This is a genomic window from Streptomyces sp. NPDC050546, from assembly GCF_044457425.1.
GTDB lineage: Bacteria > Actinomycetota > Actinomycetes > Streptomycetales > Streptomycetaceae > Streptomyces.
Map to the genome: position 1 here is coordinate 430,778 of NZ_JBITGX010000005.1, position 56,589 is coordinate 487,366.

At 66.9% G+C, this 56,589-nt stretch carries 54 protein-coding genes and 1 CRISPR repeat array (1 of these 55 running past the window's edge); of the genes, 30 read left to right on the top strand and 24 right to left on the bottom strand.

The features are described 5' to 3' along the window. The first annotated feature begins 6 nt into the window (after nt 1–6). Nucleotides 7–2,099: a CRISPR direct-repeat array (repeat unit 29 nt; unit sequence CGGAGGATCCCCGCAGGCGCGGGGCCGAC). A gap of 987 nt (nt 2,100–3,086) precedes the next feature. From cas6e to ACIBK5_RS15745, 7 genes are all read right to left on the bottom strand, one after another. Then, entirely contained in the window at nt 3,087–3,839 is a 753-nt protein-coding gene (gene cas6e, locus ACIBK5_RS15715) for a type I-E CRISPR-associated protein Cas6/Cse3/CasE (RefSeq protein ID WP_356922100.1), read from the bottom strand. 5 nt (nt 3,840–3,844) lie between these two features. Further along, nucleotides 3,845–4,642, bottom strand: coding sequence for a type I-E CRISPR-associated protein Cas5/CasD (cas5e, locus tag ACIBK5_RS15720; protein ID WP_399019875.1), 798 nt, complete (start codon nt 4,640–4,642; stop codon nt 3,845–3,847). Continuing rightward, a complete protein-coding gene (gene cas7e, locus ACIBK5_RS15725) occupies nt 4,639–5,793 on the bottom strand; it encodes a type I-E CRISPR-associated protein Cas7/Cse4/CasC (protein ID WP_399019877.1) in 1,155 nt (384 codons plus the stop codon). The genes cas5e and cas7e overlap by 4 nt, the downstream gene beginning before the upstream one ends. Before the next feature lie 124 nt (nt 5,794–5,917). Continuing rightward, nucleotides 5,918–6,523, bottom strand: a complete 606-nt coding sequence (gene casB / locus ACIBK5_RS15730; protein WP_399019879.1) for a type I-E CRISPR-associated protein Cse2/CasB — start codon at nt 6,521–6,523, stop codon at nt 5,918–5,920. Nucleotides 6,524–6,653: 130 nt separating this feature from the next. After that, nucleotides 6,654–8,360, bottom strand: a complete 1,707-nt coding sequence (casA, locus tag ACIBK5_RS15735) for a type I-E CRISPR-associated protein Cse1/CasA (RefSeq protein ID WP_399019881.1) — start codon at nt 8,358–8,360, stop codon at nt 6,654–6,656. A 279-nt stretch (nt 8,361–8,639) separates the two neighbouring features. Then, nucleotides 8,640–11,528, bottom strand: a complete 2,889-nt coding sequence (cas3, locus tag ACIBK5_RS15740; RefSeq protein WP_399019883.1) for a CRISPR-associated helicase Cas3' — start codon at nt 11,526–11,528, stop codon at nt 8,640–8,642. 394 nt (nt 11,529–11,922) lie between these two features. After that, nucleotides 11,923–12,336 carry a pyridoxamine 5'-phosphate oxidase family protein gene (locus tag ACIBK5_RS15745; RefSeq protein ID WP_399019885.1) on the bottom strand — a complete coding sequence of 138 codons (414 nt, stop codon included), beginning with the start codon at nt 12,334–12,336 and terminating at the stop codon, nt 11,923–11,925. 675 nt (nt 12,337–13,011) lie between these two features. On the opposite strand from ACIBK5_RS15745, the gene ACIBK5_RS15750 reads away from it, so the two are divergent. The 4 genes from ACIBK5_RS15750 (at nt 13,012) to ACIBK5_RS15765 (ending at nt 17,046) form a co-directional block, all read left to right on the top strand. Further along, nucleotides 13,012–13,587 carry a hypothetical protein gene (locus tag ACIBK5_RS15750; protein ID WP_399019887.1) on the top strand — a complete coding sequence of 192 codons (576 nt, stop codon included), beginning with the start codon at nt 13,012–13,014 and terminating at the stop codon, nt 13,585–13,587. 3 nt (nt 13,588–13,590) lie between these two features. After that, the gene (locus tag ACIBK5_RS15755; RefSeq protein WP_399019889.1) at nt 13,591–14,703 is read left to right on the top strand and encodes an MAB_1171c family putative transporter; all 1,113 of its coding nucleotides are present in this window, start codon (nt 13,591–13,593) and stop codon (nt 14,701–14,703) included. A 22-nt stretch (nt 14,704–14,725) separates the two neighbouring features. Beyond that, nucleotides 14,726–15,913, top strand: a complete 1,188-nt coding sequence (locus ACIBK5_RS15760; protein ID WP_399019892.1) for an amidohydrolase family protein — start codon at nt 14,726–14,728, stop codon at nt 15,911–15,913. Between the two features lie 209 nt (nt 15,914–16,122). Beyond that, complete coding sequence (locus ACIBK5_RS15765) at nt 16,123–17,046, top strand: hypothetical protein (protein ID WP_399019894.1); 924 nt, start codon at nt 16,123–16,125, stop codon at nt 17,044–17,046. 93 nt (nt 17,047–17,139) lie between these two features. Here the strand turns inward: ACIBK5_RS15765 and ACIBK5_RS15770 are convergent, their stop codons facing one another. Continuing rightward, the gene (locus tag ACIBK5_RS15770) at nt 17,140–17,997 is read right to left on the bottom strand and encodes a helix-turn-helix transcriptional regulator (protein WP_399019896.1); all 858 of its coding nucleotides are present in this window, start codon (nt 17,995–17,997) and stop codon (nt 17,140–17,142) included. A 375-nt stretch (nt 17,998–18,372) separates the two neighbouring features. Between ACIBK5_RS15770 and ACIBK5_RS15775 the strand changes: the two genes are divergently transcribed. From ACIBK5_RS15775 to ACIBK5_RS15815, 9 genes are all read left to right on the top strand, one after another. After that, a complete protein-coding gene (locus tag ACIBK5_RS15775; RefSeq protein WP_399019898.1) occupies nt 18,373–18,690 on the top strand; it encodes a transcriptional regulator in 318 nt (105 codons plus the stop codon). Next, entirely contained in the window at nt 18,690–19,079 is a 390-nt protein-coding gene (locus ACIBK5_RS15780; protein WP_399019899.1) for a hypothetical protein, read from the top strand. Before ACIBK5_RS15775 ends, ACIBK5_RS15780 begins: the two co-directional genes overlap by 1 nt. Nucleotides 19,080–19,138: 59 nt before the next feature. Further along, the gene (locus ACIBK5_RS15785; protein ID WP_399019901.1) at nt 19,139–19,729 is read left to right on the top strand and encodes a WhiB family transcriptional regulator; all 591 of its coding nucleotides are present in this window, start codon (nt 19,139–19,141) and stop codon (nt 19,727–19,729) included. A 61-nt stretch (nt 19,730–19,790) separates the two neighbouring features. Then, a complete protein-coding gene (locus ACIBK5_RS15790) occupies nt 19,791–20,150 on the top strand; it encodes a hypothetical protein (RefSeq protein ID WP_399019903.1) in 360 nt (119 codons plus the stop codon). An 838-nt stretch (nt 20,151–20,988) separates the two neighbouring features. Further along, nucleotides 20,989–21,714: an ATP-binding protein gene (locus ACIBK5_RS15795; protein ID WP_399019904.1), complete on the top strand. Its 726-nt coding sequence runs from the start codon at nt 20,989–20,991 to the stop codon at nt 21,712–21,714. Next, the gene (locus ACIBK5_RS15800; protein ID WP_399019906.1) at nt 21,714–22,064 is read left to right on the top strand and encodes a DUF4326 domain-containing protein; all 351 of its coding nucleotides are present in this window, start codon (nt 21,714–21,716) and stop codon (nt 22,062–22,064) included. Before ACIBK5_RS15795 ends, ACIBK5_RS15800 begins: the two co-directional genes overlap by 1 nt. Then, nucleotides 22,061–22,480: a DUF6195 family protein gene (locus ACIBK5_RS15805; RefSeq protein ID WP_399019908.1), complete on the top strand. Its 420-nt coding sequence runs from the start codon at nt 22,061–22,063 to the stop codon at nt 22,478–22,480. Before ACIBK5_RS15800 ends, ACIBK5_RS15805 begins: the two co-directional genes overlap by 4 nt. Before the next feature lie 62 nt (nt 22,481–22,542). Continuing rightward, nucleotides 22,543–23,595, top strand: coding sequence for a DUF2637 domain-containing protein (locus ACIBK5_RS15810; protein WP_399019910.1), 1,053 nt, complete (start codon nt 22,543–22,545; stop codon nt 23,593–23,595). An 86-nt stretch (nt 23,596–23,681) separates the two neighbouring features. Further along, nucleotides 23,682–24,227: a hypothetical protein gene (locus ACIBK5_RS15815; protein ID WP_399019912.1), complete on the top strand. Its 546-nt coding sequence runs from the start codon at nt 23,682–23,684 to the stop codon at nt 24,225–24,227. Nucleotides 24,228–24,464: 237 nt separating this feature from the next. On the opposite strand, the gene ACIBK5_RS15820 is transcribed toward ACIBK5_RS15815, so the two are convergent. After that, entirely contained in the window at nt 24,465–24,809 is a 345-nt protein-coding gene (locus tag ACIBK5_RS15820; RefSeq protein WP_399019914.1) for a hypothetical protein, read from the bottom strand. A gap of 61 nt (nt 24,810–24,870) precedes the next feature. On the opposite strand from ACIBK5_RS15820, the gene ACIBK5_RS15825 reads away from it, so the two are divergent. Together ACIBK5_RS15825 and ACIBK5_RS15830 are read left to right on the top strand one after the other, a co-directional pair. Beyond that, complete coding sequence (locus ACIBK5_RS15825) at nt 24,871–25,206, top strand: DUF6233 domain-containing protein (protein ID WP_399019916.1); 336 nt, start codon at nt 24,871–24,873, stop codon at nt 25,204–25,206. 623 nt (nt 25,207–25,829) lie between these two features. Next, on the top strand, nt 25,830–26,153 hold the full coding sequence (locus tag ACIBK5_RS15830) for a hypothetical protein (protein ID WP_399019918.1): 324 nt from the start codon (nt 25,830–25,832) through the stop codon (nt 26,151–26,153). 37 nt (nt 26,154–26,190) lie between these two features. Here ACIBK5_RS15830 and ACIBK5_RS15835 read toward each other — a convergent pair whose 3' ends face one another. Then, complete coding sequence (locus ACIBK5_RS15835) at nt 26,191–27,270, bottom strand: hypothetical protein (protein ID WP_399019920.1); 1,080 nt, start codon at nt 27,268–27,270, stop codon at nt 26,191–26,193. A gap of 325 nt (nt 27,271–27,595) precedes the next feature. Then, complete coding sequence (locus ACIBK5_RS15840; protein ID WP_399019922.1) at nt 27,596–28,009, bottom strand: hypothetical protein; 414 nt, start codon at nt 28,007–28,009, stop codon at nt 27,596–27,598. Between the two features lie 728 nt (nt 28,010–28,737). Here ACIBK5_RS15840 and ACIBK5_RS15845 point away from each other — a divergent pair. The 13 genes from ACIBK5_RS15845 to ACIBK5_RS15905 all read left to right on the top strand — a co-directional run bounded on the left by ACIBK5_RS15845 (nt 28,738) and on the right by ACIBK5_RS15905 (nt 40,114). Further along, nucleotides 28,738–29,121 carry a hypothetical protein gene (locus tag ACIBK5_RS15845; RefSeq protein ID WP_399019924.1) on the top strand — a complete coding sequence of 128 codons (384 nt, stop codon included), beginning with the start codon at nt 28,738–28,740 and terminating at the stop codon, nt 29,119–29,121. A 246-nt stretch (nt 29,122–29,367) separates the two neighbouring features. Beyond that, nucleotides 29,368–29,769, top strand: a complete 402-nt coding sequence (locus tag ACIBK5_RS15850; RefSeq protein WP_399019926.1) for a hypothetical protein — start codon at nt 29,368–29,370, stop codon at nt 29,767–29,769. A 10-nt stretch (nt 29,770–29,779) separates the two neighbouring features. Next, nucleotides 29,780–30,757 carry an NlpC/P60 family protein gene (locus ACIBK5_RS15855; RefSeq protein WP_399019927.1) on the top strand — a complete coding sequence of 326 codons (978 nt, stop codon included), beginning with the start codon at nt 29,780–29,782 and terminating at the stop codon, nt 30,755–30,757. Between the two features lie 46 nt (nt 30,758–30,803). Continuing rightward, a complete protein-coding gene (locus ACIBK5_RS15860) occupies nt 30,804–31,142 on the top strand; it encodes a hypothetical protein (protein WP_399019929.1) in 339 nt (112 codons plus the stop codon). Between the two features lie 239 nt (nt 31,143–31,381). Then, nucleotides 31,382–32,458, top strand: coding sequence for a hypothetical protein (locus tag ACIBK5_RS15865; protein WP_399019931.1), 1,077 nt, complete (start codon nt 31,382–31,384; stop codon nt 32,456–32,458). Then, nucleotides 32,439–34,079, top strand: coding sequence for a hypothetical protein (locus ACIBK5_RS15870; RefSeq protein ID WP_399019932.1), 1,641 nt, complete (start codon nt 32,439–32,441; stop codon nt 34,077–34,079). The genes ACIBK5_RS15865 and ACIBK5_RS15870 overlap by 20 nt, the downstream gene beginning before the upstream one ends. Nucleotides 34,080–34,085: 6 nt before the next feature. Further along, nucleotides 34,086–35,612 carry an SCO6880 family protein gene (locus tag ACIBK5_RS15875; protein WP_399019934.1) on the top strand — a complete coding sequence of 509 codons (1,527 nt, stop codon included), beginning with the start codon at nt 34,086–34,088 and terminating at the stop codon, nt 35,610–35,612. Then, a complete protein-coding gene (locus ACIBK5_RS15880) occupies nt 35,609–37,045 on the top strand; it encodes an ATP/GTP-binding protein (RefSeq protein WP_399019936.1) in 1,437 nt (478 codons plus the stop codon). The genes ACIBK5_RS15875 and ACIBK5_RS15880 overlap by 4 nt, the downstream gene beginning before the upstream one ends. Before the next feature lie 62 nt (nt 37,046–37,107). Beyond that, complete coding sequence (locus ACIBK5_RS15885; protein WP_399019938.1) at nt 37,108–37,428, top strand: DUF6238 family protein; 321 nt, start codon at nt 37,108–37,110, stop codon at nt 37,426–37,428. Further along, nucleotides 37,428–37,691, top strand: a complete 264-nt coding sequence (locus ACIBK5_RS15890; RefSeq protein WP_399019940.1) for a hypothetical protein — start codon at nt 37,428–37,430, stop codon at nt 37,689–37,691. The genes ACIBK5_RS15885 and ACIBK5_RS15890 overlap by 1 nt, the downstream gene beginning before the upstream one ends. A gap of 37 nt (nt 37,692–37,728) precedes the next feature. Then, nucleotides 37,729–39,177, top strand: a complete 1,449-nt coding sequence (locus ACIBK5_RS15895; RefSeq protein WP_399019941.1) for a type IV secretory system conjugative DNA transfer family protein — start codon at nt 37,729–37,731, stop codon at nt 39,175–39,177. Then, nucleotides 39,174–39,677, top strand: coding sequence for a hypothetical protein (locus ACIBK5_RS15900; RefSeq protein ID WP_399019942.1), 504 nt, complete (start codon nt 39,174–39,176; stop codon nt 39,675–39,677). Before ACIBK5_RS15895 ends, ACIBK5_RS15900 begins: the two co-directional genes overlap by 4 nt. Further along, nucleotides 39,677–40,114, top strand: a complete 438-nt coding sequence (locus tag ACIBK5_RS15905; protein WP_399019943.1) for a hypothetical protein — start codon at nt 39,677–39,679, stop codon at nt 40,112–40,114. The genes ACIBK5_RS15900 and ACIBK5_RS15905 overlap by 1 nt, the downstream gene beginning before the upstream one ends. Before the next feature lie 296 nt (nt 40,115–40,410). Here the strand turns inward: ACIBK5_RS15905 and ACIBK5_RS15910 are convergent, their stop codons facing one another. The 5 genes from ACIBK5_RS15910 to ACIBK5_RS15930 form a co-directional block, all read right to left on the bottom strand. Next, complete coding sequence (locus ACIBK5_RS15910; protein WP_399019945.1) at nt 40,411–41,073, bottom strand: hypothetical protein; 663 nt, start codon at nt 41,071–41,073, stop codon at nt 40,411–40,413. A 312-nt stretch (nt 41,074–41,385) separates the two neighbouring features. Beyond that, nucleotides 41,386–41,748, bottom strand: a complete 363-nt coding sequence (locus ACIBK5_RS15915; RefSeq protein WP_399019947.1) for a hypothetical protein — start codon at nt 41,746–41,748, stop codon at nt 41,386–41,388. Between the two features lie 64 nt (nt 41,749–41,812). Beyond that, the gene (locus ACIBK5_RS15920) at nt 41,813–42,340 is read right to left on the bottom strand and encodes a transposase (RefSeq protein ID WP_399020028.1); all 528 of its coding nucleotides are present in this window, start codon (nt 42,338–42,340) and stop codon (nt 41,813–41,815) included. Continuing rightward, nucleotides 42,337–42,876, bottom strand: coding sequence for a winged helix-turn-helix domain-containing protein (locus ACIBK5_RS15925; RefSeq protein ID WP_399019950.1), 540 nt, complete (start codon nt 42,874–42,876; stop codon nt 42,337–42,339). Before ACIBK5_RS15925 ends, ACIBK5_RS15920 begins: the two co-directional genes overlap by 4 nt. 1,054 nt (nt 42,877–43,930) lie before the next feature. Further along, the gene (locus tag ACIBK5_RS15930) at nt 43,931–45,637 is read right to left on the bottom strand and encodes a DnaB-like helicase C-terminal domain-containing protein (RefSeq protein ID WP_399019951.1); all 1,707 of its coding nucleotides are present in this window, start codon (nt 45,635–45,637) and stop codon (nt 43,931–43,933) included. Nucleotides 45,638–45,832: 195 nt separating this feature from the next. Between ACIBK5_RS15930 and ACIBK5_RS15935 the strand changes: the two genes are divergently transcribed. Continuing rightward, nucleotides 45,833–45,982 carry a hypothetical protein gene (locus tag ACIBK5_RS15935; RefSeq protein ID WP_399019953.1) on the top strand — a complete coding sequence of 50 codons (150 nt, stop codon included), beginning with the start codon at nt 45,833–45,835 and terminating at the stop codon, nt 45,980–45,982. Nucleotides 45,983–47,619: 1,637 nt separating this feature from the next. Here the strand turns inward: ACIBK5_RS15935 and mobF are convergent. Then, complete coding sequence (gene mobF, locus ACIBK5_RS15940; protein ID WP_399019955.1) at nt 47,620–52,053, bottom strand: MobF family relaxase; 4,434 nt, start codon at nt 52,051–52,053, stop codon at nt 47,620–47,622. A gap of 1,032 nt (nt 52,054–53,085) precedes the next feature. Between mobF and ACIBK5_RS15945 the strand changes: the two genes are divergently transcribed. Beyond that, entirely contained in the window at nt 53,086–53,280 is a 195-nt protein-coding gene (locus tag ACIBK5_RS15945) for a hypothetical protein (RefSeq protein WP_399019956.1), read from the top strand. A gap of 92 nt (nt 53,281–53,372) precedes the next feature. Here the strand turns inward: ACIBK5_RS15945 and ACIBK5_RS15950 are convergent, their stop codons facing one another. The 7 genes from ACIBK5_RS15950 to ACIBK5_RS15980 all read right to left on the bottom strand — a co-directional run. Next, nucleotides 53,373–53,549 carry a hypothetical protein gene (locus ACIBK5_RS15950; protein ID WP_399019958.1) on the bottom strand — a complete coding sequence of 59 codons (177 nt, stop codon included), beginning with the start codon at nt 53,547–53,549 and terminating at the stop codon, nt 53,373–53,375. Nucleotides 53,550–53,551: 2 nt separating this feature from the next. Beyond that, nucleotides 53,552–54,205, bottom strand: a complete 654-nt coding sequence (locus tag ACIBK5_RS15955) for a hypothetical protein (protein ID WP_399019960.1) — start codon at nt 54,203–54,205, stop codon at nt 53,552–53,554. 44 nt (nt 54,206–54,249) lie between these two features. Continuing rightward, complete coding sequence (locus ACIBK5_RS15960; RefSeq protein WP_399019961.1) at nt 54,250–54,528, bottom strand: DUF6211 family protein; 279 nt, start codon at nt 54,526–54,528, stop codon at nt 54,250–54,252. 220 nt (nt 54,529–54,748) lie between these two features. Then, complete coding sequence (locus ACIBK5_RS15965) at nt 54,749–55,336, bottom strand: DUF6349 family protein (RefSeq protein ID WP_399019963.1); 588 nt, start codon at nt 55,334–55,336, stop codon at nt 54,749–54,751. Next, entirely contained in the window at nt 55,333–55,731 is a 399-nt protein-coding gene (locus tag ACIBK5_RS15970; protein ID WP_399019965.1) for a DUF6181 family protein, read from the bottom strand. Before ACIBK5_RS15970 ends, ACIBK5_RS15965 begins: the two co-directional genes overlap by 4 nt. 43 nt (nt 55,732–55,774) lie before the next feature. After that, entirely contained in the window at nt 55,775–56,200 is a 426-nt protein-coding gene (locus ACIBK5_RS15975; RefSeq protein ID WP_399019967.1) for a DUF6197 family protein, read from the bottom strand. Between the two features lie 61 nt (nt 56,201–56,261). Continuing rightward, nucleotides 56,262–56,589, bottom strand: the 3' portion of a protein-coding gene (locus ACIBK5_RS15980; protein WP_399019969.1) for a hypothetical protein. Its footprint extends 323 nt past the window's final position; only the last 328 of its 651 coding nucleotides appear in the window; its start codon lies beyond the right edge, outside the window; its stop codon occupies nt 56,262–56,264.

Sequence of the window (56,589 nt, forward strand, 5' to 3'; positions counted from 1 at the left end):
CAGCACCGGAGGATCCCCGCAGGCGCGGGGCCGACGGCGCAACAGCACTGGACCAGACCGAACAGACCGGAGGATCCCCGCAGGCGCGGGGCCGACTGGCGGGTGCGCGCCCGGATCGCCGACCGCTCCGGAGGATCCCCGCAGGCGCGGTGCCGACGTGCCGAGGACGGCACACCTCAGGCATTACGAAGGAGGATCCCCGCAGGCGCGGGGCCGACCTCACAGAACCTGCGTGAGGCAACTGCCGTACCGGAGGATCCCCGCAGGCGCGGGGCCGACGGGTGGTCGCGCAGGGCGTGGTCGAGGTACGACGGAGGATCCCCGCAGGCGCGGGGCCGACCCCGCCAAGGCCTACGCCACCATGGCCGAAGCCGGAGGATCCCCGCAGGTGCGGGGCCGACTCCATCGCCCCGCCGATGCTGCCGTCCCCGAGCGGAGGATCCCCGCAGGCGCGGGGCCGACCACCGTCCGCAGTCCTGGCAGGTGTCACAGGGCGGAGGATCCCCGCAGGCGCGGGGCCGACCGGGGGTGTGCGCTCCAGGGACATGACGACTCCGGAGGATCCCCGCAGGCGCGGGGCCGAAGAACGGGTCTCGATGTCGTCGGCGACCTACTCGGAGGATCCCCGCAGGCGCGGGGCGACGGGGGCGTCGGCGCCAACTACTCATCGCGGTACGGAGGATCCCCGCAGGCGCGGGGGCGACGGCCGCGTTTGTAGCGCCAGTCCATGCTGATCACGGAAGATCCCCGCAGAGGCGGGGTCGACGAGCCCCAAGGGCAGCCCATGGTTCACCTCCGCGGAAGACCCCCGTGGGTGCGGGGTCGACGGATTCGCGCCCGAACGCATCCTCTCCACCGTCGGAGGATCCCCGCAGGCGCGGGGGCGACCGCACGTCGTCGGAGAAGCTGAAGCCACCCCACGGAGGATCCTCGCAGGTGCGGGGCCGATGGGATCAGCCTGCTCGCCCGGGACCCAGGCATCGGAGGATCCCCGCAAGCGCGGGGCCGACTGAATGTGGGAGTTCACGACCTGCCGCTCAGCCGGAGGATCCCCGCAGGCGCGGGGTCGACCTCGTCATCGCCTCCCCGCTGTCCTACCCCGGGGGATCCCCGCAGGCGCGGGGCCGACACGTCATAGCCGTTGAAGGTGGGGCACCCCCGCGGAGGATCCCCGCAGGCGCGGGGCCGACTAGAAGGCGGTCGTCACCTCCCGGACGCGGTCCGGAGTACCCCCGCATGCGCGGGGCCGACCCGTTGACCCCGGACTTCGTGGTGCCGACCGTCGGAGGATCCCCGCAGGCGCGGGGCCGACATCCCCTCGAGCAGCTCGGCGACGCCCGGAGGATCCCGCAGGCACGGGGCCGACCCACATCATCGACCCTGGAAGGCCTTGATGACCGGAGGATCCCCGCAGGCGCGGGGCCCACCGGCCGCAGCAGACCGGGGTGTACCCGGTGCACGGAAAATCCCCGCAGGCGCGGGGGCGACCAGCCGTCGTCATGGGCGAGTTCGCACGCGCACGGAGGATCCCCGCAGGCGCGGGGGCGACGTGCCGGTGATGCCGTTCTCGTCGATGTACGCCGGAGGATCCCCGCAGGCGCGGGGCCGACTTGATCACGCCCCCGATACCGACGGCGATGTTCGGAGGATCCCCGCACGCGCGGGGCCGACCGCATCCGCTGGAGGGCGCGGAACTGGACGGTCGGAGGATCCCCGCAGGCGCGGGGCCGACTCGAGGTACCACGTTCCGGCGCCCTTCTTCCGCGGAGGATCCCCGCAGGCCGCGGGGCCGACACCAGGGCGAGCAGCTTCTTGATCGCCCAGTCCGGAGGATCCCCGCAGGTGCGGGGCCGACGTCCAGTCACGCTGCTGGCGCAGGGCCAGCGCCGGAGGATTCCCGCAGGCGCGGGGCCGACCAGGTACGGGTGCACATCCGTCGCTGAAACTGCGGAGGATCCCCGCAGGCGCGGGGCCGACACCGATGCGCAGCTGTGGGCCACGGGCCTCGGCGGAGGATCCCCGCAGGCGCGGGGCCGACCTGCAGGCCTCGGGGTTGGCGTCGGTGGTGGTCGGAGGATCCCCGCCGAGGGCGGCAAAGCCTCGTTCTTGAAGGGAGGATCCCCGCAGGCGCGGGGCCGACACCCACATCGACACCCGGCCGTGGACCATCGCCGGAGGATCTCCGCAGGCGCGGGGCCGACGTGAAGGTCTACGGCGTTGAGCTGGGAAAGCTCGGAGGATCCCCGCAGGCGCGGGGCCGACGTCAGGGTGCAATCGTTGCAGAGGGTGCCGTGCGGAGGATCCCCGCAGCGCGAGGCCGACCCGGGCAGCGAAGTCCTCGTCGCCTCCGCCAGCGGAGGATCCCCGCAGGCGCGGGGGCGACGCCATCGCCTGCTCCGACACCGATGGCATCGTCGGAGGATCCCCGCAGGCGCGAGGCCGACCCGAGCGTGTCCGCCGCCGAGACGGAGAGGTACGGAGGATCCCCGCAGGCGCGGGGCCGACTCGCGGAGGGCCTTGGCCATGTCGTTGATGTACGGAGGATCCCCGCAGGCGGGGCCGACCGCGGCACCGTCTGCTGCTCCGCGAACCACGCCGGAGGATCCCCGCAGGCGCGGGGCCGACAGCCCGATGTCCTCGCTGGCCGCGTCGGTCCACGGAGGATCCCCGCAGGGCGCGGGGCCGACGTCTGGTGGATCTGGTTGATGTTCTGGTGGAGCGGAGGATCCCCGCAGGCGCGGGGGCGACCTGATCTTCACCCGGTCGTTCTCGATCGGCTCCGGAAGATCCCCGCAGGCGCGGAGCCGACATCACGATCGACTCGTGCGATGCCCGGTACACCGGAGGATCCCCGCAGGCGCGGGGCCGACCTGTGATCGCTCCGGGGAGTGCTGAGGTCGTCAGGAGGATCCCCGCAGGCGCAGGGCCTACTTGATCCAAGCGACGCCGTTCTGCGCGAGCGACGGAGGATCCCCGCAGGCGCGGGGCGAACCAGACTCATCCTGCATCGCGAAGATGATCGGGGGAGGATCCCCACAGGCGCGGGGCCGACGCCACCATCCAGACACAGATGTCGGGCACGGTGTTCATGCCCTTTCGGGGAGTGGGGCGAGGGTGAGCAGTCCGCATCCGTAGGCCTTGGACGGGCCGATGCCGGCCAGGAGGCGCTCGGTGAGGAGGGCCGGGTCGGTGATGCGCAGGCTTCCTTCGAAGGTCACGGAGTGCATGACGACGTGAGCTTCTTTCGCCGTGGCCGGGCCTTTGCCGAAAGAGCGGCGTTGGCGGGTGGTGATGCGGATGTCGCGGGGTGGTTCTCCGTTGGTGTCGTGGGTTGTGTCCAGGTGGGGGGCTGTGGGGATGTCGAAGCCCCAGCGTTGGGTGCGTGTGAGGAACCAGCTGAGTTGGGCTGCGGCGGTGCGGTGGCCGAGGCGGAAGCTGCGACGGTCGCCGGCTTCGATGCGTGCTTGTTGGCGCGCGGTGGGTTTGTCGGGCCGGTTGGTGTTCTGGACGGGGTTGGCGGTGAGGCGGAAGGCGAAGCTGCGCCCTGGTGCGAGTTGTTGCAGGAGTGGGGCGTAGTCGCGTACGGCGTAGTGCTCGCCGTCGGCGCCTGGCCAGCCTGCCTGTTCGACGAGGTGGGTCCAGTCTGGTTTGTCGGTGGTGAGGACGAACAGGTGGGGGCGGTGGGGGTTGTCGGCGTCGAGCCGCCACAGGGTGCGGTCCTGTTCGGGCAGGCCGGGAAGGCCTCCTTGGACGGCGGCGTGCATGGCGCGGGGGCTGGCGAGGAGTGTGCGGCTTTCGGCGCGCAGGGGGTTGATGCGGATGCGGGAGAGATAGGGCATGTCGGTCACCAGCCCAGGAGGGCGAAGGGGTCGTGGCCTGCGGTGTTCGGGGGCCGTGTGGGGTCGGCTGTGAGGCCGGTGGGTGCGGCGAGGTAGGTGTGCCGGGTACGGCGAGTGGTGAAGGTCCGGCTGGTCGGGGCGAAGGACAGGGGGACGTCCTCGCGGACTTCGTCTCCTGCCGGGTCGTCGAGGGTGGCGGGGAGGTCGATGGTGGCGGCGTTGCCGTTTTGGTGCCCCCAGCGCTTGCGTACGGCGGGGGTGGCCTGCCAGGGCTCGGCGCGCAGCGCGTCCTGCAGTGAGCCGGTGCGCTGGCCCAGGGCCAGAGGCTGTGTGGGCACGCAGGAGCGGCGGCCGAGAGCGAGGGGGAAGGCCGGGTGGCGTAGGGCGTGTTCGAGGGTGGTGATGAGTTCTTGGGGGCCTTCGACGGCTGCCAGGAAGACGGCGTCCTGGAGGTAGAAGCGCTGGGTGATGTGCGTGTGTTTGGCGGGCGAGGTGGGTTTCTGCAGGCCCTTGGCGGTGACGGCGGCGGACAGGAGCGGCTGGCCGCGGTGGTCGCTGACGGTGTGGTAGTCGCGCAGGATGCTGCCGGGCTGGTCGATGCGGATGCCGAGTCCCAGCCCGGCGAGGTCGTCCAGTGCGGCGTGGCGCGAGCGGCCGGCGGCTGCGGCGAGAAGGCCCACGACTCCGGATTTTGTGGGTTCGGGTCGGGTCTCACGTCGGTTGAAGGTGCTGCGGTCGCCCCATGACTGGAGCGGTGCGGCGAGCCGCAGCACCAGGACGGAGGTGGGGTCGGAGGATGTCACGCCTGTGCCCCCAGGGCGTTGGTGATGCGGGCGTGCAGGGTGGTGCGCAGGTCGGCGAAGGTGACGGGTTCACCGAAGGCCTGGGTGAGGGTCTCGGCGGTGTCCTTGGTGCGGGGTTCGCGGGTGGTGAAGGTGTGGCTGGCCCCAGCGTAGAGGGGGGTGTCGCCCCATACCTGTGTGGCGGTGATGTGCTCTTCGGCCAGGCGGCGGGCGGAGTTCGCCTGGATGCCGGCTTCCGCCACGACGGGCTCTTCGAAGGCGGAGACCAGGTTGACGGGCTGGTCGGTGCGCACGACGACCGCGACGAGGCTGGGGCGGGTGCGGTGGGCGAAGGAGTTCTGGTAGCCGGTGGGGGCGGACAGGGCGAAACTGTCGACGAATCGGTCGAGGGCGTCGAGAGCGGCATGCGTGTCACCGCCGAGGTTGTCGGTGAGCTGTGCGAACCCGACGGTGGCGTAGCGGTAGAGGGTTGCGGAGTTGAAGCCGATGGTGCCGATCATCCCGGCTCCGGTCTCGTCCTTTTCGTTCTGGTCGTCGACGGCGGTGAAGTAGTCGAACTCGAGCTGCGTCTCGTGGGTGGAGAGCGCGTGGGCCACCTGCACGGCTGCGTCGACGTTGAGCTTGGGGATGTCGGCGACCATACGTCCGAACAGGGCCACGCCCACGGGGTGCCCGGTCTTGAAGGTCTGCGCGACGGGCAGTTCCTTGACTGCTTCGGTGAGGGCCTTCTCGTCCAGTGCTGCGAGGTCTGCGGCACGGTCCGCGACGAGGGCGGCCACGGCGTCGAGTTGGGCGTTGCCGTAGAAGAGGAGGTAGGCGGTGTCACCGGCCTTCTTGCCCTGGCTCAGGCCGAGCTGGGCGAGCAGGGCGGCGGCGATCCGGCCGGCGTCCTCCCTCTCCAGGCCGGTGTTCCGCGAGATGCGGGCCATGAGTTCACCGGTGATGCGCTTGGTGCGGGTGGCGCGGTCGGGCTCGGGAGCCTGGGCGTCGAAGTGCTGGCGGGACGCTCGCTTCCATGCCTGGGAGGAGACGCGGGAACGGCGGACACCGCCGTAGATGGCCTCCTTGGGGTTTCCCTGGTCGTCTCGGTTGAGGTTGGCTGGCGGGACGGTCTGGACGACGTGCACGTCGATGTAGAGGCGCTGGGTCATCGGGTTGCTCCAGGTCGTGTGAGTGAGCGAAAGTCTGGCGACCGGTGACCGGAACGGATCCGGGCGGGCGGGTGGGAAGGGAGTGTCCGCTGCGGGGCGGCGGACGTCGGTCGTGCTGGTGGTCTCAGCGCTCGGGGCGTGGAGCCGGTGCCGGCTGGGTCCAGGCGTAGTAGTCCAGGCCCCAGCGGCGGCGCACGCGGGAGCGGGACTCGGGCCGGTTCCAGTCGTTCAGGTCCAAGGCCAGGCGGTCGTAGTCGAGGGGCTGCTTGATGTCCTTGAGCTGAGTGACCAGACCCCGCAGACGCATCCGCAGCGCCGCCGTCGACGTTGCGGAGAACGCCTGCTGGAAGCGGGAGTCGACGGCCTGGTCACTGGTGCGGTCGTGGCGCCGGAGCTCGAGCATGGCCCGGCCGAGACCGACTCCGTCGCGGTGCATCGGCCGGTCCTGGCTCTGCTGGTGCAGCCCGTAGAGCGCGAGCGCGATGTGCTCGGCCTCCTGCTCGGCCGAGACCTCCCCGCGGCGGGCGGCGTAGTCGTCAACCGGGCAGGTGTAGAACGGGAACAGCTCCAGCACCGTTCCGGCGGGGCGGCCCAGACCTCGACGCAGAACCGCGAGGTCCTCGCCGGGCGGGCGCTGCACGGCAGCAGTGCCGTTCTTGCGGCGCCAGGTGCCGTCAGCGCCGATGTAGCGGTGCCAGATGCGCTGCTTCGTAGAGTCTTCTTCGGTCATGACCGTGTCCAGACGTGATGAGGGACGCTGTATCACCAAGGCGTGGGAGGACGCCCCGGAGGGCATGGCCGGATCCCTCCGGCCAGGGCGTGACGACTAGAGAAGGACACCTCGAAAGGCGGCTTGCCGCCTACCGGTTGTCGGGGGTGGGGCAGTTGCGTCGGTGGGCGTCTGCGCGGTGGAGGATCTGCGCACGGCGCTTGAGGAAGGATGCCTCGGCCAGCGAGACGCGGTGCGTGCGCTCGGGCTTGCCCTCCCCCTGGGAGACGCTTCTGCCCACGAACGCTCCAACGGGCACGGTCTGGAGGAGGCGGTCAGCGACCTCCCAGCTCCGGCGCCAGGCAAGCTGCTCCCAGGCGAGCTGCCCGGCCTCGATCCGTTCCAGGTCCTCCACCTCCCTCATCCCGGCCAGCAACCGCCGCACCAGTGGGTCCAGGGCGTGCAGGACGAACTCCCCGGGGCGCTGCCCCCTGTCCCAGGGGATCGGTTCGCTGCCCAGAGCACGCCGTAGATCGGCCGAGAGGTGATTGACGGCCGTGGCCAACTGCTCAGCCTGTTCAGCTACTTCGAGAAGCGCTGAGCGGACGTCGCTGTCGGCTTCGAGCGCGGCCAGCGGGAGGGGCAGCGCGTCGAACATCACGTCGTCGATGACGGCTGACTGGTTGCCGTACGCGACACCGGAGAGTTCCACACGCAGCGGATAGGCCTCGCCGAGATCGGGTGCCAGTGCGCCGGCCTGGTCCAGGAGCTTGCTCGTGGCGAACCCGCTCGTCTTCTCCCCTGCTTCCCTGGACTGACGCTCGGGTGCCAGCAGCGCATCGAGCCCGCGCCACGCGGCCTTGCCGGGCTGCAGGCGCAGAGGACGACGCGGGGATGTGGTGCCGCCCTTGCTTCTCCCCGTGCTTCGGCTGCCGGTCGGTTCTACTCGCCACATGGTGTGCGGCTCGGTTTCGGGTGTGTGAGGCATCCGGTCCCCCGCAGCGACCAGTACCCGCGTCACCCGCAGGCCTTCGTCAGTCGTTTCCGGGAAGAGCCGGATCCGGCGGGACTGCCAGGTCCACAGGTCCAGAAGTCCTTCGGGGGCCCGCTCCTGCCACTGGGGGGTGCCGGCCGAACGCGGATCGTCGGGCTCGCGCCTCCTCCACTGCGGCAGGTCGGCCGACGTCGGCGGCGCCCCGACCGGGAGGTTCAGCAGCAGCGTCTCGAACAGCGTCGTGCCGACCAGCAGGGCCACGCCCATCTGCCCCAGCGGCCCGGTCGGATTTCCGACTGTCTTGCCCGCCTTCGCCTTCGGGTCGCCCACCGCGCCCGTCTTGATCGCCGCGGTGTCCCAGCACTGCGTGTGCAGCAGCCAGTGTGCCGCCTGTGCCGGAGACAGCGAGAAGGTGTCGCCCTCTGTGCGGGAAGCGAACAGCGGCACGTTATTCCCGGTGGCGGCGGTCGCTACGATCAGCCCGGCATTCTTCGTCTCGCCCTTCGCGGTGCACAGCCCGGCGACCTGCCCGAAGGGCTGCACCGGATCGAACAGATCAAACAGCCCGCGATGCGTGTCCAGATACGCCTCGAGCTTTCCGCGTTGCTCCCCTGACCAGCGCCGTGTGGAGAACCAGTTCATCCACTCGCGCTCGTCGGACGGACGGCCCAAGGCGTCGAGAACCACGGCCAGCAGAACCTGCCGGAACACGGCCGGCCTCTGGGTGGGGAGCTCCACCACAAGGTCGCCGAATTCGTGTGCCTCCAGCAACGCGGTGCGCAGCGAGTATTCCTGTGCCGGTCCCCCCGCGGCTGGCGGCAAGCGCAGCCAGGAGTCGTCCGTTAAGGAAAAACCATGGCTCATCGGTCCCCCTCGATGGAAGCTTCTATGTTTAACGCTAGCAGTGGCCTGGAGGCGTCCACATGCTTTCTTCGCAATCAGGTGCAACAATCCGGCCGTTGACCCCCGGCGACCGGACCGCGATGGCCCGGGCTGCGGGGATGATCCCCTTCTCTGTTTGCACAGCAGATCGGGAATCGCCTCGACCCCGCGCCACGCGGGGCACTGAGCCGCCGGGCCACGGCCCGGCGGCTCACCTCACCCCCTGCGAGCCCACTGCAGCCGCACGGCCGACGCCGGAACCTACGTCTGCCGCAATCCGAAGTCGTCGTCGTAGGACACCGTGACGTCGCCGAGTCGGGCCCTGCGCGAGCGATCCAGCACCAGTGCACGGCTGCGGCGCAACCACGGATGGCCGTGCCAGCCGGGCAACGGCCGCAACTCCTGGGCTGCTTGGGTGAACTTCGACGGCAGGCGCACCACCGACCCCAGCACCTCATCCAGCACTTCGGGCGCCACATCGCCATTGACGCTCAAGACCCGCCCCGCCAGCGTCCGGAAGACATCCCCGTCCTCGTCCCGGACCACCAGGACGACCTCGACGGACTCGTCACCGTCGCGCACCGCCGCCTGCAACGAAGCCTCGTCGCTGCCCGCCGTGGATCCGCCGTAGTGCAGACCCGCCAGCGTCCGCTTCTCGTGCTCACCGTGCGGCGTCAGCAAGAACTTCCGCGCTTCCTCGGCACGGATCCGGTCCCGGTTCTCATGCTCCCGGCAGGCCGCCTCACCAGCCTCCCGCCACGCCTCGGGCAGCAGCGACGCATCCGCCCCGTACACCTTCCCTACCAGCCCGGGCACGTCTGCCGGGACCGACCACACCTCGCCTGCACCGGGCAGCACAGCAGCGGTCCGCAGCAGCAGATGACTCCCATAAATCGCCTCGCTGGCAAACGCGGTGGCCGGTTCACGTCCCTCACGCGGCTCGAACCCCGTGACGAACACCCGTGGCACGCGCAGCCTGTCCGGGCGCCACGTGTCCTCGTGCCGGTGCAGCCGCCCCACCCGCTGCAGCAACAGGTCAACGGGGGCCAGATCCGTGATCAGCATGTCGGCGTCGACATCGAAGGACTGCTCGGCCAGCTGAGTCGCCACCAGGATCAGCCGGCTGCCCCGTGGGCGCGGCGTCCGCGGACCCAGCAGACGCAGGCACTCCTCCGTCAGATCGGCACGCCGGGCCACCGTGAAACGGGCATGCAGAAGGCGCACCTCGTCATCACCGAACCGCCCGCGCAACTCTTCGAAGAGACTCTGTGCCCGTGCAACGGAATTGCGGATGGCGAGCGCGGTCCCTCCGTCGACGAGTTCACTCGCCAGCAGGTCCCCCACCCTCGCATCCGCCTCGGCCTGCAACCGCTCCCGCTGCTCACGCGAGGAACCCGCGCCGGGCACCGCCTCGGGCACTACCTGCACCACCACGCCGAGGTCCTCGCGCCAACTGTCCGTTGCATCCACGTGGAACTGCGGCTCCCCCGAGGCTGACAACCAGGCCGCCGTGACACTCGGATACCCCAGCGGCGCCGGAACCTCGACCCGGAACTCCTCACGTGATGCCGCACCGGCCAGATAAGCCTCGACCAACGCTGTGCGCTGCGCGGGGGCAAGCGTCGCCGACAAGACCAGCACCGGTACCCCGGCCTGGCCCAGCCAACGCAGCGCTTCCCGCAGAAACTGACTCATGTACACGTCGCACGCGTGCACTTCGTCCAGAATCACGACCTTCCCGGCCAAGCCCGCCATCCGCAGCATCACATGCCGCGTACGGGTAGCCGCATACAGAAGCTGATCAACCGTACCGACCACGAAGGGGGCCAGCAGCCCGCGCTTCGGCCCCAGAAACCACTCGGCAGGCGCCTGCCGCTCGGGCACGCCGCGCACCTCAGGCTCCACCCCGTACGGGTCGTTGTCCAAACCAAACTCATCCACCCCGTGGAACGCCTCGTCCGCGTACGCATCCGCGTCCTCCAGGAGGGCCTTCCACTCCCGGTTGAACGCTCTCTTGCCGTGCAACAGCACTACGCGGGAGGCAAGTTCCCCTTCGATTGCCTCCACCCACCGTCGCGTGCGGGTGAACATGGGATCACTGGTCGCCTGGGTCGGCATCCCCACGAACACACCGTCCGCGCCGAATTTGGCCGCCAGGACTTCCGCCGCGGCCTGAGCAGCCTCGGTCTTGCCCTCACCCATCGGCGCTTCCATCACCATGAGACCCGGACCGCCCATGCGGCGAGCTGCCTCAACCACCATGGCTTGCGAGGGCCGCGGCGCATACCCGAACCGGTCCCGGAACGCCTCGGGCCCTGGCACGCCCAAAGCACCCCATCCACCGTGCAGCCCCAGAGCCTTCCACGCCGACGCCGCCCGCTCACGGGAAGCATCCAGACTCACCAGCCCCAGATCGTCCAAGCCCACGAAGAAGCGCTCGTCACTGGCAATCCAGTCCGCCATGACCACCAGACCGCTGAGCTGCAACTGGAGCGACCTGGACGGAACCGCCATCGGCTCCACCTCACCGAGCGACCCGAACCCGACCTCCTGAGTGAACACATCAAGCAGAGCCTGCTGAACCCGGCGCCACGCTGCCCTCCCCCGCAGCTGCCCCTTCGCATGAGACGGCTCCTGCACCTCCCGAAGTGAAGGAAACGCACCATGGTGCCCGGCCACCAGCGGCCACACCCAGTCCAGTTGCTCCCCATCCCACCCGGCCTCGGCCAGCAACTCTCGAGCCAACAGGCCACCCGCCCAGTCGTGACGCCACCGCTTCTGCTGCTTCGCCCCCGCCACAGCAGCCGACTCAACCCACGTCAGCCCCGATCGGCGTACAGCCTCCGCTCCCTCCGGCCACAAACGCTGATGTGCCGGCGTCGCCTTCCCGCAATCGTGAACCCCGCACAACCAGGCAAACAACCGCCGCCCTCGGCCCGGCTCACCCGCAACTTCGTCCAGCGCCGACCGCGTTGCCCGTGCGAGGAAGCCGTCCCACAGCAACTCAGCAACGGCCGCCGTGTCCAAGAGGTGCGCCAGCAGAAGGTTCGTCCTGCCCCCTGCACGCTCCCTCGACTTACCCCACAACGTCTCCAGCGCCCGCACTACGAACGGCTCGTAACGCTCGCTCAACCCCTGCACGTCCACCATGCCCCCGCACGCTCATCCAGAACGGAGCAGCAGAGCCTAGAGGCCGCCACTGACAACATGACCTGAACTGCGGAAATCCCCAGATCCCAAGACGCAGGAAGCCCACGGCTTGGCCCCACTCAACGCCTTCCAAATCGCCTTCGAGGGCCGTCTGCCCACGAGCAACAACTGACCGCTCAACGACCCAGACCAGTCGCAAAATTGACCCACCCCACCCTGGGCTTCAAGAAACGGCGATTGGCCTCGAAGGTTCGGGGTCGAGGTCTGAGTCAAGCCCAGCGCCGGCCGATCAGCATGCGCGCGCAATCCGTTCCGATGTGAGGAGCGAGCGGGAGGCCGGTCTGTCCGGCCTGCTTGGCGAACCTCAGATCACGGCAGCCGGGCATCGCCAAATTCACCGAGCCAGGGCAGGCCGCCCCATGACTCGCTCAATGGAGATCCGGATGACTACGCGCTCCGGGTCCGGTGTCGGGGTGCGCCCATATCGCTCTCCGTAACGGGAGACGGCTTCCTCGACGGCTTCGGCGTCCGTGCAGACCTCCGCCAGCCCTTCAAGGGTTGCCCACCTGCCGCCGTCTACCTGGCATACGGCGACACGGGCCGCGTTCCCGCCCGCAAGGATGTTGGCGACCTTCCGGCTGGATTTGCGGGTGATAACCCTGGCCACTCCAGCGTCAGCATCGACCGTTACACCGACGGGCACCACGTGCGGGCGCCCATCAGGACGCAGAGTGGTCAGTGTGCACAGGTGGTACTCACCCCAAAACTCCAAGTAACTCTCAGACTGGCCCGATATCGCGTTCGACATGACTGAAAGCGTAATGGCGGCGCCTGACTGAACTGTCCCAAGGTGGCCACTGCCACACCATGTCCAGTTGGCTAATTGATACGTTTTGCTGCGGTATCCCACCACCTCCCCCCTTCGATGAGATAACGAATTTGCAACAAGAACCCTGACAGCCCTTGACTCTCGGAAGACCTACTCCATCCAGCGAAGTCGCAGTTCAAAGGCATGATCAAGAGCATGAGTGGATGATTTGGCGCGGTTTGGCAGCCGGGGCTACTTGCGAGTTACACGTACCGATCATGCTTTTCAAGCCATGCCCTGTCAGGGCCGTCACGTACTGTCCCAAGAGGTTCCCAGAGGCTCCGCGAGGCAGTGCGCTGGACGCAATGTGCGCGTTCGCGTAAGTGACATCTGCATGGTGAAGCGATCTGGCTTCCAGACGCCCGAGGCCCCGTGGAGGGCGTTGACGGGGCGCGCTGGCTTAGCCGACTGCCGTCGTTTCCGGCGATGGGAACCTGACGTGGTCGCCGCGGCGCGGCGCCACCCAGGTCAGGGGAGACATCACCGCCCCTTTGGAGGGATTACTCAGTGTGGTCAGGCAATCGCGGTCGAGAGGCCGTTGAGCACCGAGGGCCTTCGCAGCGCGAAGCACGCCGTGGACGTCTCGGGCGCTGGCGCACAGCCGCGAATCGAACCGTGGAGAGAGATCTGCACCGTCTGATTCGCCGCGAGTTGCAAGATCTCGGCATCACTCCTCCGCTCGACGTCGAGGATCTCTGCAGGGCGCTCAGCCGACGGCGTGAGCGCCCTCTCTACCTGCGGGAGACTCCACTCCCGAAGCCTGGGCCTTCGGGGATTTGGGTCGAGTACGAGGACTTCGATGTGATCCTCTACCAGCAGGAAACCACTCGACTGCATCAAGATCATATTATTCTTCATGAAGTAGGCCATATCCTCGTCGCAGAGGACGAAGAGGCCACAGGACAGTCCGTCAACGCGACGACGGCTGACGCCACCACGATCGATCAAGAAGAGGACAAGGCCGTTCTCGTTGAAGGCTGGGCATCCATGCTGCCGGTCTTCGATCCTGAGGCAGTCAAGCGCGTGGCCCACCGATGCTCGTACGACGACAGCGAGGAGTGCTCCGTCGAGCTGGTCGCCACCATCATCCTGGAGTGGTCATCGCTCTTGGACGACACCACTCCGCTATCGGCTGACCCCTCGCTGCGGCGCGTGGAGTCGGCTCTCGTTGACCGACGGGGATGGCTGTAGCCCGTGGAACTGCTCCTCCTGGGGCTCGCAGCCGCTCTCGTATGGAAGCTCTACCAGCTGAAGCGATCCCCTCGTGACGCGCCCCTTCGTTCTGTCACTCTCTGCCTGGTCTGTGCTGCGCTGTCGTATCCCCTAGCAATGCCCGGCGGCGCATACGGCGTTGATACAGTCGCCGGCCACGGGGCCGCGAAGCTGATCCAGAACGTGCTTCTGCTCTTGTCCGTCTACTTCCTCATGTGCTTCTACCTCTACTCCGCCGCCGACGAAGGCGCTGGCCGTCGCAGAGCACGGAGGGAAGCCGTCGGAGTCGTGGTCGTCGTGATCGCGATCACTGTGGCCGCGGCGACGGCGCACGAGGCCTTTGTTGGAAGCTATAGCAGTGCCGACATGACGGTTCCGCAGGTCGCCTTGTTCTACGGCGGGGCCGGCCTCTACCTCATGTACGCCCTCGGCACGGCCTGTCGGTGGACTCGCCGCTATGCCCGTATGTCGCAGGGACCGCACTCCACCGGCCTCTGGATGGCGGCGGCAGGCCTGGGAACGATGGCCGTGGCCTGCGCAATCCGTGCCGTCGTGGTCGCCGTTCGCTGGGCCGACACAGATGTACCCAAGCCGTTCATGACGGCTGTGGCCTTCCTCCTGGTGGCGTCCGTGTGGCTGTTCACAGCGGGTATCACCTACTCCGCAGCCCGCACCCGTATCTCCTCCCTACGGCTCTGGCTCCGACACCGACGTGACCACCGCCGCCTCGCACCTCTGTGGGAGCTCTTGGCGGACGCGTACCCCGAGAATGTGTTGACGTCGGCGTCTCCGGCGGCCTGGGACCGGTTGCGAGCCCGGGGCGTGCACCGGCGCTACCACCGCCGCATCGTGGAGTGCCGTGACGGCCTGGTGGACATCAGCCCATACCTGCTTGATGAGGGCGAGGACAGCGCGAGCCTTGGCACCGATGCTGCTGAGCTTGCTGCCCGGCTTCGTCGAGCCTCAGCCCGGATAGGGGAGGGCACCCCGGCGCCGCGTCAGGCGGTTCATCTCGCCATGGCGCTCGGGAGGGACCGACAGGCGGATGTGAAACAACTGATCGCAGTGTCCGACGCTCTGCGCGATGCTGCATGACCCCAAGGATCAAGGAGACGAGATGCTGATCACCAGTGGACGAGTCCTCGTCGGCTCGGGGACCTACCTGGCGGACGGCGCGGTACTCATCGAGGGCGACACGATCACGGCTGTCGGCCCGCGCATACAGATCGAGGAACAGGTCGGCGCCGATGTCCCCCGCTGCGCTTTCGACGGCACCGTCATGCCGGGGCTGATCGACTCGCACGTTCACCTGGCTTTCGATGGCGGTCCTGATCCGGTCTCCACTCTCCAGGAGTCGACGGATGAGGTCCTGTTTGAGGACATGCGCCGTCGCGCGGAACAACTCCTGAACAGTGGAGTTACCACGGCCCGTGACCTCGGTGATCGGGGTGGCCTGGCGCTGCGTCTGGCTGCGGAGATCAACGATGGGGCCACGCCAGGTCCGAGGATCGTGGCTGCGGGCACGCCCGTGACTACCGTGGGCGGGCACTGCCATTTCCTCGGGGGTGAGGTCTCCGGTGGAGCGGAGGCCCGCGAACTCGTACGTCGCAACCTCACCGCAGGGGCCGGGGTCATCAAGGTCATGGTCACCGGCGGTGGTCTTACGAAGGACGGCCCCAAGAGCCACCAGAGTCAGTTCTCCGCAGAGGAACTGACCGCCGTGGTGGACGAGGCCCACAAGGCAGGTGTGCCGGTGGCGGCGCACGCGCACGGAGCCGATGGCATCGCCGCGGCCGTGGAAGCCGGTGTGGACACGATCGAGCACTGCACGTGGCTGTCGAGCGGCGGGCTCGACTTCCGGCGGGACGTGGTGAATCAGATCGTCGCTCAGGGCATCACCGTCTGCCCGGCGGTCAGCCCTCACTGGCAGATGCTCCCCCGGGTCTTCGGAGAGGAGCGTGCTAACGCGATGTTCGATCTGGTGCGGCAGATGGCCGACGCAGGCGTACGCCTGGTGGCCGGAACCGACGCGGGCGTACAGCGCACGGGCTTCGACGGCTTGGTCCCGGCCCTGTCCTTCTACACCCACCTGGGCCTGGACAACGCTTCGATCATCGACATGGCGACGTCCGAAGCGGCCAAGGCACTGGGGCTGGGCTCCGTCACGGGGCGCATCGCTCCCGGCTACCGAGCAGATCTCCTGCTGGTCGACGGCGACCCGCTTACTGACCTCGGTGCGCTGAAGAACCCCATGGCCGTGTTCGCCTCTGGCATGCGATTTGAGCCGGGTGCAACGGCAGAGTAGCCCTAGCCGTCGCGCATGCCGCCGCGTGCACCAACTCGTTCATCCCCTCGGGCTTCCCTCTCACCATCCGCTGCGCCGACTCGTCGACGACTCGACGTACAGCCTGGCAAACCTGGCACCCACCCGATCGACCGCCAAGGATCCCGGCCGACTGCTGACGAGGTTCTCCGGTTGGAGATTGCGGCTGAACTCGTGCGAGGCTCGCGAGCATGAGTGAGGAGAACCTGCACGAGATCATGAGCAACGTTGAGAGATCGGTCCGTGACTTCACTGATGCAGAAGTTGCCCTCACAGAGGCCCAGCAACGGTTCGACCTCATGCGACAGAACGTGCTGGACCGGGTCGAGTGTCTGCGTGATGCAGTGGAAGCTGTCCACGCCCCGGAACTGATCGAGGTGCTTAGGCACCTTTACTGGCAGCAGCCCGGGATCCATGGCCGGGCCCTGGCCGAGGCCGCCGGCCTCACCCTCAACGACATGCTCGCGGCGATCGGCCCTACCCCTTCAGGGACCTTCTGCACCAACTGTGGGTCGGAGCTGCTGCGAACCAGCCGCTCCTGGAAGCCTTCAGGGCGGCAAGGACGGCTGCTGTGTCCGGACTGCGCAGCGCACGAACAACACGACCGGAGCCGCCAGTGGAGTGCGGACCTCCTGCGGGCCCGGTTCATCAGCGAGGCTGCCGTGGAGGCGCCGCTCCGGGACTGGCGCGCTGCCGCCGAGCTGGTGCTGGCCTATCCCCCGCTGTCCCAGCACATCGAGCGGGGCAGCACGGCAGACCACCAAGAGGGCATCTGGCGCGGCTGGGAGAACGCACGAGTCATCCGCAACCGGCTCATACGAGCGGCCGCCGCCGACGACGACGTCGTGACGGTTCCCGCACGGCTGGCCCAACAGCTCGTGTCCACCGCTCTGAAGGTGGCCGACTGGGACTCAGCTCGTACCCGAGACATCGTCGACCCGATCACCCACGAACCGGCGCTTGCTCTGCTGACCCGCTTGAATCGGGCAACCCACGACACCGTCCAAGATGCCCGCCACAGGGCGGCTGCCATGTACCCAGAGGGCTACGAGCCGAGCCCGGATGAACTGGACGAGCTGTGGAGCGGCACCGACATCAAGGCCCGCACGTCCTGAGCGTTCTGTGTGGGCCGGGCCGGTCTGATGCGGCCAGGAGTACTCCTGGCCGCCGTCATACCCCGCCGTGCCGGTGAAGCCTGAGATCAAGCACTACCCGTCAACATCTGGGGCGGCTTCGTCCAGCTCACTCGCGAGATTGTTCAAGATCGAGAGGACATCTGCTGGCAGCCCTTCCGGGCCCAGACCGCGGGCCCGGACGCGGCCCACCTTCCCCTTCTTGGTCGCCGACATCAGACGAAGTCCTTCGTAGACCTGCCGAGCAACGAAGTCGTCCGGCTCGAAATACAGACGCGAGACGCCAAAGAAGTCGGCAAGACCTTCCAGGACCACCGGGGCGGCAGCTGCTTCGGCACCCGTTCGCAAGGCCGTGACCTTGTCGGCTGTGACGACCTGCACCCCTGCGTAGGCGTTCACCGCCTCTGCGATCTCCTCGTCCCTCGGTGTAGCACCCGCCGAGTATGAGCGTTCGAGGAGGAGAGTGATCTTTTCGGCGAGTGTTCGGGGCGACTGCTCGGCCGGCGTGACGACAGCAGCCTCGTCCGTAGCCTCTTCGCCACGAGCCTTGGCAGCTGACCGTTCCTGCGCTCGCCTCAGCTCGTCCTCAGTCACCCCGTACTCGCTGGCCAGCGCTTCAAGGTACTTGGCCTTGAGGGGCCGTACCCCCTGTTCCGCGCCGGCCACCGGACCATCGCTCTTGGTACCGATGACCCTTGCCGTCTCGTACCGGTAGAGGCCGGCGTCGCACCGCAGGTCGGTGAGGTCGGGCAATCCATGGCGGGGGAACAGATCGTCCAACGGCTGTTCGAGAACCTTGGCAAGGGCAGGCAGCTTCTCCTGGTCCGGCTCGGACGAGCCCAGCTCCCACCCAGCCACCGTCGAATCCGCAATGCCGAGGGCGGATGCCACGTCGGACTGCGAGATCTCGGCGGCTCGACGTACCGCGCGCACACGGGCTCTATCGAAGCGGCGAGCTGGCATCAGACCTCGTTTTTTTGATGAACCGAGAAAACCTCGGCTTGTTGACTTTTCGCGAGAACCAAGATAGCTTCAGACTAGCGAAAAACGAGGGGGTTCGCACCCCTCTCCGCCTTCGTCCACCTGTTGGTTCCTCCGGGGACCAGCCCGGTGGCGAGGAGAAGCGGCACGTGACTCGTGCGCGTCTCTTCCCCTCAAAACGCCATCGGCGTCCGAGAGTTCGCACCTCTCGGACGCCAGACAGCTCGTGATCCGCTGCCCCAACAGGGACTCAAGATCACTCGCACAGCCACTCCGTGTCCTTTCGCACGGCACGACGGAGTGGCGTACCACATAGAGGAGTGTCGCATGTCCCCTACTGCGGACTGCAACCCGAATGCGAAGTCTGCCTCGGGACCGGATGAACGGTTGGCCGCGCAGCTTGCATCGATGCTGCCCGCCGAGGCCGCCGTCGTACAGGTTCGCCTCCACGGCCCTCGGACCCTGTGGCCCCACCTGGGACTCACCGCCGTCAGCGACCGCGGGCAGGCCCTTTCCGTGCCCCGAGCGAAGGCGTTGACCATGGCGCGGTGGATCATCCGCTCGTTCCCGCAGGCCGGCTGGGCAGCCTCCGGCGGCCATGCGTTCGACCTGCGGACAGCTCAGCTGCGTGGGCTGGGAACGTGATGTCGGCCTTGGCACCGGCGAGCGCGAGCCCGGCTGCCGCCCTCGGGCCCACCGAACTGCAAGGGCTCGCAGCCGTGATGAACCTGCTGGCTCACGCGGGCGGCATCGATGCGCTGCTGAGTAGCCGACCGTCAGAACCGGACGACAAGCGTCTCCATCTCGGATACAGCGAAGCGGCCGAGAGGCTGAACATTCCGGAAAAGTGGCTGCGCGAACGAATTTCAACGCTTCCTCACCGGAAGCTCGGGAAGTTCGTTCAGTTTACGGAGGAGGACCTCCGCGCCATTTCGGATATGCATTTCGTCAACCCCGGCACGGATACCGAGAAGCAACGCGAGTCTGCCTTGCTTTCACTTCAGCCTTCCAAGCGGTCGCGCAAGCGTTTCTGAACTCCTCGTGCGTGCAGGCGCGCGAAGGCGCTTGACGCTGTAAACATCGTGAGACACAAATGAGCACTGACATACGCGGTCTCATCGAGGCTGCACATCGGGGAGATTGGTCTCCTCTCATAGAAGAGTCGAAGAAAGCCCCCGGGAAGCACTGGGCGGAAGAAGCCAAATGCTCCAATCAGGACATCGACATCTTCTTCCCTCCCGGGGATGGACCCCGCGAAGATCATGAAATCGTGAAGAACAAGCTGGGCACTGCCCTCAACCGGCCACGCAATCTCTGCGCATCATGCCCACTGGCTGTGGCGTCCCGGTGCCTGGTCGAATCTCTCGGCGACGATGACGAGTTCGGTATTCGAGCCGGCCTCCTAGCATCAGAGCGGTACACACTGCGCGCAGCGTGGCAGCAGCGGCTGAACACGGAGTCGGTCCAGAGAGCCCTTCATGGCTGCACTGCGATTCTTACCGAGGCCGAGCGGAAAGCTGTGATTGCCCAGTTCGACGCAGACCCGTCACTCGAACCGTCCGCTGTAGCACGAGGGCTCGGCGTCACGCACGAATACCTATTGAAACTCGCGCGACGCCACCGGAAGAAGTACGAGTCCAGCTCAGCCGCAGCCATTCCTGCTCACAGCAGTGACGCTGCCTGACACGCCCCCACAGGGAAAAATTCTTCTCGCAAGGAATCCCTTGTGATTCCGGGAGCCCTTCATGTTCCAGGACGATGCCTCCGCTTCGTCGTGCACAAACCTCAGCACGGCGATCCGGAATATAGCCCCCACAGCAGTACTTGTCCGCGTGTATCCGGAGCGCAGGTCTGTTACCCACCTCTTCGAACCCGACTTCTATCGCATTCTCGTCGACCGCCGGACCGAAAGAATGGCGGCGGGCATGATAAGGCGGAAATTCTGCAACACCGCCGACTGGCGCATTGCCCATGATTTCCATCTCCCCACCGGGACCTTGTATCTCACTCCCGAACCTCATCAGAACGGGTACATCCCGGAAGATGATCACTCCTTCGGACTGTCCCCTGTCCGCCGCATAGCGATAGCTGACGGAAGTTACTGATGAGCGATATAGCGACCGAACTGGTCTGGTCAATGTCCCGGTCGTGCAGGGGCTCGCGGCTGGTCATGCTCGCTCTCGCCCGCGAGGCCGACGACAAGGGAAGGGCCACACTGACCCTGGAAAAAATATCCAGTCTCACCCGCCTCACCACACGCTCGATAACTAAGTGCCTCGGAGAACTGACGGCGCTCGGCGAACTGAGCCACGAACGCGGAGGAGGCGCCTCGAACCCCAACAGTTACTCGATACTCCTCTTCAACAAGAACGCGAAACTTCCAACTCGACCCCCCGAAGCGGTAGAAGAAGGAAAAAGGTTCTTGGAAGTCACGTCCGCAAACTCCCCTTCAACGGCTGCAAGTGGGAAGTTGACGCACGGCAATCCAGAATATTCTTCCTCGCGCACGCGTGGTGGTAATACTCCCTACGGGAGTATTACCACCACCAATAAGCAAGCTAGCTTGCTTACCTCAGGCCGAGAGAAGCCCCCAGCGCATCAGGATTCGGTGAAGGTCCCCGATGGCGCCAAGGACCTGGTAACAGCCATAACAAGTGCCGGAATGCTCGTCGGCTGGCGGCTGAACGAATCGGAATGGGATCGGGTAACAGCTCTCACAGCCCGTTGGGGGCATGAACGATTGGTCGAAATGGTCGCGCGCCGGTGGAACACCGACCGGCCTCCCCAGTCAGCCCGCTACCTGCTGCGTATCTGGGCTGACCTCCCCTCGCACGCCCCAACGGCGGGACCCCAGAGCAACGTTGTGCCGCTGCATAGGCAGACCTCAGGCTGGGCGTCATTTCAGAACTCAGAGCCAAGTGCTTACCAGAACGGATTTTGATCATGGCAGAGCCGGAGCGTGCGGGCAGCGCCAAGTCAATGCGCGCCATGGAACGAATACTCGCTGCGAAAGGAATTCAGCTCGTGCCCGACAGCCCTGCCGAGGAGTCACCGGAAAGAAACCCGGGCGACCGTGAGTGGCACCGCCGCGCTCGGGCCGACTACGCGCTGAATCGCTGGCAGACCGCCACCCCTCCCCGGTTCCGCGACGCTGAAGCGACGATGCCGGAGGTCACCGCATGGGCTGATCGCGCTCTCGGGGACGACGCCAGTGCCGGTGCTCTGCTTCTTACCGGTCTCACGGGGACGGGCAAGACACACCAGGCGTACGGCGCGTTGCGGAGGATCGCGGCCGGCGGACCGGACCGGTACGAGCTGATCGCCGTCAACTCTGCAGACATGTACGGAAACCTGCGCCCCTCACACGTAGTGGGTTCGTCGGAAAGGGAGCTTCGGCGGCTCAGTGAGGTGCAGTACCTGCTGCTCGATGACCTCGGCACGGCGAAGACCTCGGAGTGGACCGAGGAAGTGACCTATCGGCTCATCAACTACAGGTACAACCACTGCTTGCCGACGATCATCACATCCAACCTGCCTGCCCGCGACGACAATGGTCCCGACCTAAGCGATTTCGTCGGGGCTCGGGTGGCGAGTCGCCTGGCCGAGATGGTGACCACCCTTGTGCCGATGATCGGCGTTGACCGGCGGCGTGGCGGGAGGGCCGCCTGATGCCAACCCGTCTTCGCGGAGCACGGCGCGACGCCGCAGCCTTGTCCACAACCTGTGTATACGTCGGCCCCCGCAGCTGGTACGCGAACCCCTTCCGGGTTGGAGACCCCGGACCGTCTCTCCAAAGCATCCCGATGGACTCGGCAGAGACAGTGGACCTGTTCGCTGAAATGCTTCGCGGCGCTGTAGGCCGCTTCTACGCGACCCGATTCGCCCGCGATCTGCGCGGGATCGACCTGATGTGCACCTGCCCTCTCGATGCGCCGTGCCACGCCGATGTCCTGCTCCGCATCGCCAACGAGTCCGGCGGCCTGAACCGCACCTGCACCATCTCGGAAGGCCCTCGATGAGTCACCCGATCATGTTCGCTGCGGCCAAGCACCTCACGGCCGTCGAAAGGCGGCGCACTGCCTCGCGGGAAGACGCCTTCCGTACTTGGGGGCCCAGGTCCATCACGGCAGCGTCGAAGTACGCGCGTCGTCTCCTGGGCGATGCGGCCGTCACGCTCGACTGGGAGGTACTGGGGCTCCTCTCCTTCGAAGAACACCTGCAAGCCTGCGCCTCGCTCGACACCGTAGGCGGCCAGCACCTGGAGCTGTACTTCACCGACCAGGGCGGCACGGAGCGCATCCTGCTGCGTGTGTCGTGCGTGAGCTGCCCAAGCCAGCATGTGCACCATGTGACGTCCTTGGAACAGCTCGGACAGCTGCTCTCCCAGACCCCCGCTTGGCAGTCGATCGACCCGCGCGAGGGAGACGACCTCTGATGTCTCGCGCGCACATAGAGGCGACGGCAACCGATCCGCAGGGGGCCTACAGCCTTCGCGGAATGACGGCCTGGGACCGCTCCGCGATCATCTTGCTCGGGGCGGCCGGCTTCGCGTTCTCCTACGACGCGTTGCGGCAGATCGCCATCGCGATCCACGCGCGGGGGAGCCTGAGCTACCTGTTCCCGGTGTTCATCGACGGGTTCATCGCGTACGGCGTTCGAGCGATCGTGCTCCTTCGCCACCAGCGATTCGCCGCTCGGCTGTACGCCTGGTTTCTCTTCCTTGCGGCGACCGGGGCGAGTCTCGGCGCGAACGCCCTCCATGCCATCACGCTGAACGTCGGTCCGCAGGCCGGACGGTCCGCGCTGCACCTCGCGGACAGCGTCGTCGGCGTGCTGTCGACGCTCGCGCCGCTTGCGCTGGCAGGCTCCGTGCACCTCTACATCTTGATGGCGCGGACCGCCGAGCTGTCGGTCCCGGACGGCGGGGACAACGGTCCGGGACCGGTCCAGCAAGAGGTACCTCCGCCCGAAAGGATCGCGGCCCAGCCGAAACCCAGCGCACTGGAGGCGACAGTGACGGCCGAGGCACGAAGCCTCCCCGCTGGTCCGTCCGCGGTGGAACGTTCTGCCGACCACCCTGTTGACCTGCGGAAACGCAAGGAGGATGGAATCGGTGGCCTTCCTGCGGATGAGCCAAGCACGAATCCGTCCGCAGAAGCGGACGACGAGGATCAAGATCCGTGTGACCTGGCCGGACGGTCCTTCGACTCGACGGACCGGCGGACAGCGATGGCGACCACTGCGGCGGCCGAGTCCTCCATCCCGGCAGCGCCCCTTGCCCCGGCGGACGGCGCACAGTCGCCTGTCCCGGACGGTGCCGAGCTCCTGCCCGACCGGGAGACGGACGACCAGTGGCTGACGGACCTGCTGCCGATCGCGCGGGCTGCTTCCGAGGAAGCCGGACGGATCAGCCGTGACGCCGTGAAGGAGGCGGTCCGCGCGCATCAACCGATCAGCAATGACCGCTTGGGCGTGCTGCTGGCTCGGCTGAAGGAAGAGGAGGAGGCCGCGGCGACGACTCCCGCCGCAGCCTCCAGTGCCCTCTGGTGATCTCATCTCATGGGGTGCCGTCACGGCCTCCCGCGGTAAGAACCGCGGGAGGCCGTGGCAGGCCGCTTGATCAGGAAGGAATGACTATGTGGCTTCGCCGAACGGGCCGAGCGGAAGACGCGGCCCAACCCGACACCGTACATGCAGCGTCCGCGCTCGCCTCCCATCTCCAGAGGGGCGGCGAACTCGACCCGGTCCAGGTGGACGACCTTCCTCTTGCAGACGGAGAAGTCGCCTTCGCGGACGTGACGTGCTCGGCCGCCCGGTTCTACGGGACCCAGATCGCCTACCCACTGTCGGCCGGGTACTTCGAGAACCACCCCACCTTCGGCCGGCGGTGGATATCCAACAACCGACTCGACGCCCGGCGGCGACAGGAGGCGGAAGACGCCGCAGCCCCGCAGTGGCGCGATCGCACTGTGGCCCGGGTAGTCCTCACCTCCACCGGAGTACGACTCAGGCCGTCCGGGGCGGCCACCTGGTTGCCGTTCGACCATGCCCTCCTGTCAGAGGTCACCGTGAGGCAACCCCAGGTCGTGCTCTCGTACACGGTGTGTGCGCCGGTTCTCCTCTCCAGCCCAGCCGCGCCGTGGCTCGGCGTAGCAATCGAGCACCTGCGCTTCACCACATAGGACACCGCCTTCGGGAGCAGGGCACCCCGCGGCACCAGGTCGAGGCAGGCGTGAAGAGGCTGCTCGCCACCCGAGGCTCGTGGCCGGCGGCTGACCTTCGAACCCTCCGGCCACCCGCTCGCCCTCATCGCGCGCTCGGCCGATCCATGACCGGTACTGGCGTTCGGTCGTGTGCCGCCTACCCCACCAGCCGTGCATCATCACCCGGCGGCCCGCCGTCAGGATTAGGTGGACCCCTCACCGTCCACGCCACTCATCGCCCCACCCGATCTCGTCGGTGTAGGTCCGCAGCGGCAGCTGCACGGCGGCCGCGACCTCACCCAGCTCGTCGAGGAACTGCGCCAGCGGCACACGCAGCGTCGGCGGCGTCGCGAGGAAGCACTCCCGGCATCGGTCGAACCAGCGGGACCCGTGAGCCACGTCGTGGATCACGCCGCTGGTACGGGAGGGCAGACCGCAAGATGAACAGGGCGGCTCCTGCTGCATCCGCGCCCAGGTCTGGGCGAAGCGGGGCGCGGGAGGGGCAGGGGAGAGGGAAGCCAGGTCGACGCCCAGCTTGTGGGCGGCCTCCTCGCCATTCATTCCGACTCCTCCCGGGGGGGTGCAGATGACCACGGGGCGCACCGATCCTAGAATAGAACGCATGAACGATTCTGGGGCGTCGCGACTCGCGCTGCTCCACTTCCTGGCACGCGTGCAGGAGCGCGACCTGGCCCGCACCCGCAGGTGGATCGCCACCGAGGAAGCCCGAGAGGCTGAGCGGCGCGTCGGTGCAGAACGGCGTCCGCCGCCGCCCGAGTGGCTGATCGAGCGCGGCCTAGACCGCAACAACATCGTCGCCGTGCACGCCGGCGGGTGCTGGGACACGGGCAGGAGGACGAAGTCCGTGACCAGAGCACAGGCTGTCGACGCGCTACGGAACCACGTGCCGGCGTGTTCGAAGTGCAGGCCGGACACGGCGCTCGGCATCGAGGGCTAGAGCTCATCAGGCTGTGCGTTGTGGCTGCGAAGGGTGCAGCCGCTCGCCGTGAAGGCCTACCGGTCGTGAGATACCGGCCCCAACGACTACACCCCAGCCCCCGGCTGATGTCCGTGTGACGATCATCGTCGTCCACGTCAAGGACACACCGCCGGAGTGCATCTGCAAGGGCTGAGGCAGGCCCGGGAAGCGACCGCCTCAAGACGATCGCGGCCCGGGCCCTGTCGTGCGTCCTCCTCGTGTTGTTGCAGTTCGCCCTCTCACGCTCCTGCATCGCTCGACGTGAGTGCCTACCGTCGAGGCAGGGCGGCTTCGGGAAGGTGGACACCGGCACCCGGGCCTGCTTCTCTGAGCTAGGGGGTCCGCACATGGCATGGCAGGAGTGGCGCAGCTGCGCCGATCCGGAACATAGGTACGTAGGGGGCGCCGTACCGACCCGGGGCGGCGAGGATCAAGACATGCCCCTCATTCTGTTCGACCTCCTACAGGATGAGGAGCGGGACTGGATCTCTCTGGCCACCCCTGAGGGCAATCCTTGCTGCCTCGTTGACCGAGGCCTGCCCATTCGGCGCAGGCCAGGCCCCGACGACGGAGTGACCCCAGCCCCGGAGATACTCCTCTGGGTGGCAACGGCAGTCGGTGGCGTGATTGCCGCACCGTTCTTGCAGGCTCTGGCGTCCGCGGCAGGAGAAAGCGCCTACCAGTTCATCCGCAGCCGCTTCCAACGACACAAGAAAGTGTCCGAACTACCCCCCGGACACCAGGTAATCAGGCTGAGCACATTGGATTACCGGATGCACGTTGAGATCCCAGGAACGGTCACCGAGGAGGCGCTCCAGGCGTTCATCGACCAGATGCCGACGCTGCTGGCGGATGCCCCTGAGTCGCACGTCATCAATATTCACTGGCACGGTGGGCCCGAATGGCACCGCCAGGACATGGAATGAGAGGCACCGGCTCGTACTGAACGTCCGTGGCCCTCAATTAGCCTAGCGGCCCAGAATATTCGGGCCGGTTGTGATCATCCCAGGAAATTGCCTCGGCGGGGACGCGCATGACGGAGTCTCCTGTCACGAACGTGTTCGCGTACGAAAGGTTGGAGGGGGGTGCAGTTACTCGGAATACGTTGCTGCCCCAGGGGGCGGGAAGTCGTTCCTTGTACTTTTTCCCGTTTGAAGAGATGACCAAATGCGCTTCAAAAGAGCATGATTTCTTTGAAGCGAAGAACCTGATGACCACCTCTCGCTGGTCTCCTTGTTCAAGTGCAAGGTCCATGGGCTTGAGATCGCCGACGAGGTCGTTCTCGGTGAGAGCGTGAGGGACAGGCCGGACCGCCTCTACGTTAAAGGCCCAATAGGCGGGATTCGCGAAGCTCCCACCATCCCCGATCGGAGGGTTGCGAATCAAAGAGCTTCTGGCGGGCTCCGAACATTTCAGGCGAGAGATTTCGACCCCCTGGATGAGGACCGTGTTCTTGTGCTTGCCGACGATATTGACTGAAGTACCGACTGAATTGAGCGCTGACCAACGAGTCCAGAGCCACTCCCACGAGGGTGCATCGGGGTTAGTCCCTACCTGATCGAAAAGAGCACCTTCGTGTTTCGCGCCCTGGTCGGAGTCTGTGGCGAACCAGCCTGGGCCGTAGTATGACTCTCCCGAAGAGATGGTTACGGGGGAGCCTTTCTCGACCTTCTCCTCCGCCTTATCCTTGTCGCGCTCCCTTAGGTAGTCCAGGATGGCTGGGCCAGTCTGAACAGTGGTGGCTACGACCGCCAGTGCGCCGATCACTGCCGTAACGCGCCCGATCCGGAGCCCTCCCTTTCCGATCTCACGTGCTTCTTGAGCCGATCTCCGTGAGATCTCGTTGGCTTCCAGAGCGGGATCGACGGGTGGCGCTACCCATACGTGGGGGTTTCCTGGCTGCTGGCCGGGAATCAAGGGTGCGTTGCCATGCCCCGCCGGCCCCGCAGCGGACGGCTGGCTCGGCGAACCGTTGTTTTGCTGATGGCTGCTGCCCTGCTGCCCTGTGGCGTTGCCGGGCAGCTGGGGCGGGGGCGTGGACATATTTCCCTCCGTCACGCTGAGAGGCATCAACTCGTTTTGATGTGAACGAAGTTGTGGCACAAGGGGTTGCGCGTGTCCACCGCATTCTTTGGGTGTGGCTGGTTTGTGTCGCATCCTGGCGCAGTTGCTTCCGGAGCGGGATCGCAACACAAGGGCCAACCTTGCCAACGCCGCTGGTTCTGGGCCGGGCGAACCGCGTGAGAGACAAGGGATCACTCTTGGCAACCAGAGACTTCGCTGTCCGTACAGAACCGCATGTCGCCAACATGGGCCAGTTGGGCACGCTCAAATTCGGACGACTGAGCGGTGCTGCGCTGCAGAATCGTCAGTCGCCGTAGTACCGGTCGTAGGAGGCAGAGCGCTCCTCCACTGAAAAGCTCTCGAATTCGCCGTCCGCCTCGAGCTCGCGCAGTCGATCCAGCGCCGCCGCAGCAGCAGGTGCACGGTTGGCCGAGAGGTGGGCCTTCGTCGCGTCGAGCCCGTGTCCAAGCAGGAATTCGATGTCGATCGAGCACGCTGCGTCGAAGCTAGCTTGCTTCGCACTCCAAACCAGGAGCACGTCGTCGACGTCGCCGCTGTTGAACAGCTGGAAGCAGCAGAGCCTCATCAGCTCGGTGTCGCCCTCGCCCTGGGCGCGTTGCTCACGCGCCGTGTGCTCTCTGAGGAGTGCACGGACCTCGTCGAGATCCGCGCCGACGGGGCGAAGCCCATAGCGGCGCAAGCTTTCCTTGACATCCATCGCTGGTCCCCTTGATCGTCCGGCCCGGCCCGTGGCCTATCGGCCCCGCCCATCGCCGTTCAGTCGGACGACAGCCTCTCTGCCGGTCACAGCATGCACACCGAGGCCCGGCCCATATGGGTCGGCGGCCATCGGCGCAGGTGACCGGGCCCACGCTACCCGATATCACCCAATCAAGTTGAGTAGTCGACCAGGTGAACTGGGACGCCTCGGCGGTCGTGGGTCAACCCGGTTTCCCACTACACCGTGTCGCCGAAATGGTCTCGCGGTCGCAGAAGTCGGAACATAATTCCAGGGTGTTGGTTCCAAGTTTCTGCTGATTCGAGTTGTCCGCGGACCCCTGCAAGGATTTGGGCACGGTCGGCGCCAAGGGCATTCTCGGCCGACGGAGGTTCCGTTGTTGAACCTCACCTTTCCGAATGTAGGGGTTGATGGCCTTGATATGAGAAATCGGAGATCCACGCCGGTCGACTGAGTATCGGCCCAGTGAGCGTGCATAAGAATCATCGCAGATGGGACCGAGAGGGTTCCGATCTCTTCCTCGAATTCTCCGGCAGACGCCGGTATCAGCCGCAGGAGTAAATCCCCCTCCTCCTGCGAAGGGGGTGTTGCGGCCCTTCTCGTGCCTCTCGGGGCCGCAACACCCGCTACCTCGCCGCTTAGTTGCGGGCCTTCGGTCGCGGCAGCTCGACCGCCTCATGAAACCAATCTTCCTAAGGAGCAGCTTCGTGCTGACATCCCGCCTTTTCACGCGCACCATGCCCATCGCTCTGGGTGGCGCGCTCGTCGCCACCGCCTTGTCCGCCGGCTCCGCCTCCGCGAGTTCCGGCCCTTGGCGCTCCACTGGCGGCGGCGGGCAGGGCTTTTACAACAGCGTCAACGGCCAGGTCAGCGCATGTGACATCAAGACGGACGGTTACAAGGCGGTAGTCCAGATCTTCGCGAACGACGGCCGACTGCTCACCACCACCACGGACGGCTACAACAACGACAGTTGCTCGTGGAAGACCCCCGTTCTGTTCGAGGGCACTCACAAGATCAAGGTCTGTGTGCAGAAGGGCAATGCACGCCCCGTGAAGTGCAGCTCAGCCCACGCGTTCTACGCCACCTGACCCTTCCCTCTCCTTCCCATGGAAGCTCGTGGTCCTCACATGCCTCGTTCCAAGCGTTTTATACCTATACCTTCGGCAATGGCTGTGGCAGCTTTCGCGGCCGCTCTGTCAACAGGGTGCTCAAGCTCGACAGTCGGCCCGTCCAAACCCGTCAGCGCGACTACACATCCGCCCTCAGTCTCGGCGGGCGGCACCGGGTCAGGTTCGCCACAGGTGACAAGCCCTGCGTCATCCTCGAGTACCGCTTTGACGAGGAACATCGAGCGCACGGCCCGGGCCTTCACCATCTCCTACGCCGAGCACGACGCACGCGACGGCAAGGACGGCTCGTACGCTGATGCCGGCGCTCGGGCAGCCCGGCTCGCAGCAGGTGAACTCGCTGGTCTCCTTGGCCAAAAGCGACCGAGTCAAGACACCATGTGGGCCGCGCTGCGAGCCGAGAAGGCCCAACAGACAGCCAAGATCGTCTCTGTCGTGGTCCCCGACGGCGCACAGGCGGTGACGGGGTCGTCCGCGCTCGTCCGAGTGGGCTACACCGTCACGACAACCGCCAAGTCCGGGCTCGCGCGTCACAGCAGCGAACACCTCGCTCTACGCCTGGAGCACACCACCAAGGGCTGGCGCGTCACCGCCCTGCCCTTGGCTTGACAGGGCAGCGATGAACAAGGGAACACAGGCTGGCCTGGGCTTCATCATGGCCGCCCTCGCCTCGGGTGTCGCTCTGCTGACCACGTTCGGCGGGGCCGAAAGCGCCTCCGCGCAGAAGACCGGCCCCGGTGGCGGTATCACGACGGACGCACCCGTTCCCGGATGGCTGCGCGAACTCATCAACCAGCACGCGGGCGAGTGCCCGCAGGTTACGGCCTCGCTCCTGGCGGCTCAGCTCTACACCGAGAGCGGCTTCGACTCGGGCCAGACCTCGCCGGTCGGGGCCCGCGGAATCGCTCAGTTCATGCCCGCGACCTGGGCCCAGCACGGCAAGGACGGTGACGGGGACGGGGTCAAGGACATCCGTAACCCGGCCGACGCCATCGCCGCACAAAGCGCGTACGACTGCACCTTGGCCAACGAGGTCAAGGACGTGCCAGGCGACTCGACGGAGAACATGCTCGCCGCGTTCAACGCAGGCGGCGGGGCGGTCATCAAGTTCGGAGGTATCCCCCCGTACCCCGAAACCCGCAACTACGTGCGGAACATCCGGGCGTTGGCCTCGAAATGGGCAGACGCCGTCCGCCCGGACGCTCTGGCCGGCAAAGGCGCCGCTCGTGCGGTCCTTGCCGCGAAGACGGCCCTGGGCTCCTGGTACCGGTGGGGCGGCAGTTGCGTCATGCCGTACAAGGGCGTGGGCGGATGCGACTGCTCGTCGCTCACCAAGATGGCCTGGGGCAAGGCGGGCGTGAACCTTCCTCGGGTCACCTACGACCAGGTCCATGCCGGGACCGCGGTGAAGAGCGTTTCCCAGCTAGCTGCCGGTGACCTGCTGTTCAGCGTCCCAGGCAGCGCGGGCCCCGAACACGTCGGCATGTACATCGGCGACGGCCAGGTGATCGACGCCCCGCGCACCGGTACCCAGGTGCGCATCAAGCCGCTCAGCTACTGGAAGCCGCAGATCGTCGCGATGCGACACATCGGCTAATCCCCCCAACTATCCCATTAGTTACCAAATAACCAAGGGACTGACCATGCATAACCTCCTGTCGGCCACCACCGACCCCTCCGTGCAAACGACGCTCGCTGCCGGTGCCGATGTCGTGTCCGGTGTGAAGCCGGACTGGGGCCCGTTCGGGAAGCTCGGCGGCACGGCGAAGGTGATCCTCGGCGTCATCGCGGCTGTTGTCCTCGTTGTCGGCGCTGGCGCCTTCCTGGCGGGGGTCGGCAAGTCGAAGGGATGGTTCGGTGAAGGCCACAGCACGATGGACAGTTCGCGCGGCAAGGGCATGATGGTCGGTGGCCTGGCCTGCGTCTTCCTCGTGGCCTCCTTCGGCACCATCTTCACCATCACGTACGGCATGGGTGTGTGACCGTGGCTTCCCGATCCCGAAGGAGGAACACGCCCCCCACCAAGGCGGCCGAGGCCCGCAGGCCATCGGCGAAGCTCTGGGGTATCGCCGTCGGCGGTGCGGCGGCAGTCACTGCGGCCGGGGTGATCGTCAGCCTGGCCACCGGTAACCCGGCTCCCCCCGCTCCCGCCCGGTCAGCACCCGCTCTCTCGGCACCGCAGGCGGCCGGGGAGGGCGTACATGAGGCGCACGGCGTCCCCGTGGGATACCCGCACACGCAGGCCGGCGCGAAGGCGGCAGCGGCCAACTACATCATGGTCAGTGGCAGTTCCGTCTTCCTGACGGACAAAGGCGCTCGGCACCGCGCCGTGTCGATGATGGCGGCCGAGGGCACCGCCGATGCCGCGATGAAGAAAGCTGACCACGCTGCCGGTCAAGCGGTCGCCGCACTGCGGGGCGATACGTCCAAGGTCTTCGCCAGGAAGGCCATCTCCCGTACCGGCGTCCTCTCGGCTCGCATCCTGGGCTTCGACTCTCGGAGGGCCATGGTCCGGCTGTGGACGACGACCGTTCGCGGCAGCACGGCCGGGCACGCGACGCCCAAGGCAGGCTTCCAGGCGGTAACGGTCTCACTCTCCTGGGAAGCCAACGACTGGAAGCTGAAGGACAGTTCGAGCACGAGCGGTCCGTTCGCGCCGATCGACGCTCGCCAGGCGTCCAACGTTCCGGGCGACTTCTCCGATTACGTTCCGGCCGCTGCGGAAGACCCCGTCCTGAGCGGTTCGTCCGGTCAGGACGGATTCCCGGCCTCATACGCGCGCAACGAGCGAGACGCCCGTGCCGCCGCTGTGAGCGCCACCATGCTCTACGGCGATCCCCGGTTCTTCGTCAGCGAGGACTGGCGGCACCGGATGCTGAGGGCGACCGCAGCGGCGCGCGTGCTGGCCGCGGTCACGTCAGACACGGACTCGACAGCGCGCCTGGTCATGGAGAACCGCGGAGTCGGAGCTGACGGCATGACCGCCGACGGCAGCGAACTGATCACGCGGACGGCTGCGCTCGCCACCCGCTCGATCTCCTACTCCGACCAGGCCGCGAGCATTGAGGTGTGGACCGCGTCGGTGGGCGGGATCGCAGGCGGGGACGAGACACAGCGACCGCAGGTCGCCTTCCTCCGGATGACCGTGGACCTGGTCTGGGAGGACGGCACCTGGAAGACGACAGCCGTCACGCCGGCCGAACCGCTCGTGCCCTCGCCGCCGGCCATGCAGGAGGCGGACCCGGCCGATCGCTTCTCTGATGTGGGGGGTTCCGGGAATGCGCCTGCGACTGCGTGACGACGCCCCCGGCCTGCTGACCATCGAACAGGGCACCCCGAGTCGCTGGCGCCGCCGCCTCCAGACGGTGGCCATGGTCAACGTGATCATCGGCTTCCTGTTTGTGCCCTCTGCGGTCGCCAATCCCTTCTGCTACATCCCGATGGTGTGCGAGGCGAAGGCAGCTATCGACTTCGCCTCCGATCCGCTGGGCTTCCTGCTCCAGAAGCTCACCGAGGCAAATCTCTGGTTTCTGCGCAAGATGCTGGAGCTGATTCAGAGCACGACGAAGATCGACCTCACGTCACCTGGCTTCCTGAAGCAGTACGCGATCATCTTCGCGGCCTCCAGTCTGCTCACCGTGGCGCTGTGGCTGATCGCCGTGGCCAAGAGGGCAGTCCGCGGAGTCGACGTGACCACGGCGGTCTCCGAGGCGATCGGTTTCCTGCTCCTCCAGTTCGTGGTCAACGCGATGACGCCGGGTGCGATCGCTCTGCTGATGAAGGCCATTGACGAGGTCACAGCCGTGTTCGAGCCCTACGCGACCTCGAACTTCAGGCCCTTCCTGGAGAACATCCTCAGGACGATGGCCTCCAACCCCACGGCGGGTGTTGGGCAGCTGCTGATCGTCAACCTCATCATGATGTTCGGCGCTCTGCTGATGTGGATCGAGCTGCTGATCCGCAGCGCGGCCATCTACGTGGCCGTCGCGCTCGGCCCCATCGTGAACGCCGGTCTCGTCGACCGCGATCTGTGGAACAAGAGCAAGAAGTGGTTCGGCGCCATCTTCGCGATCGGCCTGACCAAACCGATTCTCTTCGCCCTGCTCGGACTCGGCGGCGCGGTCCTCAGCGACACCTCGGGCAGCATGTCCGACGAGGTCTCCAAGACACTGGTCGGTGCGCTGATCCTCCTGCTCGCCGTCTTCGCGAGCGCCACGCTGTACAAGTGGGTACCCGCCTTCGGCGACGAGATGGCCCAGATCCACCACGCCCGCAAGAGTGCCCAGTCCTCGGGCCCGGCCGCCGCGATTGACGGGCCCGGCCAGCACGCCAACCGCGCCATCGGAGCCCGTATGCAGGACTCCTTGGTCGGCGGCAGCGCCAAGACTGCTGGAAGCAAGGCGGCTGGCAGCAAGGCGGCCGGGGCCGCGATGGGCGGCGGAACGGCCGTGGCAGGGCCGGTCGCCGCCGGGGCCGCCGTGGCCAAGGCCGGCGCCGACATGGCAAGGAGCAAGGCCTCGGGTTCCCCCGGCACACGGGGCACCGACGCTGCCTATGGCGGCAGCGCCGAACAGCCCGAAGGGCAGCAGAGCAGCGACGACCAGGTCGACGCGTCCGGTTCACCGGCATCAGCTCGTCCCGGAGGATCAACCTCCGACCCGGTCATCAGCTCGCCTCCGCCCTCGTCATCGGACGGCAGCAGCGCCGTGTCCGGACACCCACGGGGTACCAGCGGAGCCCCGGGTACGGCACTGCGGTACTCGTCACCGGCTCCCGGACCCGCGACCTCCCCTCCGGCCCCGCCTCCCACCACCCCTTCCTCTTCACCAGGAACCACCTCGGGTCCCGGACCTTCGGTCACGCCCCCGCCGCCGGGCGGCCAGGCACCCGGACGTTCGAACCCCAGCAAGGATCAGTGACGTCCCATGTCGACTCGTACGTATCAGTTCGGAAAGCATCGCCCCACAGGGCTGGTGGGCCGCCGCGACCTCGGCGAACAGGTCGTTCTCGGTGGCGGCGCGGTCACCGGCATCATGCTCGGCTACCTCTTCACCGGTGTGACGGCCATTGCCGCGACCTGCCTCTTCCTGCCGATCCTGTTCGCCCTGGTCATCGTGTATGCCCCGTACCGGCCGAAGGGCACAGCCCAGCGGCGCACGCTGTACCGGTGGTGGCGGATCAACCGCTACCGCCGCGCGGCGCTTCGCCGTACCGGCGGCGTGTGGGTCTCCCCGGCCTTCGAGGTCGGCGTGGGCCGTGACGGGACTCCGCCAGACGCCGCTCTTGCCCAGCCCGAGGGCATCGCGGGCATGACCTGGGTGCCGGTCACGGTGCGCGGGCAGAAGGCCGTCGTGGTTCTCCAGCCGGAGGCCGGGTGCGTCACGGCCACGCTGGAGATCGGTTCCCCCGGCCTCGGCGGCAAGGAAGTCGGTGAACAGGTCGTCGCCCTGGAGCGCTGGGGCGAACTCCTCGACGCCTTCGGCAACGTCGAAGAGCATCCGGTGAAGAGGGTTCAAGTCCTCGCCCGGCAGATGAAGTCCGACCCCTACGCGCACCAGCGCTTCATCGCGCAGCGCGACGAGTCGGCGGCGACGGCGGACGCGCCGCAGTGGCTGAAGGACTCCTACGACGTACTGGCCGACGCTGTGTCCACCTCGGCGGAGGAGCACCGGTACTACATCACCATCCACGCGAAGTTCACTCGGGACCTGGCGGCCGAAGGCGCGGCTCGCGGCACCGGTGACGAAGGGGTCGCAGCCGCGATGGCCGCCTACCTGGACGAGCTGTGGTCACGCGCTGAGGACGCTGACCTCTCGGTGATCGCGCCCCTGGACCAGGGCCGGATGACAGCGTTCATCCGCAACTCCTACGACCCGGACCACGCCATCTGGGACACCGACCTCCCGCAGGCGCACGCCTTCCCGCGCAACGTCGACGTCCGCAGCGGTGCCCACGTCGCCACCCGGGCGGCAGGCTCCACCGACAGCTGGTACCACGCCACAGCAGCCGTCGTCGGGTGGCCCACAGCCCCCGTGGGCCCTGACTTCCTGTCGCCCCTGTTGATCGGGATGCCCGATGTCATTCGCACCATCGCCATCACCCAGCAGCTGGAGCCGAACGACAAGGCCGTGGAACGGATGCTCGCCGAGGACACGAACAACCTGGCGGAGATGGACCGCGACCGTCAGCGCGGCAAGAACATCGACCCGCGCGACCGGATCGCGGCGGACGCCACCGGTTCGCGGGGCATGGCCCTGGCCTCCTCGGGCGCGGCTGGCTCCGCCGTCGTTGGCTACATCACCATCTCCTCGCGCAGCGCGGCGGAACTGGAGCGCACGAAGCGCACGACCGCTTCCCGTGCCCGCAACGCCCACCTCCGGATCGAATGGCTCGACCTCGAACACGCTCGCGCCTTCGCCACGACTCTCCCCCTCGCCGGAGGCATCAAGTGACCGAGCTGCTCGACCTGGCCCCGCTGTCTCCGATGTACGAGACGGTGCGCCGCCCGCTCCACACGGAGACCACCACCAGCCAAGCCCTGTACCTGCCCATCGCTCCCCCGACCCTCGGCACCGCGGGCGCGATCATCGGCAGGGAGCTGTACTCGGGCAAGGCCTTCATCTACTGCCCGTTCAGCGCGTTCGGGGACGGCTTGCCCGGCGGAAACATGCTCGTTGTGGGCGACACGGGCAGGGGCAAGTCGGCGCTCGTCAAGACCTACACCGCCCGGCAGATCCGCCTCGGCCGTCAGGTGGTCGTGCTGGACACCAAGGAGCAGAAGGAGCGGGAGGAGGGTGAGTGGGCCGCCCTCGGCCGCTCGCTGACCGGCAAGGCCCCGGTCAAGTTCACCCCCGGCAGTGGTCGCGGTGCCTCGTGCATCAACCCCATGGACCCCGCCATCGCGGGCAAGCGGCAGATCGAGCTGGTGCGGACGATCGTCGAGCTCGGCCTCGGCAAGCCCTTGGACGAGTTCGCCGGCTCCGCACTGCGCATCGCGATTCGCCGGGCTCACCAGCGAGCGGGCGACCTCGGCCGCACGCCGGTCCTCGCAGACGTCGCCGCCACGCTCCGCTCGCCCGAAGAGTCCGATGCCCAGGCCAAGCAGCGGACTCGAGACGAACTCCTCTGTGATGGCCTAGAGGCGTCTTACGTCCTGGACCGGCTCTGCGGCAGTGAGCAGGACGCGACCGGAGACCTCACCGGCATGCTCGACGGGCCGACCAGCCTCGGCGTCGACCTCGATGCCGACATGATCGTCTTCGACCTGACCAAGGTCCCGTCCGGCGGCGTCGCCATGACCATCCTCGTCGCCGTCATCAGCGTCTTCCTCGAAGAGGTATGGCTGCGCCCGCTGTGCGAGTGCGGGACGGAACCAGGTGCGCACGGACGCGTCGTGGTCGACACGGCTTCCGGCGCTTGGGAACTGGGACCGAACCCGGCATCGGGCTGCCACCGCTACACCCAACGCAAGCGCATCCTTGTCTGCGAGGAGGCGTGGCACATCCTCGGAACTCCCCAGCTCGCCGGCCTGTTGGAGAAGTTCCTGAAGTTCGCTCGTGGCTACGGGCTGAGCTGCATCTTCATCGTCCATCACCTCTCGGACATCGACGACAGCGCGGAGACCCAAGCGGCACTGAAGATGGCAGACACCATCGTCATCTACTCGCAGAAGAAATCCGAGGCAGAAGCGACGGTGTCCCGGCTGGGCCTGCCGTCGTGGACTGCCGAGCACATCATGCGCCTACGTCGCGGGATCGCGCTGTGGAAGGTCGGCGACGTCATCTACCCCGGCGTCCAACACCTCCTGGTAGAGGCCGAACAGCACCTGTGCTTCTCCTCCGGCTCGATGACCGACTTGACCAGCACCTCCCCAGACGCCGAATGAGCGAGTACCGCCACTTCTCCGCCACCGACCCCTTCCACGCAGATTCGGAATGAGCCCTCGACATGACCGTCACCACAGATCACACCGCGCTTCCCGCCGACGAACGCGCGGTGCGCCAGGACATCGACCAGCTGCACGCCGAGGCGCTCGACCTTGCCCGGCGCACGAAGAAATTGGCCCTCGTGCTGGACCACGGGGACTACTCCGCCGCCGGAGGGCGCGTACGTACGGCCGTCAACCACATCTGGCGAGCTGCCGAGGACCTGCACAGCGCCTTCCATACCGCGCCTCCGCGCTGTGCCGGACCCGACGCTTCGATGTCGCGGCTGTGCGGCCGGCGCATGCGCTACCTGGTGGCCCGCGTCGCCCGGAGGGTTGAGTAATGAACATCATGCCCGGAGGTATCTCCCTTGCCCTGTACGCCGTGACGGCCGTGTGCGCGGTGGCCTTGGTGATGCTCTGGTTCCTGCTGAACCGCGGACGGCGCAACGCCGGTTTCGCGAGCAAGGGACAGCTCAAGCGCCAGATGTCAGCCAAGGCCGTCCTGCGGGCCGCCGAGATCCGGCCTTCCCTCACCAGCGACGGCGGCCGCACCGGCCGCGCATCAGAAGTGAGCTTCGCGAAGGACCACTCCGCCGCTCGCTGACCTTCCTCCTCGTCGCCCACTCGTTCCGGAGCACGTCATGCACCACTCCCTCGATCCTCAGGATTTCGGCTATTCCCTGGGCACCTCGCAACGCCCAAAGGGCGTCGAACTGTGGTCCCGCGCCGACAAGGCATGCCGGGTCATCGGTCCCATGGGCAGCGGAAAGACGCTGCGGTTCTTCGCACCGCTCGTCCGAAACTGGGCCGGGCCAGTCCTGGCCACCTCGACCAAGCCCGACCTGGTCGAACTGACCCTCGACGCCCGGCAGCGGGGTGGCCGCCCCGTCGCGGTCTTCGACCCGCAGAACATCGCTCCGAGCCTCCCGAAGTTCCGGTGGACTCCGATCAACGGCGCGTCCGATACGGAGGTGGCGATGATGAGGGCCAAGGCGTTCATCGCGGGCTCGCGCACTCCCAACAGCGCGGCGCAATCCAGCGAGGGCAGCGCCTTCTACAAGGGGCAGGCTTCCAAGATCCTCGCCGCCTTCTTTCACGCCGCCGCCCTCGACGGCGCCACCCTCGACTGGGTGCTGAAGTGGGCCCGCAAGCTCACCGACCCGGCACCCCTCGGCATCCTCGACGCCCACCCCGGCGCCGGCCCCGGCTGGGCGGACATGCTCCGCACGGCCACCACCGGCGACAGCCGCACCGTCGGCAACACCGCCTCGACCCTCGACGCGGCCCTCGAACCCTTCATGCACCAGTCGGTGATCAACGCCCTCCATGGAGACGGAGAGGACCCCACGGACTTCGACACGTTTCTCAACGCAGGCGGCACGCTCTACCTTCTCGGCAAGGACTCGGAGGTGAACAGCGTCGCACCGCTGACCACCGCGATAGCCGAAGACCTTCTGGACCTCGCGGAGGCGCACGCCCTCGCCTCCCCAGCCGGGCGGCTCGACCCCGCTCTCCTCGCGGCGTTGGACGAAGCGCCGAACATCGCGCCCATCCCCTCCCTCCGCCAACGCGTCGCCGACGGCCGGGGCCGTGGCATCACGGTGGTCTACGGCCTCCAGGCGTGGGCGTCGGCCCGTGCCCGCTTCGGCGAGGACACCGCCAAGGAGCTGGCGGCCTTCACCAACAACGTCATCGTCCTGCCGGGGGACAAGGACCCCGACTTCCTGAAGGACATGTCTGACCTCTGCGGTCAGGTCGAGCGAGAGCGCACGACGAAGACCACGTCCGGCGGGGACCGCGGCGGCCACTCGACGGCCACGCACATGGCGCTCGAACCGGTCCTTCGGGGAGACGAGATCAGGGGCCTGTCCGAGGGACACGCCTTGGTCCTGGCGGACAACCTCCCGCCGATTGTCACCCGGCTCGACGGCATGTGGACCTGGGATTCCTGGTCCGAGATCGAGGGCCACGTCCGCGACTTGCGAGCTGCCAACGAAGCCGAGCGGACCCGGCGGGCCGCCGAGAGGACGACCCAGGCCAAGGACCACGCCGCTGCGTGGGCCGGCCGTGAAGGAGCGGCTGCCGCATGAAGGATCCTCTGGCCCACTTCGAGCCCTTCCCCGAGCCGCCCGCTTTGGTACTGGAGTACATCGCGGAGCGGAGCGCGGAAGAGTCCGTGGTCGACGGCCCCGCCCCGTGGGACCTCGGTTCCCTGTCGGCGGAGTTGATCGAACCGATGCCCGCCTGGCTCGACTCCGTGTGCCGCTGGATGAACGGGCGGTACGCCTGGCAACCGCAGGACGTGATCCCACCCTGTTGGGCGAGGCATGAGGGCCTGGCATACGAGATCGCGGCCCTCGCCTTCGCCAGGCAGGACGCCTACACGACGGCGGGATCGGCCGTGACCTGGCACGAGCAGTACGACCGATTCCTCACCCGGATGCACACGACCCTGGGTAAGGCGGGTGACGAATGCCGAGTCGGAAAGCACGAAGAACGGCCAGCACGTTTCCAGCTTGCAGCCTGGCCTGCACAGACCGGCGACGCCCAAGCGCCGGACGCCGCCGGTCGGGTCGGAGGGACGGTGTGATGATGACGAACCCCGACGTGGTCTTCGCGGCAGACCCTCGTCACGGCCTTGTGGCCCGAAGCGGCTGGGAGCAAGAGGAAGCTCAAACCGTGCTCCGCGACCTCGGATGGCATTGGGTGGAGGAACTGCACGCGCTCGTCCCGCCGGATGACGTGCCGGAGGTCGACGCCGGCCTTCAGGCCGTGGAAGAGCTGCATCTGCACGGGCACCGAACCGGGTACGCGGTAGGACCGTATGGCACGATGCGGCTCACCCCAGACCGCGCAGAGCAGGTTTTCACGAAGGTCGTCGTCCGTGAGCCCTCCGAGGATCGCTTTGACGCAGCCGCCGACCACGACCAACGCGTAGGAGGAAGGACGAGGCGGAGCAACTATGGCGACCTCGGTACTTCTGAGGAGTCGCCGACTCCGCACGACCCCGGTTCCCTAGGGATCTAGAACACCTCTGCCAACAGCGCACCGTAGGCCCGGGGCGAGCCGGTAGACAATGCCCTCACCGACGGTGTCATACACGCTGATGCCCCTGTGTCGCTCCCGGGCTGCGCTCGCCGGAGCGGCGACACTGGCAACGCGTATGCGGTCCAGGGCCTGCTCCCCCGTACAGGCTCGACCGCGCCCTTCTCCGGTGACCGGCCGGTGACCAGCGGCCCCGGGGAATCGCAGGCCCCCGGGGACCGCCGGGGCCTGGCCACTCGCGGTCAGTGGGGATCAGGCTTCGATCTGCAGGCGGGCTCTTAAAGCCCTGTGTGCCTCCGTCTACCGGGGTTGGCTTGCCCTGCTGCCCCAGGCGCCTGGCCAGGGGCGATGGGCGCGGCCGGGGGTGTAACCATCGCCTGTACCAGAGCGGTCAGCGCCTCGGCCCGCTGTTCCTCGCTGAGTGCGGAGTCCGCAATTAGACGCTCAGCGGCGAGGTAGCGGGAAAACTCCAGTGGTTGATCGAAGTAAGCCCGCAGGTGAGCCGCGGCCGTTTCCTGCGACTTCACGAAGGTGCGGGCCACGAACCCAGAAAGTGCTGCCGAGACGGCGCCAAGTCCGCCCGCTACTACGCTTCCCGCGGTGGTACTCGCCTGTAGTGCCACCGCCACAAAGACAATCAGCAGCACAAAGCCGGTGATCATTGCTGCTTGTGCGTTTCGGAAGGAGCTGCGCGCCTGACCAGTGGCGATGTCGTGGTAAAGGTCGAGTCTCGTATGGGTCACAGTCCACAGCTCAGGCAACGTCAACCGTGGCGGGACCGTAGGTGCTCGGGTCTCAGCCTCACCAGACGGCCCATCGGACTGCGCTGGTCCTTCAGCGCCTTGGGTGGGTTCGACAGAAGGGAGGTTCCCGTCCTGCCCCTCGTCAGCCCTGGATTGGTGGGGTAACAGAAGGTCTCCGGAGACTGCGACGGACCGCACCCAGTCGACCGCTCAGTACGCAAGGCGGCTTCAAGGTTTCGTTCAGCAGAACGTACGCGCTCGCGACCAGCCTCGATCTCTTGGGCCTCACGTCTTTGCCGTCGAAGCAGGGTTAGCACGAAAACGACGACGGCTGCACCGACACCCGTTCCTATGGCGCCCCAAGCGACGGGTGAGAGCTCCGGTATCAGACTGGACAGGCTGCCATACGCGGCAGTTCCGGTAGTGGCAACTGGACTTGAACTCGTGATGTCGGTCGACTCGGGGTGACGGCGTCAGGGTCCGAGACCGCCGGCTGTTACCGGATCGGATTCAGGACGATGGCTGTAGCCAGCGCCGCGCCGCGGCGAGACTCACCTCGACGTCATCGCTCCAAGAGCAGACCTCCAGCCATGAGAGGTAGCCGCCTTGCGCGAAGACCAGGACCTCGCCAGGGCACTCGCCGGTTTCGGTGAACGGTTGTACGTCGGCAGCCACGACGGTGCCGGGGCCCGTTGGCGCGGGCTCCACCGCGTCGGCGTCAAGGTCGAAGTAGGCAGTGCCGCAACCGCACTCACAGCGGGATTGCACCCTGAGTTGGGGCAGTTGCCGTCGGAGGGCGACGTGAACAGGCTCGTCCGGGTTCAGGACGAGGTCAAGCACGTCGGCTACGTCCTCGGGCAGGCTGTCAGTCATGCCGCCACCGTAGCTGACCAGCAGCTTTGGGCTTCGACCAATTTCGGGGCCGTCGACCCGACGCTCACAGGTCCAGGGCCAGGTCGGTGCCGGCGAGGCAGCCGTCGATGGCCTCCGGTCGGTACTGCAGCATCTTCAGTTTGCGCTTCACGGCGCGGGTGATCTGGCCGAGGCCGGCCGCGGCGAGGTTGCCGATGTCCCGCTTGACCAGCGACCAGACACCCTCGGTCGGGTTGAGGTCCGGGGCGTAAGTGGGCAGCTGGAACACGGTGAGCCACTCGGCGTTCGCGTCGATGAACTCTCGTTTGCCGACCGTCAGGTGCAGGCGGACGTTGTCCCAGACCAGCACGATCGGTCCGCCGAGCTGGAGGCGAGCGCGGACGATCAGGTCGCGGAAGTCGCGCCAGCCAAAGCCCTTCGGCTCGTCCTTGCGGCCCCGGTACTCGCGGATCGCGTAGATCAGTCGGGATCGCTGGCCCGGCTTGTAGCAGGCCATCCCCGCTATCGACACGCGCCCCGAGCCCCGGCCCCTCACTCTCACGACCGGGGTCTGGCCGATCCGGCCCCAGGTCCTGGCGCGCGGCGGAGTCATCGACTGCCCGGCCTCGTCCTCGAAGACGCTCCAGGCCCCGCGTTCCGCCACGGTGCTCTTACCCGCGGCCAGGTCTCCTTCTTCCACACCTCGACCGCGTCGTCATCTCGCTCGATCGCGCGCCTGGTGGGCTGCTGCCAGCTCCATCCGTGGCGCTTCAGCAGCCGCCAGGTGCCCTCGACCGTGTAGGAGACGTGGAAGAACCGGCCGATCAGCGTCTTGATCCGTGCCAAGGTCCACCGCTGGTCCGCCCAGCCGTGAGCCAGTGGACCACGTTCCAACTCCCGCTCCAGCCTGGCGATCTGGGCTTCACTGAGTCGAGCTCTTCCCGGCGACCCCCTCGACAGGACCCCCGCCTCGCCGCCCTCGCGCCAGGCCCGGCGCCACCGCTCAACCGACCGCAAGCTGATCCGCAGGGCAGCGGCAATCTCCGCGTTCTTCTGCCCGCCCTCGAAACGCTCCACGGCCTGGAGCCGTAACCGCTCCCGCGTGGCTCTCTCGGCGTCGGTCAGCCCGCCGCCCTGCGCATACCTCACACCCAACGGCTATCGGTGCCGACGGCCATCTGTCAGGCGAACGGCACCGACATCACTCAATCAAGTTCAGTTGCGCGCACGCTCGCCGAAGAGGTGCTGAGGGCGGGAACTGACTTTGATGGCACCGAACACTCGCCGATGCGGAACGCGGAGGCGCGGGTCACGCTAGGAGTCACGGCAGCGCGAGAGGGCGACTTGGAGCAGGCACTCATCATGGGAGAGCGCGCCCTCGAAGGAGACCGGCAGTCGGTGCCATCCCTGATCATGACCAGCCGCGAACTTGCTGCCGAGATGCGGCGCCAGTACAGCTCCGAGCCAGCCGCACAGGAGTACCTAGCCCGCCTCCACTCCCTCGCTAAGCAAAAGCCCGGATTCATGCCCCGATAGGCGGTTGTGGGTTCTCCGCGTGTCGGAGTACACCCCTGGCCTATCCTGCTTCCGGCTCCTGCGCTCTCTGGCTCGGCGTGACGATCAACCTCCGCGTGATCGTCCCATCGCTGTTGTGGCGAATGGGCTCCTGCTCTTCCGCCGCGAAGTTGAAACGAATCGCTGCCATGACCTGGAGAGTGTCCTCACCGGACCCGAGTAGCAAGGCTCCCGCGGTACCAGCCTCCTCGGGGCACAGGTCGAGACGCATAGGGGGACCCCAATTCCCTGGGCTGACCTGGAGGACCCACCGCCACTCGTCAGGAAGACCGGCGTCAGCCCGGGCGCCAGGCCAAGGGAGAGACACAGTTGGGAAGTTGTCGAGCGTTGCAACTACTGCTCGGAATGCTGATTCTGTGCCCTCGAAGAGCTGAACGGCAACAAGGCCAGGGGTGAGCATTCGCCATACTCCAGTCGTGAGAGTCCCTGTGTATCGACAGCAAGCCGGCCATAGCGAACGTCTTAAATGGCCGCTATCCCCAGCATCGGGGATGGGCGGGCGGCCTGCATGCTGAGTGCAGCCGCCGCTACATCAGCGGAGCAGGTTCTCTGCGAGTCGAGATTCGAAATCGGCCGTCAGGTTTCGATGCGGAATCTAAAACCACACAGCAAACACCTGCCTTTACCCTCACATGTCGACGAACCGCGCATAGTGGGCTTGGAAAGCTACTACGGCCGTCCCAGTTCTTCCGCTGCGATTTTTCGCGACAATCAGGTCAGCCTCTCCAGCCCGAATCGACTCCTTTTCATACGCGTCTTCTCGATAGAGGAGAACGACCATATCAGCAAAACGTTCCAAGCTTCCTGGAATGTCACGCATCGCAGGCCGAGCGTACCCGTCGTAAACCATGGATGGCTGGTCTATCTGGAGTAGGGCAACAACTGGAACATTCAACTCTTTCGCCAAGTTGCGCAGCTCTCGCCCCATCACTGCAAGGTCACGTTCGAGCTCCAGCGAGATACTGCGACGATCCACATACAACAGATCCAGGCTGTCTATCACGACGAGTTGTAAGTCATTGAAGAAACTCAGGCGCCTGCTGGATTGCACTAGTTCAGAGAGGGTGTAAGTGGCCTCGTCCTGCATCCAGACAGGCGCACTGTTCACTTGCGGCATAACTCGGGCTAGGCGCGTCCATTCTTCATCGTTCATCGTCCGAGATCGCATGCGTTCCAGAGGTACGCGCGCTTCAGCCGCCATCATGCGCATCGCCATCTCTTTGCGGCCCATCTGCAAGGTCACTAAGTAACTAGTCCGCCTTTGAGAGATGGAACAGGATCGAATGAAGTCGAGACCCAAGGTTGACTTTCCGATACCCGAGGCGCCAGCAACAACAGTCAGCTCTCCCGGCCGAAATCCGGAGACAAGCGAGTCAAGCCCGCTGAAGCCTGATGGCACCGTCGGCGCAACCCCGTGGGCCGTATCGGCGTCCATCTCATCGAGGGCATCGCCCAGGACGGAGCTGACCGTACTAATTTTAGCCATCTCATTCATGAATGAGATGACTTCGTTTTCGACAGTCGTCACCAGAGAGTCCATATCGTGACCCTCAGCACTCAGACTCGCATCTTGCGCTAGCGCAGTGAAACTCTCTCCCATAGATGCGACCCGACGCAGCTTGGCCAATCTAACCACACGTTCGGCGTGGGATTCCGCTTCGCGCGGATCGGACCGTTCACGCAACAATCCGTCGACGTAATCGCGTATTCCTGTCAACGTCGAATTTCGCGCCCCGACGACTTGAGCGACAGATCCTGTTGTGATGTCAACACCATCCGCGTACAACTGAAGCAGCGCGGTGTAGATCTCCACATGCAACCCATCGGTGAATACCGAGTCTATCGGTACTACCAACTCCACGACATCAGCAATCGCATCCTTCGACTGAAGCATGCAGCTAAGCATCCTCCTTTCGCTTGCAATTCCTTGCGTGACGACTGAAGGAATATTCGTCGTGTCACTTTGCCTATCCTCCGCAGCCTCCTTGGAATCGAGCTGGATTCCGAGGGCATGCCGGTGCGCTTCCTCGCGCAACTTCTGAAGTTGCGCTAGCACTTCATCCAGGTTGCCCATGTCTTGCCCAGACGCGCTTGCCTCACGGGATAGCCAGGTCACCAAGCTGACGAGCTGACGAGGGCTCGGAAGTTTCCTGCCCTTGAGTATTTTTCCAATCGCCTGATAGTTCAGAGTGGCTGGCGCTCGGTCATCGCTCTTGACGCCACTTGCCATATCCCGGTAGCTCGGCCGCCCCGCTAGAGCGTAGACGTCATGGATGCGCACAAGCATCTGCCGGTGTGGGCCTTCAGGCACCTCACTATCGTCCGGCAACGTCACCCCACGCCGGCCCCGTCCCGTATCCAACACGCCCCCCAGAGTGTTTCGAAGTGTCTCCATCAAAGCTTCGCACGTCAGAGCGGTGCAGTTCAGCGAGTTGCCTGAAACAAAAAGTGTCTACTTCTGGCGCGGACTGCACACCTGGTCCCCGCACCCGCCGACGCTGGAACCATCACCCCACTCGAAGGGAAGGGCATGCGTCGCTGCCAGAAGAAAGCAGTCAGCACCGAACGCCGACAGCTCGTCGGCCAGATCAAGGGCACGGTCGTCGTGACTGTCGTGCAAGTCACGCTGACGGTCGTGCTTAACGGCCTCTTGATGGCAGCCCTGTCGTGGGCCAGATGAGCACGCCCTCAGACGGTCCAGGGGGCCAAACAGGGGGCCAAACGAGGTAGCGCCACACGGACCGTCCCGGACGGTCATGGACAGCTCTGGCGCCAACACGTGCAGGCCAGTCACTCAGCAGCACGGCCGCGAAGGCTCTGATCGCGTTCGGGACGAAGAGGTCGTGGGATTTGGCAGAGGACCTTGGAATGCCAACCCCGCAAGTCATGCGTTGGCAGCCCCCGAACGGCCCAGCATCGCTGGAACGCGAGGCCGGGCCGTTCGTGCGTTTGCGAGCGAGCGCCTCGATGGCGTTCACAAGTTCACTACTGGGTAACGTGATCCTCCGAGCTGTCCGTCGGATGTCCGCCTGCGCGCCCCTAATGAGCCTCCTGGGCTTCACTAGCCATCGCGTGCTGGAGGCAGAGATGCGATGGGCGCCTGCCGCTCCAGCCGTCGGCCAGGCTGACCGCACCTGAGGCCACTCCCGTAAGGGAAGGCAGAAACGCCTCCCGGCCAACACGAGCGGATCAAGACTTGCGCACTCTGACCCGCCCGCTACCGCTGTCACCTGCACGGAAGGAGCGAGAGAGCCAGGCAAGCGACGCACTTTTTCAGCCAACCTACACCCAGCGGACATCCCCCGGCTGAACTACCCCCCAACCCCTATCTGACCTGGGCGGAAAGGGGGCCGAAGACTCTGCGCACCCTACGTGGATTGGCCACAGCGACAAGGCGCACTTCCGCACCTGGTCGACGGGTGCAACGCTTCAGAACCAGACGCTTCACCCGAAGTTGCCAGGTCGGCGTACCAGCGGGCGATGCTCTAGCCACGACCATCGCCCTGACCCTCAACTGAGTGAGCGACCCCCCGCGCCATCGGGAGGTCGCTCCAACACCCACCCCCAGGCATTGAAGGAAGGAAGAAGGTGTTGTCATGACCTTACGCGGTCGGTCAAGGGCACAGAGCCGTCGCGCCGGACGGTCGTTCTACCTATTGATGATCCTTTCACTGAGTCTGGTCCCCATCGTGTGGATCTTCCCGCACCTTGCGGCGCCAGTGAGCACAGCCGCAACCGTTATGGCGGTCTCCATCCCGCTACTCAGGAGGAGCCGGCTTGGCTCGCAGCAAGCGCAGCCGGCTGCCGAACCGGGCCTGACTGACAGTGAAGCACCAGGCGGCAGCCCTTCGCCCTGAGCTGACGCAGCTCGGGCGAGCGCCCACTCGCGCGCCGCCCGCACACAGCGGTCTGGAGTGCCGAGCAGTCCAGACCGCTGTGTGCGGCGAACGGAGACTCATGGTCGTCCAGCAAGGAGAGCCTGAATGACACCGTTTTGCGCTCCTGGCCTTCGCCAGCATCGCCTGCACCCTCATCTGCTACCGCAGACTCACCAAGTGAGATGACGTCTTAGCACCAAGCCTGCGTACCGCGACGTTCGCGCAGGAGCACGAGTCCTGGGCAACGCCCAAGCGACAGCCGCTCCACCGACGATGACTCGCGCTCGCGTCCTGCTCGACCTCCCAGCTCTCGCAATTGGAGCGATGGTCTACATTCGGGACGGCGAGATCCAGCTGAATCGATTCCGCTCTGGCTCCGTAGCCTTCCGCATCTCTGAGCGCGGGGTTTCGTCCCGGTGCCCAGAGAGTGGCACGCGGTCTAGACGGATGGTGCGTCCTGCGAGAGGTCTGGCGGCGGACTGACCTGCGTGTACTGCACTCCCGTGTGGTTGGCGTACGGAGACTGGAGCTGTGGAGACGACGGAGCCGAAACCTCGTCTGCATCGGCGTGCAGATCGGTGCGCTGGCTTCGCAGGGTCATCTCCTTCTGGAGGCTGGTCACTCGGTAATCGCTGGCACGAGTACGGCTACGGGCCTTGGTTGCCTCGGCCCGAAGTTGCTTGGCTGCCTCATTGTCCTTGGCCTTGGCCCGCCGAAGCAGCGCGGCCTTCTCCTGCTGCGGCATGTCCGCTTCCGTCAGCACAGCTTCGTGTTCACTGACGAGTCCGGCCGGCTCGGCAACTTCCTGGAGCCGTGTATTCATCTGCTCCAGCTCCTGCACGGTCTCCTCACGAGTACGAAGTAGTGCCTCCCGGTCCGCCTCGACCGCAGCACGCTCGTCGCTGCGGAGCGCCGACCGCCCGAAGCGGCCCGTCGCGGCCAGCTGGTGTTCGAGATCTTCGATACGGGCCTGCGTGGCGTTCAGTCGGTCGGTGCGTTCCGTAATCGTGCCGTCCAGCGATCGGACTTCGCGGATGGCCACAGCCCGTTCGGCAGCGTCCTGATGACGACGTTGAAGCGCCAGCGAGTTGGGGCCTGATCCGGCAGCAGCCTCCCGTTCGGCACGGTCGGCGGCGGTCTCCGTCTTCCCGGCCGCCGTGCTCGTGGCGCGCGCTGCCGTCGCCGCCTTGCGTGCTGCGTCGCGCAGTGCCGAGTTGCTGAGGTGGGCGTACGGACGGTCAACCGTCGGTACGGCTTCAGGAGGAGTGGTCAGCTCTTCGTGCCGCCCGGCCTCGGACGGGGTAGATCGGACCTCGGGCTCTGCGGCCTCTTCGAGGGCGTTCGCGTCACGCGGTTCTCCGGCACCGGGGGCGCGTGGGATCGGCAGATCCGCTACGGCCTGGCGGACGTTGGCGGGGACCGCGTTCTTCGGGAGTTCGGTGAGGATCATCCGTTCCTCAGTGCCGTTCTCGATCTCGCGGACGAGGCCGGCGACGGCGCGGTCAAGCTGTTCTTGCTCGGTGAGTGCGTCACCGTGGCGGGCGCGGTCAGCGTCGGTTTCGTAGACGGAGAGCGGCAGGAAGAGGTGGGTCTCCTTCTTGTCCCGCGACATCATCGTGTAGAGGGCGTTCGCCTGGGCGCCGGGGCCGTAGACCAGGGCCTCTTGGACGCTGAGACCCTGCGACTTGTGGCCGGTGATCGCGTATCCGAGGCTGAGTCCGCCCTGCGCGATGTAGTCGGCATCGACCCATTCGGCGACGTCACGGTGACCGTCGGCCGTCTTCTCTCGCCACTCGACCAGGGCCCGACGTTCCTCGTCCACGGCCCGCACGATTCCGCGGAGGCCGTTCAACACGTCCTCGTTGTTGCCTCTGGACTTCTTACCCCGGTAGTCGTTGATCCGAAGGAGGACCTGGTCACCGATGGACAGGGCCAGCTCGCCACCACCGGGCAGCGTGTAGACGTACTCGGGACCGGTGAGGTCGCCGTTCTCCTTCCTCAGGGCGCGGGCCCCGACGTTCAGTTCCTCCACGATCTCGTTGGTCGCGGCGAGCATGAGGAGCTGCTGCACGGCGGTGTGGTCGTCGTTGTGGGTGGCGCGCTTGTCGGCCCAGGTGGTGAGCATCGCGGCCAGGGTGGCGTCCTTGTCCGCGAGGGCGTGCACCCGGCCGGTTCCGGCGAAGGTACGGAGGGCTTCCACGCGGTTGTCGTCGCGCCACAGTTCCAGGGCCCGGCGCTCGACCATGTCCTTCTGCCGGAAGTTCTCGTTGAGGCTGAGTCCGCCGACGTTGTGGTGCACGGCGGCAAAGCTGCCGCCGATGCCGGGCGAGTGGAGCTGCTTGGGGTCGCCGATACCGACGACCTTCGTGCCGGTTTCCGCGGCGTGGGTGAGGAGTTCGGCGATGTCGCGGTCATCGCACATGGCGGCTTCGTCCACGACCAAGACGTCCACGCCGGTGAGACCGGGACCACCGGTACGGATGCCGGTGCGCCACGACGCGAGGGTGCGGGACTCGATGCCCGCCTCGGCCTTGAGGTTCGCGGCGGCGACGGCGGCTGTACTCGCTCCGGCGATGACGAGACCGTGGGCCTCCCACGCCTGCCGTGCGGTGTCCATGATCGTGGTCTTGCCCGAACCGGCGATGCCCACCACGGCGTCGATTCCGTGCCCAGCGGTAAGCAGCCGTTCGAGGACGGCACGCTGTTCGTCGGAGAATGCGAAGGTGCCACCGTGCTGGGCCTCGACGGTGGACAAGGTCATGTCGACCGTGTCGCTGCTGACGACGGCGGCCTGCGTGCCGCGCCGATCAGTTGCCTGGGAGATGATCAGCGCTTCCGCCGCCACGACATCCGCCGTGGTGTACCGGTCGGCGTGCGTGAAGTGCTGGGCACCCTTCGGGTTGAGCTGGACCGCGTACCCGGCGTGCCGGAGGACGGAAGCGGTGAGCTGTTCGGCTTCGGCGGCGTCCGCGACGCCGTACGGGAGGGTGTCCAGCACGGCGGCGATGGCGGCGGCGTGGGTGAACTCTTTGGAGTGGCTGGTCAGACCGGTCTTGGGGTCGAAGACCTGGACGCACAGCTCGTCCAGAGACGGGTTCTGGCCTGCTCGGTCCTGCTCCATCGCGCTCGCTGTGATGGCGTCGGGGTCGTCTCCGGCAGCGCGGCCTTCGGCCTGCCAGTAGGCGCGCAGTACGTCGTCCTCGGCTCCGGCGGCTTCGCCGTTCTTCGCGGCCTTGGACGCGGTGGAGGCGGCGGTGCGCTCGCGGGTCGTGGCGCTGGCGTAGTCGATGCCGAGTTTCGTCAGCAGGTCACGAACCTGGCTGTCTCGCTTGCTGAAGAGCTTGATGGTGGACTCGGGGATCGCTGCGATCTCCCATGCGCCGGTCCGCTCCTCGCGACGGAAACTGATGCCGAAGGTGTCGGTCAGCTCCCTGCGGATGCGCGCGTTCATAAGGGACTGGGTCGCGCGGGTGTGCCGGTGGAGGTCGCGGCCCCCACTGGCCATCGTGGACCACTTGCCATCGGAGCCCTTGACCATGTTGGCCAGGGTGAAGTGCAGGTGGAAGTGGGGGTCTCCGTACGGGGCGCCGTCCACGGGACGGGCGGCGCGGTGGACCATCATCCAGCCGGAGAACCCGCTCGTCTTCACTGTCTCGGCTTCGTTGCCGTCTCCGTGGTGGCCGCGCATGGCGTACGCGGTCCACCGTTCCAGGGCTCCGATGGACTCGCGGCCGGCGGCCGTGTAGATGCCCTCGACCTGGGCTGCGATCTCCTCGGGCGCGTAGGCGAGGAACGCGGACTTCGACTTCGCCAAGTCCAAGGTGACGTCGGCACCGAAGTTGCCGACCTGCACGCGGCCTTCGAGGAGAGCTGCCTTGATTTCCTCGGCGTCCCACACGTCCTCGGGCGCGAGTCCTGCCCCCTTGGCCATCGCCACGGCTTCACGCACATCCATCGGCAGATCGCGAAGACGACGTGCGCCTTCGCCCTCGGTCTGGGCGTAACGGCGCTTCATGGAGACGGCGTCGAACAGGTCCACGGGCTGCTGGCCGGTCTCGGCGGCGCGGGCCTCGACCGCGCGCAGGAGCGCACGGGCGTCCAGATGGCCGCCCGCCTCGGCGGCGACAGCCTTCTCCATCACGTCTTCGCCGTAGAGGTCGACGGCGTCGATGCCGACGGCGTCAGCGAGCTTCAGCACCCTGGAGACGGGGACACGGTGCGACTCCCCGAACCGCTTGAGCTGGCTCTCCATCCGGCGGAAGGCGTCCTGCTTGCGCTTGGAGTCCAGCAGGGAAGCGGGGTTCACGCTGCGTGCGGCGGCGGCGCGGCGGATGGCGCGGGCCAGCGGTGCGGCGGGGAGCTTGGCGGCCGGCGCGATGGCCAGTTTGGGGTCCACGAGGGTCTGTCCGGTCCGGAGGTCTTCGCCGTGCATGAGGCGCCGGGCTGCCGGGAACTGCTCGGGGGCGAGGACGCTGCCGGGGGTGATGTCGAACTCGGTGAGCCCGCCGCCGATCCAGACCAGGGGGCGTTCGCTGGCGTCCAGGTGGTAGTCCACCTGTCCGTCGGCGGGCCGTGGGGGAAGGGCCTGTTCGCCGTAGAGGTCGCGGGCGTCGAGCCCGGCTGCGGCGGCGACTTCGACGGCGTCGAACCCGGCGAACCGCGCCGTGCCCTTGCTGCGGAGGTGTCCGCGGGCGCGGAAGAAGGCGCGCTTGGCTTCGCGGTTGGCTAGCAGGGAGGCGACGGGGGCACCGTCGGCCTCAGCCTTGGCTTCGATGGCTGCGATAAGAGGGACCGCGTCGACCGCCACGGACTTCCCGCATCCATGGCCGCCGGTAAGGCGGTACTCAACCTGCTCGTCGGATGGGCCGATCATGGTCACCCATCCCATCGTCCCGCTCACCCCCCGCTCTCATCCGGTCAGATTCGGTCATCTTGGCTGATTGTATCGTCACGAAGTGACGATACCTTGGTCCTTCGGACATGGAATTGGTGTGCTGAACAGGGGTTTTCTCCTGGGGCTCGTAGCTACGAGGCTGGAGGCATTGCGGCTGAAGGCGTCGGCGGTTGGAGGCTGTTACCTCGGCTTGCTTGAAAAGGGCGGCTCGCGTGTCAGGCTCGTTGTAGCCTGCCGTCATGGATGCGTGGGACACCGGTGTTGAGGGGCAACACCCCCTGGTGGACCACATGCGGGCCGTCTTGGCGACCGCAGCGTCACAGGATCCGAGGTTCTTCGCCGCAGGGGACGAGGACCTTGAGGATGTTCGCTGGTACATCACCCGTCCCTGCGGATGGGACGCGGGCAAGAGCCGCCTAGCCGTGAGGGATGGGCAGTCCCGAGCGCTTTCGAATCTTCTGACGGCCGATCGTGTCCTCACAGTCTTTCGGGCGCTGAACGCAGAGATCGCCGATGACGCGATTCAGAGTCGGCGTCTTCGTGGTCGCCTGCGTGCCACCGCAGAGCAGGACACAGGGCTCCCGTGCATCGTTTTCGACCACGAAGTCCACCCCTCCTCACCTCGGCCCGGCTGGGCCTGGGCTCGGCATACGACGGACATCCTCGAATACGTCACATTGGGCGGCACGACCGACTACACCCTTCGCTTTAGTCACGAGCCCCCCTGGTCTGATGACCCGCTCTGCCGTGCCCAAGCGGCACTCGCGGATGTCATGAAGCAAGTTCTGGCCATCAGGGACATTGCTCTAGCGGCTCTTGGTCCGCTGATCGGCCCGAGGTACAGCTTCGCCCGGAGTGTCCCACCGAACGAGGCGTCGCCGTGCGGTGTTCTCCGTCTGGCCGCGCCGATCGTTCCCGGTGCGCCGAGCCTCTCGTCATGGGCTCACAAAACGACCATGACGCTAGCTGCTTAGCCCTCTCCAGGGCGGCAGCCCTTCAGAGGATGGATTCATGCGCTGGGACTTTCGCACGAGGGTGCTGCTCGTGGTGGTCGCAGTTCTTCTCTCGCTCGCTGCGTCGCTGTTTGCGGCGCTCCTCGCGTACGCGACGGGCGGGGCCGGGAACCAGGCCCTGAGCTGGGGCGCCGGCACCTTCGCGGGATCGATGACCATCGCCCTCGGTGTGCTGGTGATCCTGCTGTCGTGAGGTAGGCGGCCTCCAACCGCAGCGGGGACTGAACTGCCGGGGCGGACTCCAACCTCGTGGGTCCGCCTCGGCAGCAGATCTGCGCCAGACTGCTACCGGCCGATCGGCCATTCGCCGAACGGCACCGGGGCCCGGCCTGTCGCTTCCCTGACGGCCTCGTCCGATCCGCACGCGGAGCAGATCTGTACTTCACGGTCGACGGTCAGCCGGGTGCGGGCGGGGCGTTCGCTGAGAGGGCCGCCGCAGCGTGGGCAGGAGGCATCGGTCACGGTCACTCCTCGGGGTGCTCTCGGGCGGACTTGAGGATGAGGTTCCAGACCGTACGGGAGTACGTCTTCTCCGTCTGCCCCTGCAACTCGGCAATGAGGTCGGCGTTTTTGGCGCCTGGATTCGCAGCGAGTGCCTGCCGCGCGAGTGTGAGCCGTTCGTCCCCCTGGTAGGGATAGGCCAGTCCTCGGCGGCCCCGGGGCCGCCCGCCGGCGTGGCCGCGGCCTTTTCGGTCCGCGAGGTACTGCCACAGCCTCCAGCGCTTCCACTTCGGCCGACGCCGGGTCGGTAGCTCGTCCCAGTCGTCGGGATCGGGCCACCCCTCGGGCGGGTTCTTCACGTAGTGGGAGACGGTGGTGGAGTCGGCGAACCCGCAGACCTTTGCGGCTTCGGCGGGGCCGACCATCTCTTCGGGGTCGCCGTCGAGCTTCGGCGGGTTGGTGGTGCTGGCGGCGGCGCGCTGCCGCTGAAGCTCGTGGTGCCACGTCGCCCACACGTCGCCGTCCCAGTGCATGACGCCGTCGATGGTGTCCGCGACGGGCGGGTGCCCGTTGTTCTCCCGGTCGGTCCATAGGTTCTGAAGCGTCGGCTCGCTGATGCCGTGGACCTGGCGCAGGTCCGCGCGTGAGTAGAGCGTGCGGCCGGTCTTGCGGGACACGGTCGCCTCCTGTTCTTGATAGGGGGCGTGACCGCTCGACGCGGTCATTGGATGTCCTCCGGGTCCGGGGCCGGCGCCCACGTACGGCTGCCCTCCGGTTCGAGGCGGGTGAGGGTGGCTACTGCGGACAAGGGGACGGCGGCGGCCCAGTCGGCTCGGCCAGGGTGGTCGACGGGGAGGTTGAGTACGAGGTGCCGGCCGGTCGGAGGGAAGTCCTCGACGATGACGAAGGTGTCGGTGGGTTCGGCGCCGATGCTGTTACCCCTGGTGAGCTGGGCGATGTCGCCGGGCTGGGGACAGTCGGGGTGTCGGTCACATAGCATGGTGTGGTCTTTCTGGTGAGAGAGACACCGACGGCCAGCGCCTTGTTGCCCTTGTGCGCTGGCCGTCATCAGTTGTCTGGGGAGCATGACGCCCGGGGGCGCCCTGCCGGTCGGAGGTTGCCCGCTCCGACTGATGGGCGGAGTAATTAAACCACCTTTGGGTAGAGCGGGTGGGGCCCTGATCCGGAGGACAATGGCCATCAGAAGAGGGCCCCCTGATCTATGGGGCGTCGCCCCCGGTCGCTGGGTGGCCGGGTGATGCGGAGTTCGTAGCGGGGCGTCCGGCGTGCGGCGGAGCGTGGGCTTCGCGGCGGTGCCGTCTCCACGCCACGAGGGAGGCGCCCTGGTCCACCCATTCCGCCGGGTACTGGGCGGTGAGCTGAGCCCAGCGGCTCCGGCTCTGCAGAACGGCCCATCGGTCTTCGACCGTGGTGATCGGCGGCAGCGTTCTCCAGCCGGGGAACGCGTGGTCGTGGGCGTCCTCCACCGCCTCGTTGTCCCCGCCCCCGAAGCCGTCGCCGGAGTGCACGGGGCCTTCCCACTCGCACGCGAGACACCCGCCGCGGAACTCCTGCTCGTTCCTCCGGCGGCTGGTCGGCCGGCTGCGGGAGAGCAGGGTGGGGATGTGGTGTGCGGGCGGGTCCAGCTTGTGGCCGAGGTCGCAGTACGCACCGCCGGGGTGGCCGGGCTGGATGTGCCACGTCTGTCCCGCGGTCTCGGGGCGGTGGCGCGTCCGCGCGTTGCGCACTCGCCAGTAGTACGTCTGCCGTGCCCGTGCTCCGATCGGCTCTGCGGCGGTGGCCGTCACGGCTGTCTGCTTCCGGCGGCAAGCACTTCGCGGAGCGGGTCGGCGAGCACCGTCTGTTCGTCGGGAGCGTCGAGGAACCGGGGCCCGTACGCGCGTCGTACCGCGCGGCGGGCGTCCTGGTGGCGGTCGAGCTCCGGGTAGTACGGCGACCGGTCGAGCACGTCATAGCCGTGCTGGGTGAGCACGTCGGCAATGAGCGACCGGACCCGTACCGGGTCGAGGGCGGAGAGGTCGGCTTCCCCCGGGGCCGCGAGAAGTACGCGGATCAGCTCGGTCGCGCTGAGCCGGGGGTGGAGGGGCACGCTGAGCCGATGGACGCCGTCCCGACTGGGGGTGGCGGCACCTCGGCGGCTCGGCTTCCTGGTGGTGCTGCGGTGTTCTGTCGTCTCGTCCATCGTGCTGCCTTCGATGACTCGGGCTGTTGGCGGGCGTCGGGTATCAGAACAGGGCGTGCTCGGCGCGGGCGGCGGCGGCGCGGACCGCGCGGGCGGCGGCGGCGGTGCGGCCGGGCTCGGCGCTCCATCGGTCGATGGCCTCGCGATGCAGGGCCTTGGCGGCGGTGGGGTCGTCGGTGTCGACAGGGTGGGCGGTGAGGGTTTCCGCGAGGATGGCGAACGCCTGGTCACGGGCGCGGTCGATCCGGTCCCAGTCGTACGTCCGGCTGGCAGCTCCTCGCCCGTGGCCGGCGGCGACTTGGAGGGCGCCGCGCGGCCAGCACGGCAGTGTGGCCGTACGGCCAGGGCCGGCGAACAGGTGCGGGCCCTGGTGGATGCCGACGTGTTCGATGTGGCGGGCGGCCCATTCCAGGATGGCGGCCGGGGTGTCCGCGATGACGATGCTTTCGAGGGTGTGGCGGGTCGGCACGGTGCTGTCCTTCGGGAGGGGCGGGGGCGACGGCGCGCTGCCGCCGCCCCCGGTGGGGCTGCTACTGGTAGGCGGGGATCAACCGTCGGACCTTGTCCTCTCCGATGCACCCGCCCTTGTGGCGGCGCGGGCTCGGCGGCTCTCCGTTGCGCCCGCGCAGGTGCGACCAGAACTTCGGGCCTTCCCAGTCACACAATTCGCAGCTGAGGTACCAGTGGTTATCGCTGCCGGGGAACCCCGTGAGGACGGCCCGCCAGTGGTGGGCCCGGAGCCCTGCGAAGGCGATCTGCGCGCCCTCGATGTTGCGATCGTTGACCGGCATCCGCGGGTGCAGGAGAGGAACCGGCCCGCACAGCGGAGTGGGTGCCTCGGCGAGCACCTGATTCAGG

What these genes read in the sequence shown, in the direction of transcription:
- cas6e (WP_356922100.1), bottom strand. Translation starts at nt 3,839, where the DNA reads ATGCCCTATCTCTCCCGCATCCGCATCAACCCCCTGCGCGCCGAAAGC.
- cas7e (WP_399019877.1), bottom strand. Translation starts at nt 5,793, where the DNA reads ATGACCCAGCGCCTCTACATCGACGTGCACGTCGTCCAGACCGTCCCG.
- casB (WP_399019879.1), bottom strand. Translation starts at nt 6,523, where the DNA reads ATGACCGAAGAAGACTCTACGAAGCAGCGCATCTGGCACCGCTACATC.
- casA (WP_399019881.1), bottom strand. Translation starts at nt 8,360, where the DNA reads ATGAGCCATGGTTTTTCCTTAACGGACGACTCCTGGCTGCGCTTGCCG.
- cas3 (WP_399019883.1), bottom strand. Translation starts at nt 11,528, where the DNA reads ATGGTGGACGTGCAGGGGTTGAGCGAGCGTTACGAGCCGTTCGTAGTG.
- ACIBK5_RS15745 (WP_399019885.1), bottom strand. Translation starts at nt 12,336, where the DNA reads ATGTCGAACGCGATATCGGGCCAGTCTGAGAGTTACTTGGAGTTTTGG.
- ACIBK5_RS15760 (WP_399019892.1), top strand. Translation starts at nt 14,726, where the DNA reads ATGCTGATCACCAGTGGACGAGTCCTCGTCGGCTCGGGGACCTACCTG.
- ACIBK5_RS15765 (WP_399019894.1), top strand. Translation starts at nt 16,123, where the DNA reads ATGAGTGAGGAGAACCTGCACGAGATCATGAGCAACGTTGAGAGATCG.
- ACIBK5_RS15775 (WP_399019898.1), top strand. Translation starts at nt 18,373, where the DNA reads ATGTCCCCTACTGCGGACTGCAACCCGAATGCGAAGTCTGCCTCGGGA.
- ACIBK5_RS15780 (WP_399019899.1), top strand. Translation starts at nt 18,690, where the DNA reads ATGTCGGCCTTGGCACCGGCGAGCGCGAGCCCGGCTGCCGCCCTCGGG.
- ACIBK5_RS15785 (WP_399019901.1), top strand. Translation starts at nt 19,139, where the DNA reads ATGAGCACTGACATACGCGGTCTCATCGAGGCTGCACATCGGGGAGAT.
- ACIBK5_RS15790 (WP_399019903.1), top strand. Translation starts at nt 19,791, where the DNA reads ATGTTCCAGGACGATGCCTCCGCTTCGTCGTGCACAAACCTCAGCACG.
- ACIBK5_RS15795 (WP_399019904.1), top strand. Translation starts at nt 20,989, where the DNA reads ATGGCAGAGCCGGAGCGTGCGGGCAGCGCCAAGTCAATGCGCGCCATG.
- ACIBK5_RS15800 (WP_399019906.1), top strand. Translation starts at nt 21,714, where the DNA reads ATGCCAACCCGTCTTCGCGGAGCACGGCGCGACGCCGCAGCCTTGTCC.
- ACIBK5_RS15805 (WP_399019908.1), top strand. Translation starts at nt 22,061, where the DNA reads ATGAGTCACCCGATCATGTTCGCTGCGGCCAAGCACCTCACGGCCGTC.
- ACIBK5_RS15810 (WP_399019910.1), top strand. Translation starts at nt 22,543, where the DNA reads ATGACGGCCTGGGACCGCTCCGCGATCATCTTGCTCGGGGCGGCCGGC.
- ACIBK5_RS15815 (WP_399019912.1), top strand. Translation starts at nt 23,682, where the DNA reads ATGTGGCTTCGCCGAACGGGCCGAGCGGAAGACGCGGCCCAACCCGAC.
- ACIBK5_RS15820 (WP_399019914.1), bottom strand. Translation starts at nt 24,809, where the DNA reads ATGAATGGCGAGGAGGCCGCCCACAAGCTGGGCGTCGACCTGGCTTCC.
- ACIBK5_RS15825 (WP_399019916.1), top strand. Translation starts at nt 24,871, where the DNA reads ATGAACGATTCTGGGGCGTCGCGACTCGCGCTGCTCCACTTCCTGGCA.
- ACIBK5_RS15835 (WP_399019920.1), bottom strand. Translation starts at nt 27,270, where the DNA reads ATGTCCACGCCCCCGCCCCAGCTGCCCGGCAACGCCACAGGGCAGCAG.
- ACIBK5_RS15840 (WP_399019922.1), bottom strand. Translation starts at nt 28,009, where the DNA reads ATGGATGTCAAGGAAAGCTTGCGCCGCTATGGGCTTCGCCCCGTCGGC.
- ACIBK5_RS15855 (WP_399019927.1), top strand. Translation starts at nt 29,780, where the DNA reads ATGAACAAGGGAACACAGGCTGGCCTGGGCTTCATCATGGCCGCCCTC.
- ACIBK5_RS15860 (WP_399019929.1), top strand. Translation starts at nt 30,804, where the DNA reads ATGCATAACCTCCTGTCGGCCACCACCGACCCCTCCGTGCAAACGACG.
- ACIBK5_RS15870 (WP_399019932.1), top strand. Translation starts at nt 32,439, where the DNA reads ATGCGCCTGCGACTGCGTGACGACGCCCCCGGCCTGCTGACCATCGAA.
- ACIBK5_RS15875 (WP_399019934.1), top strand. Translation starts at nt 34,086, where the DNA reads ATGTCGACTCGTACGTATCAGTTCGGAAAGCATCGCCCCACAGGGCTG.
- ACIBK5_RS15885 (WP_399019938.1), top strand. Translation starts at nt 37,108, where the DNA reads ATGACCGTCACCACAGATCACACCGCGCTTCCCGCCGACGAACGCGCG.
- ACIBK5_RS15890 (WP_399019940.1), top strand. Translation starts at nt 37,428, where the DNA reads ATGAACATCATGCCCGGAGGTATCTCCCTTGCCCTGTACGCCGTGACG.
- ACIBK5_RS15895 (WP_399019941.1), top strand. Translation starts at nt 37,729, where the DNA reads ATGCACCACTCCCTCGATCCTCAGGATTTCGGCTATTCCCTGGGCACC.
- ACIBK5_RS15900 (WP_399019942.1), top strand. Translation starts at nt 39,174, where the DNA reads ATGAAGGATCCTCTGGCCCACTTCGAGCCCTTCCCCGAGCCGCCCGCT.
- ACIBK5_RS15905 (WP_399019943.1), top strand. Translation starts at nt 39,677, where the DNA reads ATGATGACGAACCCCGACGTGGTCTTCGCGGCAGACCCTCGTCACGGC.
- ACIBK5_RS15915 (WP_399019947.1), bottom strand. Translation starts at nt 41,748, where the DNA reads ATGACTGACAGCCTGCCCGAGGACGTAGCCGACGTGCTTGACCTCGTC.
- ACIBK5_RS15920 (WP_399020028.1), bottom strand. Translation starts at nt 42,340, where the DNA reads ATGACTCCGCCGCGCGCCAGGACCTGGGGCCGGATCGGCCAGACCCCG.
- ACIBK5_RS15935 (WP_399019953.1), top strand. Translation starts at nt 45,833, where the DNA reads ATGCGTCGCTGCCAGAAGAAAGCAGTCAGCACCGAACGCCGACAGCTC.
- mobF (WP_399019955.1), bottom strand. Translation starts at nt 52,053, where the DNA reads ATGATCGGCCCATCCGACGAGCAGGTTGAGTACCGCCTTACCGGCGGC.
- ACIBK5_RS15945 (WP_399019956.1), top strand. Translation starts at nt 53,086, where the DNA reads ATGCGCTGGGACTTTCGCACGAGGGTGCTGCTCGTGGTGGTCGCAGTT.
- ACIBK5_RS15960 (WP_399019961.1), bottom strand. Translation starts at nt 54,528, where the DNA reads ATGCTATGTGACCGACACCCCGACTGTCCCCAGCCCGGCGACATCGCC.
- ACIBK5_RS15970 (WP_399019965.1), bottom strand. Translation starts at nt 55,731, where the DNA reads ATGGACGAGACGACAGAACACCGCAGCACCACCAGGAAGCCGAGCCGC.